Here is a 57,671-nt window from a genome sequence, read left to right as displayed (position 1 = left end):
ATGGCTTCGTCCGTAGGTTTGAAATCTTTTACGTAGGCAATTTCGATAAGCAGCTTTGTAAACCTTTCGTTCGATAGAATGTCTTTGGCCGAGTCGCCAGCACTTTTTAGACTGGCCTCTTTTGCCTGAATTTTTTCCTTTTCAGCGCTATTGGTGTCGTCGTCTTTGGTACAGCTTAGGAAAAGGCCGGTGAACAAGACCAATAAAAATAAGTGCGATTTTTTCATCATTGAATTTTAGGGACAGTCGTACAAGAACAAAAATGGCAAAAAATGATCTTATTTCAACCATAACTTGGCCAAATAGTCGTAATGATCGCCCTTTCTTACGAATTGGCAATTGAATCCATTGGCTTCCGAGGCCGTTTCCAAGGTTTTGTAATCGAGATAGAGCCAGAAAAATGGTTCGCTTTCCTGATTCTTGTATTTCATACTGAACTCGACTTCGCCATAGTACGAACCGGTATCGGGTACCCAGCGGCCCCCATCTTCGTCTTCGTCGAACATGTATATGATATCGCTGGAGTCAAGTAAAATTTGCCCGCCCGGATTCAACAAGGTTTTTAAATGGTCTAAAAAGCGGGACATATTGTTCAGCCTTCCAACAATGCCAATACCGTTCATCAATAGGAGCAAGGTGTCAAATCTAGGACCTTTAAAGTCGTATATGTCGCTATGTGCCACCTTGTTGATGCCCCTTAGGGTACAGGTTTCTATGGCGCCTTTGGAGTGGTCGAGCGCGGTTACGTCGAGGTTTTTTTTCTGAAGGTAGAGACTGTGGCTTCCGGCCCCGCATCCTATGTCGAGTACGCTGCCCTTGCAAAGGTCAAGGGCTTTTTGTTCCAGCTCTGGCATCTCCTTGTAATCCCTAAAGAGATAGGGCAGGGGTATTTTATCCTCTTCGTCCAAAGAAGAGAAGGTGATTATGTCTTCGGTATAATTTCCTTTTTGATAGTCTAATACTGCATTTCCGAAAATGTCGATCATATCACAATAGCTTTGTATGGCAAAAATGGACTTTTTAAGTATTTCTTGCTTAGTTTTGGGCAGATTTTTAAGAGGATGGACCAAATTTTACGTGAACTTCCAAAGAAGGCCAAAGATAAGCAGAACGAAAACAAGAAGTTTTTTACGAAACTTAAAAAGCGCCCGCCCAAGAATCTTGATTACATTATGCAAGAACTGCATGAAGAGGAATTTGAGCGAACCGATTGTCTTGATTGTGCCAACTGTTGTAAAACTACGGGGCCTTTGTTCACTAGGGCCGATATCGAAAGAATTGCCAAATTCCTTCGGCAGAAACCCCAAGCCTTTATTGAAGCGTATCTGCGAATCGATGAAGATAACGATTACGTGCTTCAGCAGGTGCCCTGTGCCTTTTTGGGTGCCGATAATTACTGCTCTATCTATGATGTTCGCCCTAAGGCCTGCCGTGAGTTTCCGCATACCGACCGGAAGAAATTCCAGCAAATATCGAACCTTACACTAAAGAATGTGGCTATTTGCCCTGCGGCTTTCAATATTGTCGAGAAAATGAAAAAAAGCATCGGGAACGGCTAGATAACCCTAAATAGAAACCCCATATGTACCTTAGAACAGAAGTCCTACCGAAGAAAACACTAGTGGGCCGCCGCTTGAACATGAGCTTGGCACATAACCGAACCTTTGAACTTTGGAGCGGTTTTATGCCCTTGAGGAAAACCATAGCCGACCCCGTGGGTAGTGATCTGTATTCCGTTCAGGTGTTTTCGGAAATGCCCGAAGGCACTAGTTTTGGGCCGGATACCAGCTTTGAAAAATGGGCTGCGGTAGAGGTGAAGGGGGAGGCGTCGTATGGTGATGGCTTGGAAACCCTATGTTTGATCGGGGGACTTTATGCCGTATTCTTACATAAGGGCCTGTCTTCGGAATTTAATCGGACAATGGATTTTATTTTTAAGGAATGGCTTCCCGTATCCGATTATCGCCTAGACCATAGGCCCCATTTTGAACTACTCGGAAGCAAATACAAAAACGACCGTCCCGAATCGGAAGAAGAGGTGTGGATCCCCATCCGGCCGAAGTGAAGCGGGCATCGTTCTTAAAAGGTTTTTGTTATCTTTAAGACATGGAGCCCATTATCGATTACTTTGAAAATATCCCCTCGTTGCACCGTTCGCTTATTTTGGTCGGGGGAATCACCTTTTTTTGGCTTCTTGAGGGCATCGTGCCCCTTTTTGGTTTTAGGTACAAGAAATGGCAACACGCACTTCCGAACCTATTTTTTACGATGACGACGGTTGTCGTAAACTTCGCCCTCGCTTTTTTGCTGCTCAAGACCGCCGATTTTACGGTAATACATGATTTTGGGATTATCAATTGGCTTCCCGATATGCCCTTATGGCTCTATGTTATCGTAGGACTGTTGTTGCTGGATCTTGTCGGGGCCTACCTGGCCCATTTTGTCGAGCACAAGGTGAAAATTTTATGGATGGTACATCTGGTGCACCATACCGACCATAATGTAGACACGACTACGGCCAATCGGCATCATCCTTTGGAAAGTATGATTCGTTTTGTGTTTACCCTTTTAGGGGTTTTTCTGGTCGGTACGCCTATCGGTATTGTAATGTTGTATCAGTCCTTATCACTTGTGGCGACCTAATTCAACCATGCCAACATAAAAATGCCCAAAGGCTTAGACGACCTCTTAAGTCTGTTGATCGTTTCGCCCGATATGCACAAGGTGCATCACCATTATCGATTACCGTATACCGATAGTAATTACGGTAACATATTTTCGCTGTGGGATCGCTTGTTCGGTACCTATATGAAGTTGGACAGGGAAGAGATTGTATACGGGGTAGATACCTTTCCCGATGAGGTCGAGAACTCCAGTATCAAAGGGCTGTTACGGCAGCCTTTCCATAAATACAGAAAGCCTACCACCTTGCCTGAAGCCGAATCGGTAAAAGGGCAGCCCCTGTAATTAGAGGTACATCAGGTATTTTTTTCTGATTTTCTTGAATTTGTCAATGTCGCTTTGCCAAGTAGCCTTGATTTCTTCTTCGTTTATCCCTTGTTCAATTTGTTTTTGAAGCGTTTCGGTTCCTGCATGGGCGGTGAAGCCTTTGGTATTGAAGAACTTGCTCTTGTCTAGGGTGTTGGTATAGGCGTCTATGAGCCATTGCAGGGAAACTTCGTTCATTTTAGGGAATCCGGATAAATCTTTTCCGAAGCATGTCTTTCCGTTTTCCTTTGGGGATTTTGAACCGAAATTAGGCATGGGGGTATATTTGAAACTATACTGGGTGCTATCGAGAAAAGAGGCCCCGTAACACTGAAATTGCAATTCGGTTCCACGTCCGGCATTGATGTTCGTTCCTTCAAAAAGACCCAGGCTCGGATAAAGGTTGATCGCCGTATCGTTGGGCAGGTTCGGTGAAGGCCTGACCGGTATGCTGTAGGGGGTGTCATAAGTCCAATTTTCCAATGGAATAACCGTAAGGTCGGCCTTAACGCCGCTCCCAAGCCATTTCTCTTCATTGATCATTCGGGCGTATTCGCCGATGGTCATGCCATAGACCAAGGGGATTTCGGTCATGCCCAAAAAGCCGGAGTGCTCTTTTTTCATGGTCGGGCCATCTATGTAAGCGCCGTTAGGGTTAGGGCGGTCAAGTACTATAATGGGAACATTCTGTTCCGCACAGGCTTCCATGACCAATTGTAAGGTGGCTATATAGGTGTAGAAGCGGACCCCCACATCTTGAATGTCGAAAAGAACGATATCGATATCCTCTAATTGCTCGGCGGAAGGTTTCCGGTTTTTTCCGTAGAGGGAAATCAAGGGAAGTCCCGTCTTATTGTCGACCCCGTCCTTAACTTTTTCACCGGCATCGGCCCTACCTCGAAAACCGTGCTCGGGAGCGAACACTTTTTTGATATCGACATGGTGTGCCAACAACGAATCTACGAGATGGACGTATGGAAGGGGGGCATCTTTTACCTCGTCCTTAAAAATAATGGTCGTCTGGTTTCCTACAATGCCGACTTTTTTTCCCTTAAGTAAAGGAAGGTAGGCTTCGGTTCTATTGGCCGCCACTACAACGGGCTTTACTTTGACCGAATCGTTCATTGCCACCGCAGGTTTTGATTGGGTTTTCTCGGCTTTCGTCTGGTTTCCGCAGGCGATAAGAAGCAAAAACCAAATGAAAAATGTACTTTTGAGAGAGTTTAAAAACGCCATAGATTGAATTTTGAATATTTTTTGGCCAAGCGGCTCATCAAAGGTGAGGCGCATAAAATTAGTATTTCCGCACCAATAATAAAAATAGCTATTGCAGCTATTGCATTGGGGGTGGTAATGATGCTCATTGCGATAGCTACCGGAATAGGCCTGAAGTACAAGATACGGGAAAAAGTAGCTGCCTTCAACGGGCACATCCAAATTTCCAGTTACGACAATAATGCATCCGATGTATCGGTCATTCCGGTTTCATTGGATCAAGAGTTTTATCCCGAGTTCAAGACTATTGACGGTATCCGTCACGTACAGGCCGTTGCTAGCAAGGCGGGCATTATTAGAACCGAGACCACCTTTGAAGGTATTATTGCCAAGGGGGTAGGGGCGGATTATGACTGGACGGCATTTGAGGAATATTTGGTAGAGGGTCAGTTGCCGAACTACTCCGGCGATTTGAATGAAGAGGTATTGATGTCAGACCTCATGGCCAACCGACTACACCTAAAAACTGGCGATACCTTTTACGCGTTTTTTCTCAAGGATGGCGATGTGTCGAAATTGCCCAACCAAAGAAAATTTAAAATTACCGGCCTCTACGATAGCGGATTTGAGGAGTTTGACGGACTTTATCTTTTTACCGATATACGGCACATACAACGTATGAACAAGTGGGAAGATGACCAAGTAGGTAATTTCGAGGTGTTCTTGAACAGTTTTGACGATATCGACGCCAAAAGCAATGAGATTTACGGGAATACCGTCTCTACACTAGATACACAGACCATCGTAAACAAATATTACAAGATCTTTGAATGGATCAGTCTTTTCGACTTTAATATCATTCTGATCATCGGTATCGTGATCATCGTAAGTGGGTTCAATATGATTACGGCACTGTTGGTGCTGATTTTAGAACGCACCCAAATGATCGGCATCCTCAAGGCTTTGGGGTCGGCCAATTGGAGCATACGTAAGGTGTTTTTGTACAACGCTACATACCTTATCGGTATCGGTCTGTTTTGGGGGAACCTTATTGGCTTGGGCATTATTGTACTGCAAGACCGGTTCAAGATATTGAAGTTTCCGAACCCGAAAGAGTATTACATAGAATACGTGCCCGTACATATCGACGTATTTACGGTCTTGGCCCTCAATGCGGGCGTGTTGATCTTATGTGTGCTGATGCTGTTGATTCCATCGTATATTATCACCAAAATTTCTCCGGTCAAGGCCATCAAATTCGAATAGAAAATGCCTTGGGGTATTTCTCTGTGGTAAGGTCTTTCTATTTTTTTTGCTAGATTACATGATAATTTATAGCTCATGAGATACGCAGAAAATATTCTTGGAACCATAGGGAATACGCCTTTGGTAAAGCTAAATAAGTTGACCTCCGACCTTCCTTGCCTGGTATTGGCCAAGTACGAAACCTTTAACCCGGGCAACTCGGTAAAAGACCGTATGGCCCTACAAATGATAGAAGATGCCGAAGCGGCTGGGCTTTTAAAGCCGGGCGGTACCATTGTAGAGGCCACCTCGGGCAATACCGGAATGGGTTTGGCATTGGCCGCTACGATAAAAGGCTACAGGCTCATTTGTGTGATAAGTGATAAGCAATCCGTAGAAAAGATAGATATACTAAAGGCCATGGGCAGTGAAGTGCACGTATGTCCTACGAACGTTGAACCGAGTGACCCAAGAAGTTATTATGCCACGGCCAAAAGGCTGGCCAAGGAAACTCCGAACGCTTGGTACGTGAACCAATACGATAACCCTAGTAATACAAAGGCCCATTACCTTAGTACCGGGCCGGAAATTTGGGAACAGACCGACGGTAAGATTACCCATTTTGTCGTTGGTGTGGGAACCGGAGGTACGATTTCGGGCGTGGGTAAATTTTTGAAGGAGAAAAATCCCGATATAAAAGTTTGGGGCGTCGATACCTATGGTTCGGTCTTTAAAAAATACCACGAGACCGGAGTGTTCGACGAGAATGAGATCTACCCCTATATTACCGAAGGTATCGGGGAGGATATTCTCCCGGAAAATGTAGATTTTGACATTATTGACGGCTTCGTAAAAGTTACCGATAAAGATGCCGCCATCTATACCCGACGTTTGGCCAGGGAAGAGGCCATGTTTTTGGGGAATTCGGCAGGTGCGGCCATAAAAGGGCTATTGCAGCTCAAGGAACATTTTACGAAAGACGATGTGGTGGTCGTGTTGTTCCATGATCACGGAAGTCGCTATGTCGGAAAAATGTTCAATGACGATTGGATGCGTGAAAAGGGGTTTTTAGATTAGTTTTGTAAGCGTGTTCAAGAAAAGCGACTTCTATTCTAGTGGAAGGCTATAAAAAAGTGAGAGATGACAGAGTTAAGTTTTAAAGATCAAAATGTAAAAATAGATGCCGGTGAATTGGTAGGTTATACCGTAAACGGGCACGAGTATATTCATCAAAAAGGCAGTCCGGGATGGCGCAGTTCCGATACCGAAATGTTTCCGATCATCGGCCCCACCGCCGATGCCAAATTTATGGTACAGACCCCAAGGGACATTGCGGTTCAAGATCAGCACGGATTGCTACGGGAGATGGAGTACGAGTTGATGTCGGAAACGGAGACGGAGGCGGTTTTTCAAAAGGCGTATAAGGCCAATTCGCGGGTGAAGAATTCGAAATATCCGGACAAGTCGAACAAGGAATGGTTGTTTTGGACCTATGATTTCAAATTTAAAAAGACCTTTCGATTGGGGGAAGACGGGCTGGAAGTAAGCTTTACGGTTTCCGGGGAACGCGATATGCCCTTTATGCTGGGGTACCACCCTGCTTTTAAGCTGCACACCGAAAGTCCCGTAGTAATCGCCGGCGATAAAGAAATAAGCCTTGATGAGATCATGGCGGTAGGAAGCCGGGCGCTAGAAGTGGCCGACTGCGAGGAAATTGTATTGAAGGACCAAAAAGAGCTTCGTGTCCGTACCGAAGGCTTTGGCAATTTTATGTTGTGGACGGAAGTGCCCAATATGCTGTGTATAGAACCAATTACGTTTTATCCGTATGCCGTACCGCAGGTGAAGCTGTTTGAAGGTTTTAGTTATTTGAAGGACGAAGATGCCCAATTGAGGGTCTTTATAAGTGCGGTCAATTAAATAGGAAATATGGAAGAAGGTCTTTTGCAGAATTATGGCTATCTCTTTGAAGATGCACTCTTGGCTGAGATGCAAGAGGTAGGCTTGGTAAAAAAGTATGGTCAGGGTACGGTAATCATGGATATCGGTGAGACCATTTCACATATGCCCTTATTGTTGAACGGAGCGATCAAGATTTTGCGCGAAGATGAAAACGGAGACGAACTGTTACTTTATTTTTTAGAGCGGGGCGATACCTGTGCCATGACCTTTTCATGTTGTGTAGGAACCCATAAAAGTGAGATACGGGCCGTTGCCGAAAGTGATACGGAGCTTATCATGATTCCCGTAGATAAGATGGAAGCATGGATGTCAAAATATGCCACATGGCGTCAGTTTATCTTGGACAGTTACCATACGCGAATGACCGAATTGCTCGAAACCGTCGATACCATTGCCTTCCTTCGAATGGACGAACGGCTGCTCAAGCACCTTCAAGACAAGGCCATGGTCAACCACGACGAATACGTCCAGACAACACATCAAGATATTGCCTATGACCTGAATACTTCAAGAGTGGTCATCTCAAGGCTGCTTAAAAAGCTTGAGAAGGAAGGAAAGATAGAAATGCAGCGTAACCGGATCAAGGTCATCGACTTATAAAGGGGGCGTTGGCGTAGGAAACCATTTTTCCAAAAAAAAATATAAAATAGATAAGCGTTTTGGAATGTTTGTTCCAAAACGCTACTTTTGCCCTGTGAATAAGAAAGAAAGCATCTTACGGTCGGCTCTAGCGCTTTTGGTTGAAAAGGGAGTACATAACACCCCCATGTCGGCCATTGCCAAAAATGCGGGTACCGGTATGGGAACCATATATAACTATTTTCCCAATAAGGAAGTTCTGATCAACGAGATTTACGCCGGAATAAAGGAAAAGGAAAATACCATTTTCCCGGAGTTTGATACCACCCGCCCCATAAAGACCCAATTCGAGCGGTACTATACGGCCATTGTTGAATTTTTTATCGAGAATGCCGAGTACTTCAAGTTTATGGAACAAATTCAAGCTTCGCCCATCATCACCGAGGAGACCAGAAAAAAGGGGTTGGAAACGGTGGCACCGGTTTATGATTTGCTTAAAAGGGGAAAGGAAGAACGCATTGTTAAAAATTTGGAAACCGAAGAATTGATCCAGTTCATCGGAGGTTCGGTATTTTCGTATTTAAGGTGGTACCATAGCCAAGGGAAAGTAGAGACGTCCTCTGTTCAAAACCAGGTGCGAATGGTTTGGGACGGGATAAAAGAGTAAAAAAATTTACACGAACAATGGAGTGAACGTTCATTCCAATATAAATAAGGTGAACTATTTAATATTTTAAAAATGAAAAGAGTTGTTTTGGTTACGGGTACGTCATCGGGAGTAGGTTTTGAAAGTTCCCTGCTTTTTGCGGAGAAGGGGTATAAGGTTTATGCTTCCATGAGGAATTTAAAAAAGGCCGACCGCCTAAAGGAAAAAATAGAAGAAGGCAATTTAGACATTGACATATTGGAACTCGATGTGACCAAGGTCGACAGTATCAAGGGCGCAGTGGATACCATTATCGGGAAAGAGGGTAGAATTGATGTCTTGATCAATAATGCCGGGGCAGGTTTTGCAAAAGCCGTGGAACAGGCGAGCGAAGAGGAAATAAGGTGGGTCACCGAAGTCAATTATCTAGGCACGGTGTTTTGCACCCAAGCCGTCTTGCCACATATGCGTAAACAAAGATCGGGGCAAATTATAAATCTAAGTTCGGTGGGTGGATTGGTAGGCCAGCCCTTTAATGAGCTCTATTGCGCCGCGAAATTTGCGGTAGAAGGCTTTGCTGAGGGTTTGGCGGCCTATGTTACCGACGCTTTCAATATCAAGATCAGTAATGTAGAACCAGGGGGGATCTCTACCGAATTTATGAATTCGGCCGTTGAAAAGACCGCGGTTGACGGTAAGTTGGCCTCGGGTGAATACCTTCCTATTTTTGAGCGTTACCTCGCGGGCAACCAGCAGAGGGCGGCCGAATCTGTAGAGCAAGTCTATCAAACGGGCCGAGAGGTTGCCGAAGTCGTACTCGATGTGGCCGAAAACGAAAATCCGCCGATGCGTATCCGTACTTCGGAATGGGCCCAAAATCTATGTGAACTTAAAACCAAGGCCGATCCCGATGGAACCAAATTGGTAGATCAGATCAAACGTAGTTTTTTATAGGATTTGGAAAGGGGCCGAAAAAATATTCGGACAAATTTGTCCTCTTTCTGTGTAATTTCTATTGAATTACTTATTTTTACCTTTCTACTTGTGCAATTAAGATATGGCTAGAATGGTGAAAATAGGGGTGCGTTTAATAGTAGTCTTGTTATTGGTGAGCTGTAGGGATACCAATGGGAAGCCCAAAAAAACGTCAAAATCGAACCGGGTCGTAACAACTTATATTGCATTGCCCAAAAAGGTGAAATCACCTAAGGACAACCCGGCTTCCCCAGAAAAGGAGGCCTTGGGGAAATTACTTTTTTACGACCCCGTTCTTTCCGGAAATAAGGATGTGGCCTGTGCCACCTGCCATCACCCCCAAAACGGTTATGCAGAGTTTTTGGATATCAGTATTGGTCCCAATGCTACTGGCCTGGGTGCCCGTAGGAAATTCAATGCGCCCAACGATATTCCCTTTGTAAAAAGAAATGCCCCAACCATTATCAATTCGGCCTACAATGGAATAGACCCCTTCGGCAACTATGATCCGGAACAAGCCACTATGTTTTGGGACGATCGTGTTAAGAGTCTTGAAAAACAGGCCTTGGAGCCGATAAAGGCCTTTGAGGAAATGCGTGGGCACGGTATAGGTGTCGATAGCATATTGCAGGTCGTGGTGGATCGCGTAAAGCAAATTCCCGAATATCAACAAATGTTCGCCGATGCCTTTGGTGTGCCGAATGCGGTAACGGTAGAAAATTTAGGAAAGGCCATCGCCGCCTTTGAGCGTTCGTTGGTAACGAACAATTCGCGCTTCGATCAATTTATGAGGGGAGATGAGGATGCAATTCTAATTTCGGAAAAAGAAGGTTTTGAACTGTTTAAGTCGGTAGGTTGCGTCAATTGCCACAATGGTCCCATGTTTTCTGATTATAAGATGCACGTATTGGGTACCCCTGAAAACGATAAGCTGGGCGAACCCGATAGAGGAGTGAAGGATACCTTTGCCTTTCGTACGCCTACTTTACGGAATCTACGCTTTACCGCCCCTTATATGCATAATGGGAGTTTGCCTACCCTCAAAAAGGTGCTGGAATTTTATGAGGATATCGCCAATGGTAAGGAGCGTAACCCACATGTACCGGTACAAAATTACGATCCTTTTGTGCGCGATCTCAACTTGTCGGTCAAGGAGATGTCCCAAATCATTTCATTTTTAAACACGCTTAACGACGATGGTTTTGACAAGACCGTACCCGAGCGCGTACCCAGTGGCTTGCCGGTAGGGGGCAATATTCAATAATTTTTTTGGTTTTAGGTCTGGTTTCTTGATGTTCATGTAACACAGGTAACATAGCTGTTTTAGATTAAATGGTACCTTTGTCCCATGCGAAGATTTCTCCCTTTTTTGGAGTGGATTCCAGACTATAACAAGAACTGGTTTTCCAAAGACTTGGTGGCAGGCCTGACGGTAGGGATCATATTGATTCCACAGGGCATGGCCTACGCCATGATTGCAGGCCTTCCTCCGGTATACGGTCTCTACGCTTCTTTATTGCCCATGATTGCCTACGCCGTTTTCGGTACGTCTAGGCAATTGGCCGTGGGGCCAGTTGCCATGGACTCGCTTTTGGTGGCTGCAGGTTTGGCTACCTTGGCTATTACTTCGGTAGACGATTATATTGGTATGGCCCTGCTTTTGGCTTTTACCGTTGGGGCTATACAATTGACATTAGGACTTTTACGAATGGGTTTTTTGGTGAATTTTCTATCGAAACCGGTCATAAGTGGCTTTACCTCGGCCGCGGCATTGATAATTATGTTCAGCCAGTTGAAGCACCTTTTGGGGGTAGATATCACCCGTAGCAACCGCTTTGACGTATTATTGGTGAACGCATTTGAAAAGATGCCCGACACTAATTTATACGATTTTGCCATTGGTTTGGTGGGCATTGTGATTATTGTGGCCTTAAAAAAAATCGATAAACGTATACCCGGTATACTCTTCGTGGTCATTTTGGGTATTTTGGTGGTTTACTTATTGCAGTTGCCCGCTTTTGGGGTGCACATCGTAGGGGAGATTCCTACCGGCTTGCCCTCGTTCCGGCTTCACAGTTTCAATGTCGATGCCTTGCTGGAATTGGCGCCTATTGCGGTGACACTTGCACTTATTGGGTATTTGGAGGCAATTTCCATAGGGAAATCGTTGGAGGAACAAACCGGGGAAGAAACCATAGATGCCAATAAGGAACTTATTGCCCTAGGCAGCTCGAATATGTTGGGGTCCTTTTTTCAGTCGTATGTGGTAACGGGTAGTTTTTCGCGTTCGGCCATTAACGCACAAGCCGGGGCAAAAACCCCTATGGCCTTGTTCTTTAGCGCCATTGTCGTAGCCATCACCCTTTTGTTTCTTACGCCGCTTTTCTATTATTTGCCCAATGCCGTCTTGGCGAGCATTATTATGGTTTCGGTATTCGGACTTATCGATATCGCCTACCCGAAAAGCCTTTGGGAGTATCGTAAAGACGAACTCTTTGTGCTGGTTATCACGTTTTTGATTACGCTTTTTGCCGGTATATCGGAAGGAATATTGATCGGTGTGTTATTGTCGCTGTTGTTGATGGTATACAAAAGCTCAAAGCCCCACTTTGCTGTTTTGGGGAGAATAGAAGGGTCCGATTATTATAAAAATATCGATAGGTTCAGCCAGAATGTTTTGGTACGTGACGATTTGCTTATTGTACGTTTTGATTCACAGCTGTATTTTGGGAATAAAAACTATTTCAAAAAAGAACTTTTAAAAAATGTAGCTAAAAAAGGCAGCAAGCTCAAAGGCATCATACTTAATGCCGAGGCCATTAGTTATATCGATTCCAGTGCGGCACAAATGCTTAAACGGGTGATTGAAGAGTTTCACGATAAAGGACTTCAGTTTTATATTTCGGGGGCAACAGGGCCGACAAGGGACACGATTTTCAGCAGTGGTATTATCGATGCCCTGAACAAGAAGTGCCTCTTCGTTCAGACAAAGGAAGCGGTCGATTATTTTGATAACATGACCCCCTTGTCCATTTTAAGCGAGAAAGTGGCCTGCCAAAACCATCGGAACAGTAACTAATGTTACGCCCATATTCAACGATTAGAGGTATTTTTGTAAGGAATGATGAAGATAGACTTCCTTTTTCGGGAATGTATAAGGAAGGTATAATTTTCCTATCGGGAAATAAAAAAAACAATTATGAAGATAGAACAGATATATACAGGATGCCTGGCACAGGGCGCATATTACATTGAAAGCAAAGGTGAAGTGGCGATTATTGATCCACTTCGTGAAGTAGAACCCTATATCGAAAGGGCCGAAAAAGACGGGGCAAAGATCAAATATATTTTTGAGACCCATTTTCACGCCGATTTTGTCAGTGGCCACGTTACCCTTTCCAAGGAAACCGGTGCACCCATCGTATACGGACCCAATGCCAACCCTTCCTTTGACGCTATAATAGCAAGTGACGGACAGGTATTTAAGCTTGGGGATATTAGTATACAAGTATTACATACCCCTGGGCACACTATGGAAAGTACCACCTATTTGTTGAAGGACGAAACAGGAAAAGACCATGCCATTTTCTCAGGTGATACCTTGTTCCTAGGAGATGTAGGTAGACCCGACCTGGCCCAAAAGGCGGCCGATATGACCCAAGACGATCTAGCGGGCCTATTGTTCGATAGCTTACGGAACAAGATCATGCCCCTGTCCGATGATATTACCGTTTATCCGGCACATGGTGCAGGTTCGGCCTGTGGTAAGAATATGATGAAGGAAACAGTGGATACCTTGGGCAATCAAAAAAGGGTAAACTACGCATTGCGGGCCGATATGACCAAGGAGGAGTTCATCAAAGAAGTGACCGACGGTTTGCTTCCTCCTCCAAAATATTTTCCGCTGAACGTTAAAATGAACAAAGAAGGCTATGAAGATATAGCCGATGTTTTGAATCGGGGCACCACCGCTTTGGATCCAGATGCCTTTGAGGCCATGGCCAATGAAACCGGTGCCGTGGTGTTGGATGTAAGGCATCAAGACGATTTTGTAAAAGGCCATATCCCTAGGTCGATTTTTATCGGACTTAACGGCGATTTTGCTCCGTGGGTAGGAGCCCTTATTGCAGATACCGAGCAACCGCTCTTATTGGTGACGCCGGAAGGTATGGAAGAAGAGGCGGTAACCCGTTTGTCCCGTGTTGGTTTTGATGCTACTATCGGAATTCTTGAAGGGGGATTCGAAGCATGGAAGAAAGCCGGGAAAGATTACGATACCATTAACTCCGTTTCTGCGGAAGAGGCAAAACCACAGATCGAAAATAAGGAAATGCCCGTTTTCGACGTGAGAAAAGAGAGTGAGTATCTTTCGGAACACGCGGTCAATGCGGAAAACACACCATTGGATTTTATAAACGACTACATGGGGGAATTCCCTAAGGAAAAAACATTTTTTGTTCACTGTGCCGGAGGCTATCGTTCGGTCATAGCGGAATCGATATTAAAAAGTAGGGGAATACATAATTTTGTGGATATAGGCGGCGGTTTCGGAGCCATGAAGAATGCAGGTATTCCGTCAACGGACTATGTTTGCCCTACGACCTTATAAGAAGGTGCGAAATTATAAAAAACCCATAGGAAAAAGACTATGGGGTTTTTCTTTTTAAAACTGTTTGGGATTGTGGCTAGCTAATTGCTGGCGTCTTTCATTCGGTTTTCTATTTCTATCCAATGGTCTTTTCGCATGGAGAATAGGAAGTAATCGTAAAATCGAATCTTCCATCTGAACCAGCGCTTGTTTCTTTTTAGATAGTGCTTTGTGCATTCTTCGTTCAACCAGGTCTCATCGAAACCTCTCCATTCACCTAAGGTATTTATTAAATTGGCCTTTAGTACGGGAAAAACCTCGTACCGGTCAATGGCTTTTAGTTCGTTTAGCGATAGACCTGAGTCAAGAAAAGTACGGGTGATGGAATGGTAATCGTGAGGTTGTAGTTCCGTATCTAGATATAGTTCTGAAATGGATTGCCATATCGGAAGTCTTTGCTCCAATACTACGTTCTGGGATTTGTCTCCCGCCCATGAACCATCAGGCAATTTGCCTAGGGATGCTTTAGGTTTCTTTTTATCAGCTTTCATATAGAAAAGGTTGTTTCAACTGCATTTTCAATTTTTATCGGTTGAATTTTTCATGACATATCGCGTATACTATATGTATTCGTTTGGTGAGGTGTTTTCGGCATACTTGCTAAGAAATCTCAAATGTAAGTGCAGCCCCCATGTTCTTTAGGGGGTTAATAGGCTTGCTATGATCAAATCTTCTAATAGGGCTGTAATTTAACCATATTTCTACTTTATTTGGCCTTTCGGGCAATAGGCTTTAAATGCCTGTTTTTACGTTTAGGCCCACGATTTTTTACCCCCGATCACTCCCCACTTCTTGGCGATTCGGCTTTCATGTAAAAGACTACGGATGTCATGCGTTTGGGGCTGGACCCAAGTATTTCAGCCGATTATATGGGACGTTCTTTTGATAATAACTATAAAAAATCCCGAGCCTTGACAAAGCTTTGAATTTGTCGTGGGCCCGGGAAAAATTATCATAAATTTTAGATGAGGCTATGTTATAGTTGCCTCCAAAATCAGTTTTTCTGAAACCAGGTTTGTTCACCTGATCCAGTGCGCAATAGGTAGTTGCCTTTGATAAGACCGGAAACGTTTAATCGTTCTTTACGGCCTAGTATGCCTTCTTTTTTAAGGACTGGATTGCCCGTCGAGTCAAAAACACGTAAACCATTTTCGCCCTCCACTCCCTCAATAGTCAAGGTTTCCGATGCGGGGCTGGGATACACTCTTATTCCATCTACGGTCTTTGTCTCCAACTGGGCGGAAAGCGCCGTACTGGCGGTAGGTGATGTCTCCTTTTTCCAAGCAAAAGTTTCCCAACCATTATCTACGGGCCCTTTCGGTCGGATTATCGCGTTGTTTTCGGTCCATGGAGCCTGTAGCCATTTGCCCGTAAGCACGCTTTTCAAGGCTACAAGTCCGTTTCCTTTGGATTTCCATTCGAATTGTTCCCAATCGCCCTGAAAATCGCCCGCGGCCCTTACCGGTTTGTTGATGTCGCTTCCTTGAACTTGTACATATTTACCATTGGAATTGGCCTTAAGGGTAATCCCGCCTTTAGGGTGTTTTTCTACTTTGAATTTTTCCCAGCTTTGAACGGTCGAGCCTCTTGCAACCAATTGGCTGCCATCTTTTTCACCGGTTACAAATTTACCGTCGCCTTGCGTTTTTTTGAGGGAAATGTAACTGCCGATCGGAGCATCGGAACTGTCTTCCGCGGCGGTGCCGTCAACCAATTTATACACCCGTACCCAATCTACTTTCATGGTGTTTTTAGAATTGTCACGGAGGTTTTCCGGCTTAGGAAGTCCGATATTGGCAACACCTGCCGTGGCAAAAGGGAATACTTCTGTGTCAAAAATCATTCTTAATTCCTCGTCTAAAGGCACTCTTGGAACGATACGCATAACCTGCTTGCCATTGAAGTAAAAAAGAAGTTCATTAGGACTCTTCCACCAGAATCCATAGGTGTAAAAATTATCCCTTCCCCTGCCGGGCATTTTATATTCGGTTCCAAGTGGTTGCAATCCGGCATGTTTTCCGTAATAATGTGTATTAACATGATATTGATAAGGAAGATCGTCCTGTCGGTTTTCTTTGGATGGATTTCCAATATGCTCGATAACATCGATTTCAGAAAATTGGCCAACGCGGAACCAAAACGAAGAAGTCATAGACAAAGAGGAGGCCTTAAAGCGAGCCTCGTAATAATATCCGGGTTGGGCCTTGGTCTTGGAAACCGCCGCGGCAGCATCTACCCAAATATCCTTAAAAGGATCTTGAACGCTACTTGGTTCTTTTCTTAATGTAGAACGAAGGTTTAGGAAACCGTCACTTACGAAAGCATTCCCTTTTTTAAAATTGCTGGGGGCTCGGCCCTCCCAAAAAGGGTGGTAATCATACCACTTATTGGTGTCAATGGAGTTGCCGTTAAATTCATCGGATAATTGTTCAACCTTTTCCCATTTCTTCCCGTTTGTAGGAGATGGTAATTGCGCAGAAAGATTTGCGCTTACTAAAAAAATTAAAAATAGTAATACTTTTTTCATGTTGTAAGATCTAGAGTTACGTAGGTGTTTACGTACAAAATTGATTATTGGATTTTGGGAATGACTAAAAGGCGTATTTCCTAAAGAAATATATGTTTTGTTTCGTGTACCGGAGGCTATCGCTCAGTCATAGCGGAAGCGATTTTAAAGAGTAGGGGAACATGATTTTCTTGATATGGGCGGCGGTTTACGAGCCATAAGGAATGCAGATATTCCGTTAACGGACTATGTTTGCCCTACAATCTTATAAGTAGGACGAAGGTTTGAAAATCCCTTAAACAAAAGACGGTGGAGTTTTCTTCTTAATGCGGTTTGGGATCGATGCTTGCTAGTTGCTAACGTCTTTCATTCGGTTTTCTATTTCGGTCGATTGGTCTTTTTACATGGGAATAAGAAATAATCGTAAAAATGGATCTACCATTTGAACCAGCGCTTGTTTTCTTATTAATGCGTATTCATGAAACGGTTGTTTTGTCCTCACGGCCATAGGGTTTCAAAATACTCACAAACAACGAGCATGTCTTCCGTGGCTTGCTTTTCGCTTTCTTTCATTGTACTTGCAAAGAAATCCCAATGCGCCTTCTTCCATTTTTGTAGGGCTTCATTGGTCGTTCCCATATCTAGGGCGGCGTAAGCTTCAGAGATTTGGTTAAAGGGAATGGTATCTACCTTTTTGGTTTCAATGATTGCCCTTGCGGTTCCGTCAAAATCGGTAATGATGTGTTTTGTGCCTACGGATGGCAAATTTGCCTTGGCTTCTTTGTACCAAGAATAGAGTCCTGAACCCGCTTGCTTTTTCCCTTGTACGACCAATTCGGCCAAACGATTGGCATCTTCTTCATTATCGTGAAAAAACCAAGACTCAGGTTGTTCCTCTTCCTTAAACTCCGGATAGGATGTGGTAAAACGCTCCCACATCTCTTGAACGGAAGGATCTATGGCAAGCTCTTGCTCCGCTTTTGTTTCGCCTTTACAGCTGCTTAATACGAGAAAGGTAATTAGGATGAGGTGTTTCATTGTATTCTGGATTTTGTTGGATTTTGCGGCTGTCTTGTTGGTTAAACGAAAAGTAATGTAAATATCTGTAACCTTCAAAGGGGTTATAGGGATTAGAAAGAACGGAGCCCCTGATTATTATCATATTTTTTGAGGGGGTTTCATTTTAACTTTAAGTAGTAATTTAAAAATCAAAGTTATGATTTCTCAAATTTTCTCCTCGTTAGATTTCGACCTTAGAAGCGTAATAATTTTAGTACTTGGTTTCGTATTCATCGGTTTTGTGATAAGCTCGGTGCTTTTTGGGCAACATGACCATAAATGCTAGACGAAGCGGCATTTTATTATTTAGTCGAGGGTGTCTTTGGGTGTGATGCTCCCAATTGAATAGGTATGGGCCTTTTGGGGGTAAGGCCGTCAAATGGATTTTAAGTCCATATTCAGCTTTTGCTATATCAAGATCAACTTTTTTCAGTTGGTTTCGTGTAGGTGGCATCTTCAGGGCAAATTACTGGAAACACCTATAGTGTGTTCGCTTTGTTTTATATAAAATATTGTAATACTGATAATTATCATATTTTAAATTAGGACTTCATATTAAATTTGAAGGAAATAAATAATCGACCTATGATCTCACAAAATTTACCTCTCGTCAATTACGGCAATGGCATTATCATGATTGCCGTTTTCGCCATAGTGTGCTTGGCCCTGGTAGTCACCGTTGTACTTTTTATGAATAGCGGCAAGAAAAAATAGTTGTATATCCTTGATTATCTGTATTTAAGTTATTTTTTATTGCGAATAAGTCACGGTTTGGACGTTTTTCTTAACATTTTTACAAATGTTAAAGCAATCTTAATTCATAAGGGTTGTTTTTATTGATTTTTGGTTATCTTTAATAAGAATCGGATTACAAACTAGCGAAGTGTATCTTTTGCCGGTATTGTAGTGCTTTTATGGCCACCAATCTTTGTACCACCTGAAACCAAACTTATGGACGCTATATGGATATATACCACTGTTGTAATCGTAATATTTAGTGTGTGGTTGTTGTTTGTAATTCTTATGTACAAAAAGTTGAACAAATAAGCCCGACCGTTAATCGTTGTGATGTTCGCTGTTTAAAATCACGATTTTATCGGGGTTCTTACTAAGATATGATTTGATAATACTCTCCGTTTCCAAGGTGTTGTTCTGCTGAACGAGAAAAGTTTCCAGTTCGTGTTCGGCACTTATGTGTTCTTGTCGGTCGACGAAGCCATACCCCATATACGTACTGTTTTTTACATATACAAAAGCCTGCTCGTTTGCGTTTCTTCCTTTTTCCCTTATGACAAAATCTTCTTTTTGCGCCCGAATGTGATGTAGGGCCCGATGTACTTTTTCGTTGTAATGGTCGGTGGCTTCTTCTTCACGGCAGATGCCGTCGCAAGATTCGATGCGGTAATGTGAGCAGCTCTTTACGTTTTCCTGGAGATGGCAATACTTGGGGCAGAGCCTAAAGCGCTTACAGATTTCTTCGATGAACAATCGGCAATCGGTAGGTCCGTAGAGGGTCAATACCGAGTTTGGGGCCATTTTCAGTTTGTTGAAGGCCAGGTGCATAATGCCGTTGCGGTCTTCATAACTGAATATGCCGTAGGGTTGAATCTTTCTTTTTTGGGCGCGGTTGAATTCGGGGTAGTGGTGCTTGATGGCATTCGATTCCATCAACAGGGCCACGAGCTCGCTTCCCGAGAGTTCAAAATCGATATCGGCCGTGGCCTGGCAGAGCTGTATTTCCTTGGTAGACTTGTCGTAAAAATGGCTTAACACCCTCTTCTTGATGTTAATGGCCTTTCCTACATAGATGATTTTCCCCTTCCCGTCCTTGAAATAATAAATGCCGGGCGCTGCAGGCAGTTTTTCAAAGGCTTCCCTAGGCAAGGAAGAGGGTAGGGTGGTTTCCTGTGAGCGGGCGTTGAGGTGGCTCTTGAACACTTCTTCGGCCCCATCTGCGCGCAATAATTTTTTAAAAAGTAGGGTTGTGGCATGGGCATCGCCGCGGGCACGATGCCTGTCGGTCAAGGGAATGCCCAATGAAGAACATAGCTTTCCTAGACTGTACGAATGGTATCCAGGCAAGAGCTTACGCGATAAACGGACGGTACAGAGCTTTTTCCTAATAAAGTCCCTTCCCAAGAGTTTTAATTCGTTCTTGATTACATTGTAGTCGAAGTTTACGCTATGGGCTACAAAAATGGTGTTTTCCGTAATTTTCAGAATGTCATCCACAATTTCGTCCAGTGTAGGTGCATCACGGACCATATCGCCATCGATTCCCGTCAGTCGCGTGATGAAATAGGGTATTTCACATTGCGGGTTTACCAAGGAGGTAAACTCCTCGACGATTTCGTAACCGTCAAATTTAAAAATGGATATTTCGGTAATCTTATTACCCTTTATGCCATTGCCGGTGGTTTCTATGTCTACGATGCTGTACAAATGCGAATGAGGTGGAATTATACCCTAAAATTAAGCAAACTAAGGTCGACATAACAAAGTTTAACGTTATGTCGACAAGTGGGATAAGGTCCTAAAACCGTGGATGCCTCGATGACCGGGCTTTTGAGTCGATCAAACATTGTATAAAGAGCAGGCCAGAACGGGCCTAGGCCTATTTTTACGAAAAACGATACACATGCCGATCATAGGACATCTTATTAAGGGATTTATTGAAGTAAGGGATAAGCTTTCGGGATCGAAAGACCCTATAGCGGAACAAAAAGTCGTGCTTGACGAACTTTTAAAAAAGGCGGAAAACACCTCTTTCGGGAAGCATTATAACTTTAAGGCGATTCTAGAATCGGAATCCCCTGTCGAAGCATTTGCCAAGTCCGTTCCCTATTTCGATTACAACCGGATCGATAAGGAATGGTGGCAAAAACTACATGATGGGGAAGCGGATGTGACCTGGCCGGGCAGGCCCGATTATTTTGCCTTGAGTTCGGGCACTACGGGAAAGACGAGCAAAAAAATTCCCGTAACCGATGCTATGATAGACGCCATCCGAAAAACCGGGTTGGAACAGGTCTTTGCCTTGAGCAATTTCGACTTGCCCCCCGATTTCTTTGAACTTGGTATCTTGATGCTGGGCAGTTCAACGGATCTGAATAAGGTGGAAGGTCATCAAGAAGGGGAGATAAGCGGCATCAGTGCCAGTAATATTCCCACTTGGTTTCGCGGGTATTATAAGCCGGGCGAGGAAATAGCTGAAATCGATGATTGGGACGAACGCGTGCAAAAAATAGCCGAGGAAGCACCCAATTGGGATATTGGGGCATTGAGCGGAATTCCGTCGTGGATCGAGCTGATGTTGCAAAAGGTCATAGATTACCATAATCTGAACCACATTCACGAGATTTGGCCCAACCTTCAGGTATATACTTCGGGAGGAGTGGCTTTTGGCCCGTATAAAAAGAGTTTTAACGCACTCTTGGGGAAACCCATTACCGTAATAGATACCTATTTGGCTTCGGAGGGATTTATGGCATTTCAGGCCAGGCCTGAAACCGATGCAATGCAGCTCTCTACCGACTCAGGTATCTATTTTGAGTTTGTACCCTTTGAACCCGAATATATAAAACCGGACGGGTCGTTAAGGGATGATGCACCCGCCCTACAGCTTTCGGAAGTGGAAGAGGGACAAGATTATGTGCTTCTTATCAGTACGGTTTCCGGGGCATGGCGTTACCTGATAGGGGATACCATAGCGTTCACCGATGTGGAAAGGGCGGAAATAAAGATCACAGGGCGGACCAAGTTCTTTTTGAACACCGTAGGTTCGCAACTTTCCGTGAATAAGTTGGATGATGGCGTACAAGGTTTGGAGGAAAAATTCGGGATCCGTATTCCCGAATATACCCTCTGTGCCAAACGGATAGAAGGGGAATTTTACCATTGTTGGTATTTGGGCACGGAAGATAAAACCGATGATCAAGAGTTGGCCCGTGCCTTGGATGCATCCCTTAAAAACGCCAATAAGAATTATAAAGTGGCCCGCTCAAAAGCGCTGAAGGGCGTGAAGGTCGTTTCGGTTCCGCCATCCGTATTCCATGACTGGAACGGCAAGAATAAAAAGAAGGGCGGACAAGTAAAGATGGAACGCGTTATGGGCGAAGAGAAGTTTGAAGAATGGGAAGCTTTTGTAAAATCGTAAGGCCCTGATCCGATTCGATATTAGGACCTTGGCCCGGAAGCTTCACGTTTTTTTACGATGGCCATTATTTCTTCGGGGGAAAGGTAGTAGCGGCGTATACGGGCTTTGTACTTTTCATCTATATCGGCATTTTCAAGAATGAACGCCTTGGTCTTTAGAATGTATTCGTGCATGCCATGGGCTACGGCAAAAGTGTCTGCAGCGCGTTCGGCTTCCTTGATATAGGCTCCTGAAAAATAATATTTGAGTCCGAACCAGATGAGGTTTAAGGTACTTCGTTCCCGATAATCCATCACGTGGCCCAGCTCATGGCCCAACCAGCCGATCATAATATCTTTTGGTACATCTTGGGTTAAAAACACTTGGTTTGAAATCTTTATGTGTTCACTGATCAGAATAACATAGGCCCGTTTTTTCCTTCCTTTGATGAGGCTGTTGAATTTCGGTTGGGCCCGCATGGTAGACTGTTTGATTTTCTTTACGATTTTAAAGGTAATAGGGGTGTCGGCCAGCTCGGGGTAATGGGAAAGGGCGATACCCGCCTCTTCCTTAATTGCGTCGGGAGCAAGGTGCTGTGCATGGAGTTGAACAAAGGCCATAAGGAATATACAGAGTTGAAAAGGATGCAAAATTGAAATACTATCGGTTTTAAATGACGGGTTGGCCTCAAGATATAAAACCCTTGAATATTTTGACCCCGTTTTTCTTAACCGGTCAATTATAATTCTAAAAACACACGCATTTTTGGCGGTAAAGGGGGATTTTTAGGTTTTAGGAGGGTACGTTGGTACCATTCGTTAAAACCATATACAGGCATGCATCTACAACGGACAAAAAGAAATATTTTTAGGGGGCTTCTCATGCTGCTGGCCTTTTTGGTGCTTGTGATTATCGGTGCCCAATGGATGGCCAAAGATGCCATAGCGGGTTTTTTGAAGAACGAATTGCCGTCCCGTATTCAACTGGATTATGAAGATATCGAGGTAAATGTGTTGACGGGTAGCGCCAAATTAAAAATGATAGCGTTAAAAGTGGGAACCCAAGATTCCCTACGGGACGGTACCGCCAAAATAAATGCCTTAGAGGTTGTCGGGCTGGGGTATTGGCAGTTTCTTGTCCATCAGAAAATCACCTTAAGGACTTTATACATTGAAAGGCCAATCCTGACCTATGGTTTGAAGGACAAGGAGAGTGATACGACCCGTAGGGGGAAGAATCCCTTAGGCAACGTACAAGCGCTGGAGGTTGGTAGTATCAAGGTAGTGGACGGTGATGTTACACTCTATAAAGACCAAAGCGACAGTGTTGCCTTAAAGCTCGATTCGGTAAATATTGAAATCAGTGATGTGGCTACCGATGCGTCCCGTATCGTTACCAAGCTTCCGGTTACTTATTCCTCCCTTGGGTTTAGTGGGGCTTCCTTAATGGCCGACCTGGGCCCGTATGAAACTTTAGGGGTAAGTAAGGTCGAAATAAAGCATGGGGCGTTGGTCATCTCTGATTTGGCGCTAAAGTCGAAATATTCCAAAAAAGAATTGTCTTGGCATCTGCATAAGGAACATGACTTTATTGATTTAAAAATTCCCGAGCTCAGTTTTGAAAACATGGAATTGGGGTATAGTGAAAATAAATATAGGTTGCGTACTGGGATAGCGGTCATGAAGGGGCCTGACCTCGAACTGTATCGGGATAAGCTCTTGCCCGGTGATACCGAACGGAAAAAATTATATAGCGAGGCGCTTCGTGAGCTCCCCATACAATTGGATATACCCAAGATAGAGATAAGCGGGGGGCATATTGCCTATAGTGAACGGGTCAATACGGAAACCGCTCCGGGGAAAATTAATTTCGCCGAAGTGAGTGCCCAAATCCTCCATGTGCAGAACATTCCGGGCAAGAAGGTGAAAACAAGTGTGGAGGCCAAGGCCTTATTAATGAACGAAGCGCCTATTACCCTCAACTGGTCTTTTGATACCCAGAAGAAATCGGATGCCTTTTTGGCTTCCGGAACGGTAAAGGGGTTTAACCCGAAGAACCTGAATCCTTTTTTGGAATCCAATCTACGGGTGAGGGCCCGGGGCGACATTCAAGAACTGTATTTTACGGTGAGTGGGGACGCCGTATCTTCCTTAGGGGATATGAAGATGAAATATGAGGATTTTGAGTTTTCCGTTTTAAAAAAGGACCGCTTGCGCATCAATAAATTATTGACGGCCATAGGAAAGGTTTTTGTAAACGATGGGTCGAACACCGATGAAAACGGATATCGTTACGGTGGCATAGAGGCCCAAAGAGATCCTACCAAGTCCTTTTTTAATTACCTATGGTTAAATGTGAGCGATGGGCTGACTTCCACCATTATCGGCAACGGAAAGAACGAAAGGAGAAAAAAATAATTTTTTTGGGCTAAGGAGGCACACGGTAAAGTCCTAGTTTAAGGGTATCATAAACTAAAACACGGAAAAATGGGAGTTATATCAAAAGACAAAAAGAAAATCACCTTATATTATAATTCGGAGAATTCAATAGGTAAGCAGACCTATGCATACGTTGAATCCGCGGATGAAGATATATTGGCGATAGACATATCAAAGACAAAGGTGACCGGTACCCAATGGGCGGAGATTGCCCATAGTATGAACCGGCCCGTAGGAAGTCTTGTAAACCAAGACCACCCTGATTTTATGGAAAAATACGGTGACCAAAAGGTAGACCTCAACGAACATGATTGGTTGCGGGTATTGGAAAAATCGCCATCTACCTTGGCATATCCCGTCGTTATAAAGGGCGACCGCTTTATTCCGATAAAAAACCCATCGGATTTTGTGAAGTTCTTAGACGATGATAGTGCAGGAATAGATAAACCCTACTCATAACCGTTTAGGTCAAAAACAGAATTTTTTGCGCCAAACTATGAAGGGGAACCTGCTTAACTTTAGGTATAGTTTAAAAGAAGTAGAATCTTAAAAATAAAGAAAATGAACCAAGAACAATTAGAAGGTAAGTGGAAGCAAGTAAAAGGAAAAATCAAACAGAAATATGGAAATTTGACCGATGACGATGTCACCTATTCAGAAGGTAAATTCGACGAAATGTTGGGTAGGGTACAAGAAAAGATCGGAAAGGGCAAAGAAGAATTGAAAGAGGAAATTGCCAGTTGGTAACACAAGTCAATACCAATCGAAATAAGAAGGCCTGGGCATTTAAGTCCGGGCCTTTTTTTTATTCCCTATGGTAGTTTTTATCGGGTATGGCCGTGAAAAATGCGCCCGTTTCGGTATCTGCCGACGGTCCATAGGCCATAAGGAAGGTGCCTTTAATAGCATCGTTCGTTTCAATAATGTAGAGAATGGAGAGGTCTTCGGGGTCGCTCATGCCCTCATATCTGATTTCCTTGACGATGGTTATCTCTTGAGGGGTATAACCCTTGTGTGTTTCAAGATCGACCAAGGTACCGGCTTCATAGCGGAATCGGCGGGTGTATCCTTTTTTTTCATAAGCGTTCATGGCGTCCATTTCATGCTTGGCGTATTCACTGTCCATAATGTTAGGTATTAAGGTGAAACAAAAAGAGGATGGCCGCATAACCATCCTCTACAAGTAAAAGTTTATATCGTGATCGGTTCTATATCTTCTTGCGGCCCATAATCAAACTGATTATGAAAAGTACTATAAAGATAAAGAATAAAATCTTGGCAATACTAGCAGCTCCGGCGGCAATTCCCCCAAATCCGAAAATTCCTGCGATTATGGCTAATATGATAAATATAACGGTCCAACGTAACATAGTTTTTGGTTTTTAGATTACTGTTCATTTGTCATCGGCAAGGGTTGTCTTGCTCCATGTTTTACAAATGTCCCAAAAGGTGTGTATACCGCTTAGCTGAATTAGATATAAAAATAACCGTATGCCTTAATTAACAGGGAGTATAGGAAGGGGTTACTACCTATTCTAGAAATAATTCCAGAGGGCCACGGCTCCATTATACGAGATGATGATGGAGAAGAACAGTGCCGCTGTGAGTCCAATATTAAGCAATAAGGTCGCCTTGTGTTCCTTCATGAGTTTTTTGTTGTTGCACAACAGTATGATGCCAAGGATCACGAGGGGAAGCACAAATACGTTGAAGACCTGTGAAACAATCTGCATCTGGATCGGGTTGGCCCCGAATACGGGTACGATCAAGGCGAATAAACAGGCAATGGCGGTAATGATCTTAAATTGTTTTGAGGTCGTGTCCAATTCTCCCGATTGGTAATCGGCAAGTAGAATAGGGGCAATGAGCAAACAGGGGAAAATAGAAGATAGCCCCGCACTTAATGTACCAAAAAAGAAAAGGGTCAATGCAAATTTGCCCGCCACCGGCTCAAGGGTGTTTACCATGTCGAGCACCTTGGTCACGGGTTGTCCTTGATGAAAAAGGGCTCCACAGGCAACGGCCATGACCGAAGCACTGATGATAAAGACCAAAGAGGCCGCTATAATGGAATCTCTCTTTTGTTGTTTTAGGTTCTTGATGGTCCATCCCTTTCCTTTAACGAACAAGGGGCGAGATAAAAACGTTGCCGCGGCCATGGTGGTTCCAACAAAGGCAGCGACCATCATTCCTCCTCCCTCGACCTTTGGAACGGTCGGTATAAGTCCTTTGGCCACTTCTATGGGAAGGGGGTATACCATGAATAGGGACACTAAAAATGAGAGTCCCATTATAGTAACGAAAATCACCAGTATCTTTTCGAAAAAGGTATACTTACCGATAAGCAGAAAATAGTACATGACAATAATGACCACAACGGCAATGGTGAGGACCAGTTCATATTGATAAGCCGCCAGGGCCGGAAAATAGATGAGGAATATCTCAAAGATGATATTGGCCGAGATACCAAGAATGCCCATAAGCGAGTTCCATTGGCCGAAAGAAACCCCCAAAATAATCAGTATGGCAATGGGTTTGCCCCATTTTAGGTGTTTTTTAAACGCATAGAGGGCGGTTTCGCCTGTTACCAAAGCATAATTGCCATAGGCGAACATGAGCATGCCCGAAAAAACGCAGCTTAGGACCAAGACCCATAATAGCTGCATACCATAGGTGCTTCCCGCAACGATCATAGAGGTGACGCTTCCCGTGCCAATAGTGTATCCGATGGCAAAGATACCAGGGCCAAAGGCCAGTACCATAGCAAGAATCTTTTTTAGCAAGCCCGGTTTCTCTTCAAGCATTGTTTCAAATATTTTAAAAGTTTGTTTATGGCTATTGCCCAATAGCGGCCACCGGTTTACACTTCTCCGGATAGAATTTTGTTGAAATCGTACGATTCGGGGTCGGGAAGATAGGCCTTGGCCGCTTCGTAGTCGCTCTCTTCGATATAGTGCATGTTCTGAAAGAAGAGCCTCGCAAATTCAGAGTCTACCTCCACTAGCCGGGGGGCTATTTTGCCGTCTTCACCTTGTAGGTCTTCCAAAAACAGGGGGGTGACCTCGCCACGGGAGTTTGCCGTAACGATACAGCCGCTAAGGCCTTGGTCGAATAGCTTTTTCACGCCAATTCCCAAGAGCGTACAGAGCGTAAGGTCAAAACCTATGGGTCTGCAACAGCGGAGTTCATAGCCAAGCTCTACGGGCCTACTTTTTATATGGATGCCCAGTTCCTTCAATTTTACCTGAACGAGCATATTAAAGATGTGTGACTTGCTCACGTTGCCCAATTCAGGATGGCCGTGGTCGTCATAGGTGAAGTTGATACCACAATGATCGAGCTCACTGTCGGGCATGATGTGGAAGACCCCTTCACTTACCAGGGCAACACCGTAGTTGATGTTTTTTATCTTTCGTTTTACAATAGACGATATGATCAAGCGTACCACCTTGTCAAAAGTAATGGGGGTCTGGTTGAACATTTCGGGGATGACCATCATCGGGAAATGGCAACTGGCAGCGATACCGAAGGCCAAATGGCCCGCCGAGCGCCCCATGGTAGACATTACGAACCAGTTTTGGCTCGTACGTGCATCTTCGTATGTGGTATTACCGATACGTACTCCTTCGTCTTTGGCCGAATGAAATCCAAAAGTTGGGTTTCGGTCGGGCAAGGGCAAATCGTTATCTATGGTTTTGGGCACATGTATGTTCGAGATCGATATGTTCTCTTTTGATAGGTACCCTGTAATTCTGTTGGCCGTAGAGGCGGTGTCGTCACCGCCAATACTGACCAACAGTTTTACATTGTTATCGGAAAAAAGTTTCGTATTTATCTTTTCGTCGCTCGGTTTGAACCTACTCATGATCAAAGTAGATCCGCCACGACTAAAAATACGATCGGCATGTGCAAAATCGAATTCCTTGATTTGCGGTTCTTCGGAAAAAATACCTTTAAAACCTTCGTGAAGGCCAAGTACACGGTAGCCATCTTTGAGAAAAATTTTAGCTACGGTGCTTATAACGGCATTGATGCCCGGTGCGGGACCTCCGCCACAAATGATCAGTATCGACTTTTTAGAAGCCATCTTTTTTATTTTAAAAAATTACCGCGCTACCCTTCCGGAAGCGTCGCCACCCATTAATTTCTCTACTTCGCTTACCGTAACCAAATTGGCATCACCTTTAATGGTGTGCTTTAAACAAGATGCGGCCACGGCAAAATCGAGGGCATTTTGGTCGTCTTCGGGGTATTGCAAAAGGCCGTATATCAATCCACCCATAAAAGAATCGCCACCACCTACGCGGTCTACGATATCGGTAATCTGATACTGTCGGGTCTCGTACATTTTTTTACCATCGTAAAGTACACCGGCCCATGTGTTGTGCGATGCGGATATGGAGCCCCTTAAAGTGGTTATCACTTTTTTGGCTTTCGGGAACTTTTTCATCATTTGTTTACAGACCGATAGAAAAGCCTCGGCCTTTACCTCACTGCCTTGTTTGTGCACGTCAAGTCCTTCAGGATGGATCCCGAAATGTTTTTCGGCATCTTCCTCGTTGCCCAAGATAATGTCGCAGTAGGAGGTAAGCTCGGTCATTATGGCCTCGCGGTCACCACCATAGTTCCAGAGCTTGGCCCTGTAGTTCAGGTCGGTGGAAATGGTAATGCCCATATCGCTGGCCACTTTTACGGCCTCCAAACAAACATCGGCGGCACTCTGTGAAATGGCAGGGGTAATGCCCGTCCAATGGAACCATCCGGCTCCTTCAAAGACTTTTTTCCAGTCGATCATTCCTGGTTCAATTTCGGAAATGGCCGAATGGGCACGGTCGTAGACTACCTTGCTTCCTCGGCTTACGGCACCGGTTTCCAAAAAATAGATTCCGAGACGGTCGCCACCAAAAATAATGTTTTGGGTGTTGACGCCCCTTTTTCGCATTTCCATCAAGGCGCATTCACCGATGTCGTTTTTGGGCAAACGGGTAACAAAATCTACCGGAACCCCGTAATTGGCGAGTGATACCGCGACATTGGATTCGCCACCACCGTAAACAACGTCAAAGCTGTTGGCCTGTGAGAAGCGTAAGAATCCTGGAGGTGCTAAACGGAGCATGATCTCTCCGAAGGTTACTACTTTTTTCATTTTAAATCGTGTTACTATATTACTGTTTTTAAGTGCTATTTTAGATATAAGCGGTTAGATTCCTAAAGCTTGCCCACCCCCAATTTGTATGGTTTCGGCGGTAATGAATTTTGCATCGCTGCTTGCTAGGAAAGATACCACACCGGCTACATCTTCGGGTTGACCTAATCTGCCCAGCATAATGCTGTTGGCCCATGAAGCAAAAACTTCGGGCTTGGTAGCTTTGATCTGTGCGTGAAATGGGGTGTCTATGGTACCTGGGGATACTGCATTTACCCGAATCCCATATTCGGCCAAATCTTTAGCCAATGCTTTGGTAATAGTGTTAACACCCGCTTTCGAGGTTCCGTAGATTCCCGCTCCAGGTCCACCAGCGGTCCAAGCTGCATTTGAAGTATAATTTATGATAGAAGCGCCTTCTCCTTTTTTTAGATAAGGAATAGCCGCCCGTGAGGCAAAAAAGGTAGAATCTAGATTCAGTGCCATTACCGATCGGTAAAACTCCGTAGTCATTTCCTCAAATCTTGATCGACCTCCTAGACCTCCGGCATTGTTTACAAGGGTATCTATTTTCCCGTATTTCTCGCCAATTGCCTTAATATTCTTGGTGACGGCTTCTTCATTGGTAACATCAAAACTATAATATTCAGCTTCAATACCTTCTGAAGTAAGTTCCTTTACCCTTTCTGCGCCGGCTTCATCGTCTATACCATTTAAAATAACGGTATACCCATCTTGCCCTAATCTTTTTGCTACGGCAAAACCTATTCCACCTGTTGCTCCTGTTATTACTGCTACTTTTCTTTTCATTTGTATGTTAGTTACTGTTAATGATTTTTTTTTTTTGATTAAACTGACTCAAGTTCTACGGGGCGTATCCGCTTTATCAATCCATAGATCGATAGTACCGCTAGGGGAGCCAGTACGGCAATTACAATAAATGCGGGAGTATATGATACTGATGCTATCATTGGAATCAAAGAGTTCATAATGATGACCGAGACAGCTGCCACGGTACCGGCCAAACCGGCCAAGGTGCCCACGGAGGGTCCGCGGAACAGGTCGCTTGAAATGGTCTGGATATTACCAATGGCAAACTGAAATCCGAAGAGTACGACAGCCACGATATAGATAAAGGTCATCGGATTCTTTTCGGTTACCAGGAATATGATGCCCAACAAGCCTAAGAAAATCAATGCGCCCCCAATGGTTATGGTAATCTTTCTCGCGGCATCCACCGTTTTGGTTTCCATTAATTTACCGCTGTACCAGCCGCCGACAATACTTCCTGCCATACCGCCCAAATACGAGATCCAAATAGTAGATCCTATTTCTTCGATACTGAAACCGAACTTCGAGTTGAGGTAGAGTGGCATCCATCCTACAAAGAGCCACCATATCGGTTCGATGAAAAAACGGGACATGAGTACGCCCCAAGATTCCTTATAACTCAATATTTTAAGTACCGAAAGTCCTTTTTCCTTCTTCTCTGGCGAACTAAAGGCAATTTGATCGGCAAGGATGATCTTTTGTTCTTCTTCGGTGATCCAAGGGTGGTTTTCAGGCTTGGCCTTGTTGATAACCAACCAAGGAATGACCCAAAGCAAGCCGATGGCACCGATGATGATAAAGGTGGTGCGCCAGCCGAAATGCCCGTATAGATAGGCGATAAGTACCGGGGCGATAACACTTCCTAGTGAAGCTCCCGCGTTAAAAATACCTTGTGCAATGGCCCGCTGTTTAACGGGGAACCATTCACCGTTGCTCTTTACCGCTCCTGGCCAGTTTCCGGCTTCTCCCAAGCCCAACATGGCCCTGAAGAGCGTTAATGAAACCAAACCTCTGGCGAAAGCATGGAAAATTGATGCTACGGACCACACAACTATGGAGACCACAAAACCCATACGGGTGCCGATGATATCATAGAGCTTGCCCGATAAAAACTTACCGGCGGCATAGGTGATCATAAAAACATTGAGCATTATGGCGTAGTCGGACTCGTCCATACCCAAATCTTTACCCATTTCAGGCCACATAACACCAAAAGCGGTACGGTCTATATAGTTAATGACCGTTGCCAAACAAATTAGGGTGATAACCCACCATCTTAAACCTTTGACTTTCATCTTCGTTCTTTTAAATTATTCATTGTATTTAGGCAGACGAATAGCAGGCCTAGTCCTTTGGGGATAGGCAATAAGCAATTCAGGATACCTGTATTTAAGGGACTTAAATACGTATTATGTAAATAGGATATGGCATGGGCGGCTTAGCCGTCTACCTTCATAGGATAAGTTGTTTTTTAGTATTATTAGTCTTCCCTTCAGTATTTGAGATCAGGATAAATCGTGCACTTTTATCCTTTTCCAATTTTAATTTTACGGTCTTTGCCATAGATGTAATCGTACAATTTGCTAAAGTGCAATTTCATCTTTTCCTTGGCGAGTTGTGGGTTTTGGTCCTTAATGGCCATATAGATGTCTTCATGCTTTTTTACCTCTGCCAAGGCTACATCGCCATCACAAACGCGATCTTGGTCATAGGCCACGATAATCTCGGGGGTAATCAATAGCATGAGGGTGTTCATGGTGCTGTTCTTGCTTGCCGAAGCGATCGCCAAATGAAAGAGTAAATCTTCTTCAAGGCAATCATCACCGGCTATCATTTTTGTTTTGTAGGCATTAAAGGCCTGTTTAAGGCGTTCTAAGTCTTCCTCGGTTCTTCTGAGGGCCGCTAATTTTACGGTTTTGAGTTCAAGTAAAATACGGGTTTCGACCAGTGATTTAAAATCTTGCTCTTCCAAGCTAAGAATATCGTCGATCATACCGTTCATGGCAATTTGGCCAATATTGGCGATGAAAGTCCCGCTTTGGGGTTTAGAATTCAATATGCCGTAGAATTCCAATTTTTGAATGGCTTCGCGAACGTTACTTCTGCTAACACCGAACTTTTCTGAGAGTACCCGCTCGGCAGGTAGTTTATCCCCAGGTTCAAGGTTTTTGTAATTGATAAGATCACGAATCTTGGCGATGATCCCATTTTGGATATCCCTATTTTCGTGTTTGGTCAATATTTCTAGTTTCATAGCGTAAGCGGTTCAAAATTGGTTAACCAGATTGGTTTGTTAAAATTATAAAAAAATAACCTACTAAAAAAGTATTTTTTGTTTTATAAAAATCAGCTTTCATGGGGCATTGAAGCGATTTTTAGAATTCTACCGACCCGTGGTGAGCGGGTCGGCAAAATTACTGCCAATCTAACTCAAAACAACATAATTTTAATTCTTATTTTATATAGTAGGTACTTCGTTTTTATAGAAAAACCAACTAGTGTATAACTTCTAAATCGTAAAATTTCACCTTGGCGTAACTCCCTTCATCCTTACTTTGAAAGTAGTTTCCTGCCTTGAAGTAATTTTCGAAGATTCCCCACCTTTTGATATTGACATCATCATAGACCGCATATTCCGTATTGTTCATAATGACTACCAATTTCCCTTTGGAAACCTTGACCTCAAGTTTGAACTTTTTAAATCCGACATAGTCGGGGAAGGTATATCCCTCATCATCGCCCCAAGCTTCTTCGTGTAAAATTTCTTGATCCGAAGCGCTTTTGTTCTTCAGTACCTTAGTCTTTACCCGTACATAGCCTTTGTCCCAATATATTTTTAATATGGGCGGGGCATTGTTGTCTTTTGCCCCAATGAGCTCTTTTTGCTCGTTGGTCAATCGGCCATGGATTTGCATGATTATGGTTCGATGGTACTTGCCATCGGAATCTTTGGTGATTTCGTCTACCGCCAAAGTTCCCTTCATCCTTCCTCCTTGTTCAAATGTCCAATTCACATTGTTGTCACCGGGTACCATTTGCTCGCGTAGCTCGCTTCTTGAATACTTGGTGTTGGCCGTAGTTGAATTCGGAAAAGCATAAAATACCAATGAACCATCGGTGGAATCATTATAGAAATAGGGACGTACGACTTCATTCGTAGCGTATTCCAAAATTTCGGGAGGCTCAACTTCTGTTGGTTTTCCAACAGGAAGGGTAAGCTTCCAATGACTCAGGTCTATTTTGGGTAACTTATATTTCTTGATGTCGACACTCTCGGTTTCCGGAGTGTCTGAATTCGCATAGGGCCCATCTTGATGATTTGCCGCAACTGCCAAGTCATTACTGTCTTGGCAGTTTCCGGCAGAAACCAAAACTAAACTCAAATAACAAGCTCTAAAAAAGTTGCTTAAAAACTGCATTTTTTTATTTAAGGTTGTTCTTCTACTGGAGCAATGGCAACATTATCCAAGTAGGAATCTTTTGCGTTACCGTCGTGGTCGAACAATATGCTTATTTCACCATTGGCACCTGTTTCGAAGGCTACCGTAAGCGTGTTAAAGTTGCCTTTGCCTTCATTTACGGTTCCTGATTCTTGTGCCAATAAGGTAGCATCGGCAAACTCGCTGAAATTACTCAGTTGTCCATCGATAACACTTGCCCGTACACTGTCTCCGTCAGCTTGCAATGCATATCTGGCGGTCAAGACATATTTGGTGTTCGGGGAAACTTTAACGGCTTGATAGGTGACACGGTTATTATCGCTTCCGGAGGGGTATTTGGCTCCTCTTGTATCGGCTTCCCCGTCACTGGTAGTTTGGTGAATGGTCGCCCCTTCAATTCTCCAACAATCCCTACTGTCAAGACAACTGTCATCGACACCGTCATCAAAAGCGGCCCCGCCAATTACCGGTGTTATCGCTAGTGGAATTTCAGGTTCAACTACTTCAACGGTTTGTGATACCGTACTTGATACGCCTAATTTATCGGTAGCGGTCAAGGTAACCGTGTAGGTTCCTTCATCTGGGTAGGTATTGCTGCCATCTACATCTGTAGACGTATTACCGTCGCCAAAATCCCATTCATAATCAGTAGCACTACTGGAGTTGTTACCAAAGGTAAACGTCAGGAAGTCATCGGTCGGCGATATTGAAAAGCTTGCCGATGGAGGGGTCAGGTCAGCCTTTGAATTTGCTTCGGGCAGTTCGTACTCGAAGGTGTCTTCACAAGCAATACCGGATAGGATTACGACAAGCGATAGAAATCCGTAGTACTTGTTTTTCAATATTTCGATATTTAAAATATGTTTCATTTTTTACAGTTTTTATGGTAAACCAAGTGATTAGTATCCCGGATTTTGACTCATTGATCCGTTGCTCAGGTTAATCTCGTTTTGCGGAATAGGCAGTAACAAGTCGGTTGAAGAATACCCAAGGTTATTCGCTGAGGAGAAGGCGGAAAAAACGGATTCCGCTTGACCAAATCGAACCAAATCGAAGAAACGATGATTCTCGAAGGCCAATTCGACCCTTCTTTCCAACAACAAATCTTCTTTTGTAACTTCGGTAACCGGGTCGGTAAGCCCCGCCCTGTCGCGTACAGCCTGAAACGAGGTCAAAGCTTTTGAAGCGGTAGTGCTGGCGCTACCGGCCATAATAGCTTCTACATGGAGAAGAAGTACATCGGCGTATCGGATTACGATCCAATCGTTGCCAGCAAGTGTTGGGTCGCTATCAAAGCTTTTCCCATTCGATCCGCCATCTTCGCCGTTCGGAAGGTATTTGGTTACCTGATACTGACCTACCTGCGAAGGGTCAGGCCTATATGAGACCGCGGTCCTATCACCCCCAAATTCATCTAATACGGCAACGGCTTCACTGGTTACATAGTTCACCCCAGAAGTTCTACCTACACCGTTCAACCATTCGGCTGAAAAGTTTTGACTGTCTGAACTTAGGTTTGGAAGGTAGCCTATCGAGAAGATAACTTCATTGTTTTCTTCGTTGTAAAATACGTCTTCAAAGTCGGGTTCTAAGGAATAGCCTGAAGCCATTACACTTTCCAATAGGGTTTGGGCTTCTGAATAGTTTTCTCCCAAGGTCAAATATACTTTTGCCAAAAGGGTCTGTGCAGCAGCTTTGGAGGCTCTTGTGCGGTAGGTGTTGTCTAGCCCATCAACTGCAGTGGACAAGTCACTCTTTATAAAGTCATATATAGAAGATGCCGCAACCCGGGCAAATTGAATATCGGTTTCCAAAGGTCCGACTACCCTATCTATCAAAGGAACATCACCATAGAGGCGCACCAAATTGAAATAGGCATAGGCTCTAACGAATTTAGCTTCGGCTTCATATGATGCTTTAGTCGCTGCATTTTCTATTACATCAAGATTGTCCAATACTACATTGGCCCTATAGATAATGTTGTAATAGCTCTCGTAATAATTGGCAATAATACCGTTGTTCGGTGTTATGTTATAACTTTCGAATTGTGCTGCTTCACCCTCGCTACTTTTGGTACGGGTATTATCGCTCCGCATTTCGGTGATGTAGAATTCGTATTGAATACCATGTCTGTCATCGGGATCCGTCGAATTTACTCCTTGAATACCGTCATACATATTGATCAAAGCGGTTTCTAGTTCTTCTTCTGTAGAGAAGTAGGTTTCCGAAGATACCCCTGATGTTGGTGCGGGAGACAAGAAGTCCTTTTCGCAGGCCGTAAAGGATACGACTACCGCCAGAAGCATCGTTATTAGTTTGAATTGTTTCATAATATATCGTGAATTTTGTTTATACTGTTCTGATTAAAAATCAAGGTTAAGTCCTATAGAAATCGTTCTATATATAGGGGAACCTGCTCTTTGGTAACCGTAAGCTGTAGGACTTGTTCTGTCTACGGATTCAGGATTGAAACCTGTATAGTCATCTGCCGTCTTGTACATAAGGTTTTGGCCACTAGCATATATTCTTAAACCAGACACACCATAATCACTCAAAACGTCTTTTGGGAAATTGTATCCAATATTTACGTTTCTCAGTGCTACGTACGAAGCGTCTTGAATAATATCATCAGTAAAGATTTTTTCTTTGATAAATTCTTGGTTAGGCGTTGTTTCAGGATTGAAATCTTGAGAAGAATTGAAATGGTTGAACAGGTATTGGTCTCCCATGTTCCTGATTTCGGCCCCATGTGAACCTTGGAACATAAAACTAAAATCGAACTTGCCAAGATTAAACTCGTTGGTGAAACTCCAGACTAATTCTGGATATGGGTCTCCTAAAGCAGCTTTGTCTTCATCATCAATAATACCATCGCCGTTTAAATCCTTTACGTAAACATCTTGGGCTTCGCCACCAACAGGGTGGAAAGCATCGTTCAAGTATTCAAGCGGAATGTCTTTGTCGACGACCCAACCGTAGAATGTGGAAATCGGTTGTCCTTCAAGGTTGATCCACTCTGCTGCCCTTTTAGAGTCTACATTTGTAATTTGACCGTTGGAGTCGGCGAAGTCTACTAAAGTATTCTTGTTCGTTGAAGCTATGATGGTAGAGGCCCACCTGAAGTTTTCTGTAACAATGTTCTTTGTTCTCAGTTCAATTTCATAACCTTCGTTTTTGACTTCACCTAAATTAACAAGGGCACTGTTGAAACCTGTAGTCACTGAAATCGGATTGTTCAATAATAGTTGGTCACTGGTTCGTTGGTAATAATCAACGGACCCCGATACTCTATTGTTAAAAAAGCCGAAATCCAAACCAGGGTTGAATTCTCTCAAACGCTCCCATTGCAGTCCCGCGTTGGCTATGTTCAGAGGGTTGAAGCCCGCTTGTAATGAACCGTCTACGGAATAGGTCGTTGAGCCTAAAAGGGCCAAGTATGGGTAGTTGTCTACCAAGATATTACCTGTGCTCAAAGAACTCGTACTACTACTGGTATCGGGATCAACACTACCTACGTTGAGCAAATCGTTTCCTGTTAGACCGTAACTGGCCCTTAATTTAAAAGTGCTTACGATATCACTATCCTGTAAGAAGTTTTCTTTGGCAAGGTTCCAACCAACAGAGGCGGCAGTAAAATTACCGTATTTGAAGTCTTGACCGAAGATAGAGCTACCGTCCCTTCTAAAGCTAAATGAAGCTAGGTATTTATCGTCATAAGCATAGTTCAGTCTGGAAACGTATGATAGGCCGTTCTTTTCCCATTCAAAGGCATCTGCGTTTGAAATGGTCGTGGCGTTGGTGATTTGCTTAACGGCATCGGAAGTATAACCAGTTCCGCTAATTTGTGAATAAAACGATTTTTTCGTTTCAGCGGTTACACCTAAAATTACACTTAGATCATGTTTACCGAAACTCTTGTTAAAGGATAGAAAGTTGTCGGTAATAAGGTAGATTTCCTTTTGTGAATATTCGTCCATTGAGGCGCCTGCGGCACCGTTTCTACTGGATAGGGTACCTTGCCATCTTGTTCTTTTGGTGTCTTGATACGAACCGGAAAGGGTAGATCGGAAACTTAAACCGTCAATAATGTTGTAATTACCGTAAACGCTACCGAACATTTTGAATTTTTTGTCGTAACGTTCGCGCTCCAATACTTTGGCCGCTGGGTTGGCATTCGAGGTGTTACTGATACTTACCCCACCAGAATCTGCAGGGGCACCGGCGTCGAGGTCGTAACCGTCAAAATGATATTGTTGTGCGTAATCACCGACTTGCACATCGGCCCACGCCCCATTATCTTGAACCCTATTTACAAATTGAATAGTGTTTTCATCATGGTAAAGTGGTAGCCAATTGGTCTGTCTTAATATATCGTGGGTACTTCCATCAAACCTTCTTCTGTTTGTGTAAGAAGGGGTGAAGTTCACACCAAAGGAAAACTTATCGTTTATTTTGGTATCTACTTTAAGTCTTAATCCGTATTTTTTGAAATCATCGGTAATTAAGACACCTTCGTCATGTGAGTAGTTAAGGGCGGTGCTATACTTGGTTTTTTCACTTCCACCGCGAGCCGATAGGGAATGACTGGTAATGGTACCACCGTCAAAAATGACATCTTGCCAAGAACGGTCAACACCTATGAGTTGTTTGTATTTTGTCCTGTCGGATAATGACCCGGTGGCGGCCAATTGGGCTTGTGCAGTTTCTTCTATTGAAAAGGTATACGCTTCACTATGTCTGGCTTCTTTAAAACCAGTATAGGTACTATAGTTGATACGGGTCTTACCTTCAACACCACCTTTTGTGGTTATCATGATAATACCGTTGGCACCTTTTGAACCGTAAATGGCAGATGATGCTGCATCCTTTAAAATCTCGAAAGACTCTACATCGTTCATGTTCAATGAACCTAGGAAGTCTGAACTTACAATTACACCATCGACAACGACCAATGGGGTAGAGTCACCGGCCATAGAGCCTACACCCCTGATATTTATGGTAGGAGCGGCTCCTGCTTCTCCGTCGGTGGCTTGTATGTTTACCCCCGATACCTGCCCGACCAAGGCATCATCGACACGAGCTACTGCTATTTGATCGAGGTTTTCGTTGACTACTTTTGAGATCGAACCGGTCAAATGTGATTTCTTTTGGGTTCCCCCGTAACCTATAACCACCACCTCGTCTAATTGTTTGGCGTCTTCGGCCATGGTTATATTTAACTCGGTCTGGCCCGTTATGGGTATGGTTTGTGTAACATAGCCGATGTATGAAAATTGAAGAATATCGCCTTCTGAAACGTTTATTTGAAATAATCCGTCAAAATCTGTTGAGGTGCCTTTGGTTGTATTGGCGATTATGACGTTAACTCCCGGTATTGGAACATTGTCCGCATCGGAAACCGTGCCTGACAGTGTGTAACCGTCTTGGGCAAATAGCGATATATTGAGACACAATAATGCTATTAGTGTGAGTTGAGTTTTTAAATTCATTTGTAATAATGTTAAGTTAGTAATGTTCATCGGTTAAGGTCCGATACCTAAATGAGATTGTATAGAATCGCATTTGTTCTTCAACTTACTAGTGCACGTTACTCATTAATGTCCCTGAATTTTGTACTTTTGTAATGAGCGTGTATAGTAAAGTGTACATGTTCTTAGTATTACTTCCCTTCAGAATGAAGTAAATTTTTTTAAAAGGATGGGCGTGCACCCATCCTTTTTTTATTGAAAATATCCTATGGTATCATTAGTATTTTTCTTTTATTAGTATTAGCTTTTTCTACAAGTTTTAATTGGTTTTCCATATTGGTTAACCAATTTGGTTTACCAAATATAACTTAATAGTTTGTTAAAAAAAAATTAATGTCAAATTTTATGATGTTAATTTTAGGTATCTAATACTTAAAGGAGCACTAAGTTGCCATATTGGTAATTTGAGGCCGTTCTAGCTTATGAAAAGGCGAGTCCGCCATTGATGTCGATATTGGCCCCGGTAATAAAAGTAGTTTCGTCGGAAGCAAGACAAGCTACGGTATTGGCTATCTCTTCAGCCGTACCTTCCCTGCGCAATGGGGTGGCTCCCGCTACCTTTTTACGTACATCGCCCGTAGTGAAAGTGTCGTGAAAGGTCGTGGCGATCATTCCTGGGCAAAGGGCGTTGACGCGAATATTCTTGGGGCCTACTTCTTTGGCCAGACCTCGTGTAAAGGTCATAACGGCGCCTTTTGAAGTGGCATAGGCCAAAGAACCGCCGCCACCGCCATCACGGCCTGCTTGCGATGCAATGTTTATGATCGAGGCACCAGACTTCATATGGGGCAATATGGCTTGTGAGACCAGAAAGGTGGAGTTGAGGTTCAAGGCAATGACCTTATTAAAGAAAGCCTCGTCCATTTCGGCAATACTTTTACGGGCTACCAATCCACCGGCATTGTTTACCAAGATGTCAATGGTACCTCCAAATGCCTTTATCGCTTCCGATACCAAATGGTCAACATCGGCCTTTTGGGTCATGTCTCCTTTAACGATTATGGCTTCGCCCGAAATTGCCCTTATCTCATCAAGGGTTTTCTTTGCGTTGGCCTCGTTGTTGTAATAGTTGACTACTACTTTGGCTCCTTCTTTTGCCAATTTAAGTGAAATGGCCTTGCCAATATCCCTTGTTCCGCCTGTGACAACGGCAATTTTTCCTTTTAAATCCATAGTTATTATTTAGTCATAAAATCTTCCCTGATCGGGCTGAAAACATCTATTAATACACCTGCTTCTTGACAAACGGTTCCGTGCATTACGTGGGGAGGAATGTAAAACGAATCGCCTCCTTTTAGTATTTTGGTCTCTTCACCTATTGTCATCTTGAATTTTCCGCTAACGACGTAAGTTACTTGTGAGTGGTAGTGCTCGTGCATGGGGCCTATACCGCCTTTTTCAAATTTTACGTTTACGAGCATGATCTTATCGTCGTAGCCCATAATCTGACGTTGTACGCCTTCGCCAACGGTTTCCCAGGGGATTTCGTCCCCGATTAAAAACTCTTTACTTGATCCAAAACTTTCCATAGTTTAATTTTAATTGATTTTAATAAATTGATAGGGCCCCGTCCAACGGTATTCCTTGCCCTTGATTTCTATAATATGCTCTTTATTGACATTTTTGTTTTCATTGGCCAGTATCAATAGTGTTTGTTCGGTATTGGACTTGGCATCGATCAATACTGCCGTGTACTCTTTCGTATCTAACATAAGCTCGATTTTAGAGATTGAACTGTTCGCATTTACCGAAAACTCTGAAACAGGACTATAATGGCCGTGTGATTCTAGTATCGATACAAAGGTGGTGTTCTTTGTGTTCTTTCTTCTGATGATCAAACCGGCGTCCCTTCTTAGGTTGAACTCTGGGTCATTGGCCCCGATGCGTACGAAATGTAGCTCGTCGTCGTTGTTCGTTGCCGTGGTCAGGGTATAGAAGCGTCCGTTTTCCAACCAGCTGAGCTGGGAGTTGTCGCCTTTGGGCTGTCCTAGGCCTTCTGACCAAAGGTGCTGATAGCCGTTATCGGAACCTAGGGGTTCCAAGCTTTTTGGGGTGGTGAAATCAAAATTGGTTTGCATCACCTGTCCTTTGAAGTAGAAGGGAAGGTCGTATTGGTTCGCGGCATTCGAACCGACCCTTAGGATATCGAGTACAAAGGGCTTTTCAAAACCATCGGTTTTTATCAGGGCCATGGTCCGATGCATTTCCGTACCGGGATAGGCGTTTTGTTCTTTGGCGCTCACCACCTGTACTTCTGGGTTGGAAGCGTCAAAAAAGTAGAGCTCAGAATGGTGTTGGCTCCCCACTTCGTACTTTCCTTCAAAATGTGAGGTTTCGTTTTGTATAAGGGTATTGTGGGCTATGGTCTGTTTGGCCCAGGTCGTGTTCTCCTTGAGGTAATTGCCCCCGCCTTTTTGCTCGATGTTGACAAAACGGGCGAGACCGTAATCTTGTAATATTTCGGTTCCCTTTTCGTAAAGTGAGAACGATAGTTTGTCGTAGTGCCCATGGCTTAGCCCTTGCGCCGCATATTTGTAGACCAAGGTCATAGCTTCGTTGCCGTACCTGAGTATGGCCACGCCCCCTTGGTCGCCGTTGGCCCCATCGCTAAGCTTGATCGATTTTTTCTGGAAGTCCTCGCTTTTTCCTTCCCTAATGCCCAAGGCTACGGCCAGCCCCGAATCGTCCAATAAAACTTGGCCCTGTTCTTCGGCTATGCTGAGCAATTGCGGATTGTGGTTTCCGTAATGATAGGCGATATCAACGGCGGTAACCAGCTCTCGGGAGTGATATGACATACCTTTTTGGGCGTCGTTCAAGGGAAAGAATTCGCCATCGGCATCGGAGAGGCTCAAAAGCGTGTTTACCGATTTTAGCAATACGCCATCCTTGTGTTCGAATATTTTCTGTTGGGGCCTTACATTGTGCAGGGCCTCGGCAAAGATCAAAAAGGGGTACATGGCATACCTTTGGTAGTAAGGGCCTTCGGTATAATATCCGTCAGGGGAAAAAGGCTCGTCTATATTGGCCAGAAAACCGGCTTTTTGGCCTTCCACCTTTATGAATCCTCCGTCATTGTCCTTGGCCCCGATCGGCAAGCCGTCGTCTTCAATACCGTAGAGCGCCCTTTGGATCAACTCCTCATCGCCCATTACCAAACCGATCATCCCTACGGCGGCATTGCCCCAAGTACTGTGGTTGTGTACGCGGTTGTAGAATTGCGGATTTTCTATGGATATGTAATCGGCGAATGGCCTGAAAAGGTTTTTTTCAAGTTGCTTGCGTTCTTTTTTCGAAAGGTAGTCATATACGCAGTCATAGGCCTGACTCACGTAAACCAGCCAATTGGAATCGTTTAGGCACTGCCAGAACAACTTTCCCCGGGCGTAAGAACGCGTTTGTGGGTGTACCGGTAGGTCTTTGTACATTCCTTCGTATTGAAACAGCATGTCCTTTATGTATAGGGCATATTTCTCATCGTTTAGAATTTGGTACAATACCCCTGCTTTTTGAAGGATCAAAAAATTGCGCTTATGGCGCTCATGGGTATAGCCTCCGGAATAATCTTTAGGGAGGGGCGTATCTATGCCCAATGCTATTTCGGCATCCACTTCGGCCTTTACCTTTTCCAAGGTGGCGTCAAAAATGGGGATGTTGCCCAATTCGGCCCTTATTTTTTCTACTCCCGCCTTGGTCATTATCAGACTCGGGTGTTCTTGTGCATGTCCGCTGAAGGAAAGCAACAGAACGAAGAGGAGGGATTGTAGTACGGGTATGTATTTGGTCATGTTCATATCTAATTAGGTGTTGGGCCTAAATGGAACCCATTAGTGAAAAAAATTGGTCATCGGTTGCTTTTGATGTTTTAAAAGTGCCTAGGTATTGTTGCTATGGGCGTGCCGACGACCAAGTGCATGCTAATGGTCCTACTATCATTATATGTTTTCTTTTTACTCGATAATCGAGATTAAATGCTCCGAGGCTTTGCTCGAAATCAAGGTGTATTCCTTTTAATGCCTCGTGGGCTTGCCCCGAGGTAGTTTACGATCTTTTTCCTGAACATTGCCTTATGACATAGAGGCAGTGGCATTTTTAAGGAACAAACCCATTCGCCGAACCTGTATAGTCGGTTTGTGTTCCATCGGTATTACCAAGGGAAGTCACAAAAGAAATACTAGGGACGAAAGGCGATTTCATATTGACCATAAAATTGGTTAACCAATTTGGTTGACCAAAAATAAGTATATTTGTGGAACTAGCAAATTTTTAACAGTTAGTGGGGTTAATTAATTATTTAAGCAGGTGTTATGGGGAAAGGACATGATTATATCTCAAGAAGGCATTTTTCAAAACGGACGGCCGCCGCATTGTGCAGTGTGCCCTTTATGCCATTACATAGATGGAACGCTTTATCTTCCAATACATCGGAAGAGGATATCAAGGTACATCTTTTTTCTAAGCACTTACAGTTTTTGGGCTACGAAGAAATGTCGGAGGTTGCCGCGGATATCGGTTTTGACGGATTGGATTTGACCGTAAGGCCGAAAGGCCATGTATTGCCGGAAAATGTGCAAGATGACCTGCCCAAGGCCGTTGAGGCCATGCGTAAATACGGACTGCAACCTAAAATGATGACCACTAACGTGCTCGATGCCCATGCGGAAATAGACCAACAGGTGTTGAAAACGGCCAGTAAATTAGGGTTGACCCATTATAGGACCGGATGGCTCAGTTATCCTGAAGACCGAAGTATTCAAGAAAGCCAAGAAATGTATAAGTCCCTTTTCAAATCCTTGGAAGCGGCGAACGAAAAATGGGGCTTGATAGGCTGTTATCAAAACCATGCGGGCAACCACGTTGGGGCGCCTATTTGGGATTTGCCTCCTATGCTGCCCGGCCCGCAAAGCAAATATTTGGGCAGTCAGTACGATATACGGCATGCGGTGGTCGAAGGTGGTATGAGCTGGGAACTCGACCTTCGGCTTATAGCGCCATATATAAGGTCGATCGTGATAAAGGATTTTAAATGGGGAATGCAAGAAGGCCAATGGAAACCGGTGAATACGCCGCTTGGTGAGGGTATGGTAGACTTTGGCCGCTATTTTTCTTTGCTAAAAAAATACGGGATAAACGTACCGATATCGCTGCACTTGGAATACGATCTAGGGGGAGCCGAACATGGTGCCCAACAAATAAGCATCGACAAAAAAGTGGTCTATGCCATGATGAAAAAAGATTTGACCTTTTTAAGGAAGGCATGGAAAGCAGCGGAATAATATAAATTTAACCAACCAGGGTATGAGTAAAAAAGAAGAGAGTACCATAGAGAAATTGAGAAAGGTCAGTACGGCTACCATTGCCACCTGTTTGTTTAAAAAGGGGCTGAAAAACCAATTTATACAGAAGGTTAGGCCGCTCAAGCCCGGTCGGCCCACAATGGTCGGGAGGGCCTATACGCTGCGTTACATTCCGGCACGCGAAGATCTCAACCCTATAGAGGTTTTTCAAGACCGGAGACACCTGCAGCGGGTTGCGGTAGAGGAATGTCCCGAAGGATATGTTCTGGTCATAGATAGTCGAAAAGATGCCCGTGCGGCTTCGGCGGGTTCCATCTTGGCAACGCGTTTAATGGTGCGTGGGGTAGAGGGTATGGTGACCGATGGCGGCTTTCGGGATTCCGCCGAGATTGCCGATCTTGATTTTGCGGCTTATCACCAAGGGCCATCGGCGCCTACGAATTTGACCTTGCACCACGCCATTGGCGTTAATGAGCCTATCGCATGTGGCGATGTGGCGGTATTTCCCGAGGATTTTATTGTAGGTGACGATGATGGGGTCATGGTAATACCGGCCCACCTGGCCGAAGGGGTGGCGGAAGAGTGTACAAAAATGACCCTTTTTGAAGACTATGTGATGAAGGAAGTCCAAAAAGGGAAGTCGATTATGGGGCTCTATCCGCTTACCGATAAAGAGTACAAGGCCCGTTTTGATGCATGGATGTTTTTAAAAGACAAGGAAAAGTCATAGTCCGGAGTTACTGCGAATGGCTTCCCTGCGCCGACTTGCGATTGAAGGGGTTTTTGATCGCTACATCAAAGGCGAGATAATGGGCGTCTTTAGAAAAATCCCTTCCCAAGAGGTTGTTCATGTAGCCCATATTAAGGGTGATATCTTGTTGGGGCAGGGTCAGGGAGTAGTAGAGGGAAAAACGACTTTCCTTATAGGCGAATTTACTCCAGTTTTCCGTTTTGCCCGTGGCGAATAGCGATTCTGCAGCGGTGCTGATCTGCTGCGTTTTTGAGCGGTTGAGATAAAAGGAAAGTTTGGCCTTGAAACGGGAGCGGAATTGTAAAGATTCGGTCGCTAAAGTGAAGTCGGGATCGTAAAAGCGTCGGATCTCTGGGCGGTAACTGAACGCATAGTTGATTTTTTTTAAGGAATTGAGATAGGAGATACTGCCGTAAGCCCGTAGTTCTTGACGTGCTTTTGGGGTGTCGTAGTCGTAAGGAGGGGTCGATGTATACTTGTTTTGCCATCGGTAACTCAATGCCAAGGCGTACTTCCAGTGGGGTTTGAAGCGGTGTGTGACTTCTTGGTTTATCACGTAAATCGATGGTTTTTCTATCGGATTATAGTTGTTCGGGTCACTAACACTACCGAATCCTAAATAGGTGGAAGACACTGTAGTCCCTTTTTGGCCAAGGTCCTGTTTTGCTCCTAGGGCCAACCATGCGGCGGTATGGACCTCACCCAATCCCGGAGGGGAAAATTGGGCAAGGCCTTTTATTTGGGTTAGAAGTCCGAAAAGAAGAAGGGGAATAACTTTACGAATACTTCCTTCCATCTTAGTCCTCAATTTGGCTCAATATATTTCCATTGGCATCGAAAACCACTTCCCAGTCTTGCTTGAGCAAGGAGTTCAATTCCATCTTATAGAAGATTTTTCCCTCGTCGGTTATGCGTTCCACATCGTCGGTGGAGTAGCCCTGAAAATTGGTTTCGATAGTTTTATGTACCGCTTGGGGCAATTCCTTTGAAGCTATTTCTTCCTTTTGTTTTACCATCTTTCCTTCGGCATTGTACCATACGTCGTGCTCCGTGTTCCATCCGGTTTCAAATTCCACGTTGTATAGCTTGCCGTCCATTTCCCACTCTACATCCGTGGCTTTTGGATATTGGCTGTTGAACTGATTTAAGATTACGGAAGGAACCTGGCTTTTAGGAAGATCTTGGGCCTGTGAAAAACTGAGGGTTCCCAATGCCGCTAAGAATAAAATTTGCTTTTTCATGTGTATACTGTTTTAATTTATACCGTAAAGAAAGCATGTGAATTTGGAAACAATTGGGAATGCCCGAAGTGAGGGCTTATATTGTGGAGAAGCGTATACTGAAGGAGTGCACGCCTTTTTCGAAGCTGTAAGTTAGGGGGAAGCCGTATAGGTCGGCAATGGCTTTTACAATGGCCAGACCCAGGCCGCTTCCGCTCGTTTTTGAGTCGGTTTTGTGAAATCGGCTGAATACCTTGCCCTTGTCCAAGGTTTTGTCTTTTCCCGTGTTGCGGACGGTAAGCGTATCCTTCGAAATATGTACTTCAACCGTGCCGTTCCCGTGATTGTGGAGTATGGCATTTGTAAGTAGGTTCGAAACAATGATCTGGGCAAGGGTAGGGTCTAGGTGTACCCGTAGTTCATCGGTTTCGGAAACTTCTGTTTTTAGTTTTTTATAACTACTGATTTCCTCAAGGTCACCCAAGGTTTGGTTGACGATGGGATTTAAATGGATTTGCTGATTGTCAAAAAACTGTTTGTTGTCTATTTTAGAGAGTAGGAGCAGGGATTTGTTCAGTCGGACCGAGCGCTCGACAATCTGAAAGATTTCGGCGATCTTTAGCGCATGCGCTTCTTTCAGGTCTTCCTTTTCCAAGAGCAGCTCGAGTTTGTTGATGACCATGGCCAAGGGGGTTTGCAGCTCGTGGGAGGCATTTCCGATAAATTCCTTTTGCTGTTCGAATGCCGATATGCTATGTTGCAACAAGGTGTTTACGGCATATTCCAAATCTTTGAACTCCTTGGTTTTTGTGGAAGTTGCCGGAAGTTTTTCGGTGCTTCCGAGCCGGTAACTTTTTAGTTGGTGCAAGAAGTCGTAAAAGGGTTTCCAGAGCTTTTTCAATACCACATTGTTAATGAGTATGATGCTGGCGATTAGAATGATATAGAGCCAGACCACATCCCAGAACAGTTCGTCGATAAGGTCGTCTTCCTCCACCATGGAGTTGGCGACCTTTAGCTCGTAATACTGTCCCTTTACTTCAAAAGAGGTGGTGAGCATGCGTACCGGTTCGGGTTCGGGTTCTTTGTCGTCGGCATCTTGCATGTAGATGATGGTATCGACGTATTGGTCCTTTGCCGAAAGCGCCCTTTTCTTGTCGATTTTTTGCAGGGTAAAGAAACTCTCGTCAAAACCGCTTTTGGTCAAAATGGTAGAATCGGTCTGTGCTTTTTCAATGATGATGCGCTTGTAGTTTTCCAGACCTTCATCGATGCTGCTTTTGATCTCATTGAGCATGCTCATATAAAAGACCACGCTCCATACCGTAACGATGGCCAAAATGGAAATGGACAAATATTTCAGCGATTGGTTGAGGAGCTTCATTTTTCAACAAGTTTATAGCCCACCCCGTAAACGGAGGCTATTTCTATATCGGCTCCGGAGCGCTGCAGTTTTTTTCGCAAGTTTTTGATTTGTGAGTATACAAAGTCCAAACTGTCGACCTGGTCGGTGTTGTCTCCCCAAACATGTTCTGCCAGTGCGGTTTTGGTGACCAATCGTTTTTTGTTGAGAAGGAAGTAATTAAGGATGTCGAACTCTTTGCGGTTGAGGGGCGTACTATTGCCGTTTACGGAAAACTTACGATCGCTCAGGTCCAAAACCGTATTGGCGAATTCAATGCTGTTTTTTCCATTGAGATTTTTCCTGCGGAGGACGGCCTTGACACGCGCGTTGAGTTCGGCAAGGTGAAAGGGCTTGGTAAGGTAGTCGTCGGCCCCTAGTTCCAAACCCTTGAGTTTGTCATCGAGGGAATCTTTGGCCGAAATGATAATGATGTTCCCGCTCTTGCCCTCTTTTTTCAGTTCTTTTAGAATGTCCAATCCACTGCCGTTGGGCAGCATAATATCGAGTAAGATGCAGTCGTAGTCGTAGACGAAGGCCTTTTCCATGGCGGTATGGTAGTCCGCTGCGGTCTCCACTAAAAAATTTTCTTTTTCCAGTGATTCCGTTATGCTGTTCTGCAGCTGGGCTTCGTCCTCTATTACTAAAATCTTCACCTTGCAAAATTGCTACAAGATTTTGGAAAGAATTGGGAATTTTCGATTTTTTTTGGACTTCCTTTCCAGGTCGTAGTGTTTTGCGGATCGAGGGCCGTGCCTAATTTTCCTTTTGGTCGTTTTCGTACACTAATTTTCCTCCAAGATAGGTGGCCATAACTTTGACTTCCCTGATTTTCTTTGGGTCTATTTTTTGTATGTCCTCGCTTAAGATGACGAAATCCGCTAGTTTTCCGGGTTCAAGAGTGCCCTTTACCGTTTCGTCAAAAGAGGCGTAGGCCCCATTTTTGGTATAGGCCCGCAAGGCCTCTTCCGTACTTATTTTTTGTTCCGGCACCCAGCCATTCGGGTTTTTGCCATCTAAGGTATTTCGGGTAACGGCGGCATATATGCCGGTTAGAGGATTGCCGGGGGCCACTGGCCAATCACTGACAAAGGCCAATATAGTTTTAGCATCCAAGAGCGATTGAAAGGCGTAGGTGGTCTTGACCCGTTCGGGCCCGATCAAGGTTTCGGCCCATCTTCCATCATCAATGGTGTGATAGGGTTGCACGCTGGCAATGATGTCTAGTTCGCCAAATCGGTGTAGGTCTTGTTTTGAGATGTGCTGGGCATGTTCAATGCGCGGTCGGCGTTCCTTTTTTCCGTTTTCCTTGACGATGCGTTCATAGATTTCCAATAAGGTGTGAATGGCATTATCGCCTATGGCGTGGACCTGAATGTGAAGGCCGGCCTTGTCGGCCTCCGAAATCCATTGGTATAGATTCGCTTCACTGTTAATAAATAATCCATTGTCGGCGGGTTTGTCGGTATAGGGTTCCATAAAGGAAGCGGTATGTGATCCCAGGGACCCATCGATAAAGCCCTTGACTATTCCTGTTTTTAACCAAAGTTCGTCTGAGCTTATTTTTCTTTGGGCTTCTTTCCATCGGTTCAGTGGTTTTGCTGAATAAATACGTAGGGAGAGTTCCCCTGAATCCAGCAATTCTTGGGCTACTTCGGCGGTGCCCAAACTATCCACATCGTGTACGGAGGTCACACCGTGCGACAAAAAGTAATGCGAAGCTTCTTTAAGGGCCTTTTTCTTTTGTGTTTTGGTCAGTGGAGGAATCTTGTCGAGTAAAAGTCCCATAGCATTACTCTTTAAAATTCCCGTCGGTATGCCCTTATCATCCCTTACGATCTCGCCATTAGGGACGTCAGGGGTGTCTTTGTCTATACCTGCAAAATCGAGGGCGGCGGAATTGGCAAAGACCATATGTCCGTCAAGACGGTAGACAGCTACGGGATTGTTCTGTGTATAGGGGTCTATCCATTCTTTTTTTGGCAGTTCACCACCCCAAAGGGTATGGTCCCAATTGCCTTCCATGATCCAGGTTCCCGGGTCTATGGTTTCGGCAAAATCGGCGATGCGCCGGGTAAACTCTTCCGGTGTTTGCGCATCGCGGAGTTCTACGTTCGGCAAGCTGTTACCGCCCATAAGCAAATGCACGTGCGAATCGATAAAACCAGGCGTGATAAAACGGTTGCCTACATTAATTATTTCCGTGGTATGGCCCTTGTATTTCTCCAGTTCGCTATTTGAGCCGATGGCCAAAATGGTATCGGCCAATACGGCAATGGCCTGCGCACTGGGTTGGGACTCGCTGCCTGTCCAAATGTTGGCATTGGTGAGTATCAGGTCTGCTTTTGGGCCGGCTTCCTGACAAGAGATCAAGGAAAGCAGGGCCAAGAAAAAAAGGTAAGGAGGCAGTACTTTTAAGGGCAGGCCGTTCTTCATACAATTCTTTTTTTACTTTACATCCTATTCCCGGGCCGCCTTAAATTCGCTTCCCTCGTACCATTTCGGAAAATAGGTCTCGTTGGCCAATTTTCTTCCTACCTCAAAAAACAACTGTAGGTCGAAGCTTACCCCGCTCAATTCGGTGGTTTCGGGATCGTATTCATCCGAAGGTTGATGGTACTTATGGGTGTTGTAGTCGTCTAGGGTGGCTTTTATCGATTCCATACTTTGGTCGAAACCTTCGTAACTGCCACTGGCGTAGAGGGCGGGGATACCGATTTTCGCAAAGTTAAAATGGTCCGATCTAAAAAAGTAGCCCTTTTCGGCATGGGGATCGGGAATAATATAGCGCCCTTGTTCCAGTGCGGCTTCCTCGGCATATTTGTCCATTTCCGACTGACCGTAACCCGTTATGGTCAGGTCTTTCATTTTTCCGGGACTGCCCAAGGCATCCATATTGATATTGGCTACGGTTTTTTTAGGATCGAAAACCGGATTCTCGGCATAGTAGGCGGAGCCCAGCAGGCCTTGCTCTTCCGCGGTAACGGCTATAAAGGCGACGGAACGTTTTGTGGGACCGTTTTTCTTGAAGGCCTCGGCAATGGCAAGAAGGCCCGCGGTGCCCGATGCATTGTCTATGGCACCGTTGTAAATGGAATCGCCATCAATGGGCTTACCTACGCCAAGGTGGTCCCAGTGGGCCGAGTAGATAATGACCTCGTCCTTTTTTTCCGTACCCGGAATAAGGGCGATTACGTTTTTTGAAACGTCTTTTTTGATTTTGTTTTGAATGGAAACGGAAACGTCTAGGCCCAAGGGGATGGGTTCAAAGCCCTTGCTTCGGGCCAATACCTTATGGTCTTCCCCTTTCATGATGGAGGCATCGAAGATCTTTTGGGCGCTTTCTTGGTTTACCCAAGACTCGACCTTTAAGAGGGGCAGGTCGCTTTCAATGATCAATTTGGCCCCGCTCCAACCCGATTCGACCACGTTCCATCCATAGGAAGCCGGTTCGGTATCGTGAACGATAATAACCCCGTCGGCCCCTTGTCTTGCGGCCTCCTCATATTTGTAGGTCCAACGCCCGTAATAGGTCATTGCGTTTCCCTTGAACAAGGTAGAGTCGCCCGATTGAAATCCCGGGTCGTTGACCAAGACCACGGCGGTCTTTCCTTTCCAGTCGATACCTTCGTAATCGTTCCACCCGTATTCGGGGGCCACGATGCCGTAGCCGGCAAAGACCAGCTCGGAGCGGTCAAGGCCGATTTCGGTCTTCACCTGGCTGGTGGTGGCCACAAAATCGCTCAGGACCTTGAGGTCAAAGCTTCCGTCTTTTCCCGATATCACCATTTTTTCCGAAGGGCTTCCATCGATTTCTACCATGGGCACCTCTTGAAAGTAGCTATCGCCGTTACCCGGTGAAAGTCCGAGTTTTTCAAATTCATCCTTTAAATAATTTACGGTCTTTACCTCGCCTTCGGTAAAGGGCTTTCTCCCTAAAAAGGCATCCGAAGCCAGACGTTCTATATGTTTGGCCAAGGTGGCTTGGTCTATCTCCACCGGTTTTTCGGCGTTTTTATTTTCCGTATTACAGCTTATACATAAGGCGAGTACTAAAAATTTCAAGAGATTCTTGGTCATAGGGATGATGTTTTGTTGAACAGATGGTCTATAGGGTCATAGGTTGCGCTAAGATCTACTAAAGCACCTATAGAACTAAGGTCGAAAATCTAAAGGGATTTTCCAACTTTAAGGGGGCAAACCGAAATTAAGGTAGGGCCTTGTGTCTCTATCGCTTAGGCGTTATAAAATAGGGGGAGAGGGAGGGGATAAAGGCAGCCCTTCTTTTTAGGAGGGCTGCGCTGTATTCTTATCCGATATGTCGCCCATCCCCGTCCCATACCCAAAAAAGCATTGAAAATTCAAAATCGGTATGGGGTAAAATGCGTCATTGACACGTGTATCGCTACCGCCCATACATTTTAAAGGAATATGTAACTCTCTGGTTGCTAGCTTTATTATAGTCGTATCGCCATAAGGTAAGAGCTTGTGGCGACGCTAAAAAAAATGCTTTATACACCTTAAAACAGAAAAAGATGATACGAGTTACAGCCGATTTATTTTCAGGTCGCCCCAATCCGAGTTGGATCATGGCCGATGCCAATGGGGAAGAAATCCTTAAGCAGATAGCAAAAGAAAAACAGATCATTTCCAAACCCAATACCGGTTACGACGGTTTGGGATTCAGGGGCATAGAGATCGAGGTCATCAGTGATGAAAAAATACGGGGCATACCCAATTCCTTTAAAATTGCCGACGGTACGGCCGAAGACCAAAAGACGAGTATTGGAATCGCCAGTAGGATCGTGGAGCAAATGACCCGCTACAGCAAGTTGAGCCTCGATTCACACAGGCTGACGCCCATAGACAAGCATATTCAGAAGATTATCTTGGCGAGTATAGAACAGTATCAACTAGATCTTGAACGAATTCGAAAGGTGATAAAAAAGCGCTATCCCAAACTTCCTAAAAACTCCAAAAGGGTTACCGTAGACGATGCTTCTTGCTGTGATTGCAAATACGAGGAAAGCAAGTTCAACCCGAATTTTTGGAATGCCGATAGCCATGTGCGACACAATAACAATTGCTACAACTACGGAAGGAACTGGAAGACCAACACCTTTGCCCAGCCGGGTAAGTTCTCGGGGCAAATGGCTTCATCAATGAGCTGTAGCGAGGTCAAGGCGGCTTCCCTTCGCGATGGCTTGAAGTTGCGATGTGACTGCCTTCCACAAAGTGAATATCCGAGAAGGTTGATGGCATTGGTCATTGCCCCGGGCGTCGATTACCACTGGTACAGAAAACAAGACGGTGGGTTTTGGGGGCATAAGCCTGGCGGAACCCCTGCCAAAAACACCGATAATAGCGGTAATCTCATTACCGATCCCGAGACCTGTGACCGAGGTTCGGGCTCCACTTTGAACTATACCGATTTTTGTGATTATTTTTATGCGGGCAAAAGCGTGTCCATTATCTAAATAAGAAGGCCATGGAGGTATACAAACTGGAACTGGATATACTTTCAGGCGGACAGAATCCACAATTTGAGATAGGGCCCTATGAATTCATGGGGCTTTTTCATACCATTGAAGCCTTGGACGAAAGTGCCACGGATGGTTTTTTTGACGGCCTCGGTTTTCGGGGCTTTGTCTTGTCGAAGGGAGAACGATTGCGGTGTACGGTGCAGAAGACCATCATAAAAATAGAGGAGGGTCCTGAAACTAGATATAAACGGGGCGATGACGGCTTGATACGGGAGTTGTTCGAACTGGTCCGTAAATACGACCCCGATAGGCGGTATGGGCACCTGATCGCCATGGCTGCGAAAGAGTATAGGTCCTAGCCTTGGTATATAGAGATACACCGAAGGCAAAGAGCTTTCTTTTGAAGTGGCCCCGTTTCGGGTTCTAGGGGGCATAAAGGAGAAGGTTTCGGGGGAACCGAGCTCTATCCACTTTCCATAACTTAGGCCTTCCGTATAAAAAATACAGTCTGGTCTTCCTGTTAAAAACAGCAGGTAAAACTAGGATATCATCCGTATTTACGGGCCAGGTATTTTAAGATGGTATCGATATTTTCCGGTTCGGGGGAAGCGATATCGATGGTCAGGGCGCGTTTGGGTATTTCAAGGGCCTCAAAATCCGATTTGATCATGGCAGCCGGGCGGTCGTGGTTTTCCGTTTGTTCCGCACGCTGTACCACGTGTTCGTACGAACCGTTCATAAAGACCCAATCCAATTCATGCTCTACCTGGTCCGCGATTAATAAACGGTGTTCTTTCTTCAATACCGAACATGAGATCACACAGCCTTTTTTTGCCGATTCCGCAAGAATGATTTCTTTAATGGACATCAACCATTTTTCAAGGTCTACGTCTTGGGGCAATTGGCCCTCGGGCAAGGCTTTGGACAGGGGCAGCTTTTCCGCGTCAAAGAACGGAATTTCCAATCGCTGGGCGACCTTTTCGCCTACGGAACGTTTTCCCGAACCGCAAACCCCTACTAAAATGACGATGTAATTGTGCTTTTTCATATACTTCTCTAATTGGTTAACCAATTTGGTTAACCAAATATATGTATATTTGTTCAACTATCAAATTTTGTGGCCTAAAAGGCAAGTAAAATCGCAAGGGCTTGTGAACGGGGCGGGTATCGCTACTTGGGTTTCGGGGCTTTTCTTTGCTTTGGCCTGCCACGGCGATAGTCGGTATACGGATGCAATGGAGGCGCCATTCCATACAAGCGTATGCCAAGAAACTACTAAGGATATGACATAAAATCTATGCTATGGCTAAAAAAGTGATCACATTCGGAGAAGTAATGATGCGTTTATCGCCTCCGGGATATTCAAAATTTGCCCAAGCCACCTCTTTTGAGCTGGCCTATGGGGGAGGAGAGGCCAATGTAGCGATCTCACTGGCCTATTTGGGCATGAAAGCGGCCCATGTAACGCGCTTTCCCGATAATGCCTTGGGCAAGGCCGCTACCCAATTCCTACGCAAGCATTGGCTGAGTACCGAACACGTTTTTTACGGCGGTGATATGCTGGGCAAGTATTTTTTGGAAAAGGGAGCAGTGCACCGCTCTAGTGAGGTGATCTATGAAAGGGAGGGCTCTTCCTTCTCCTTGATCGCACCGGGCATGGTCGATTGGGAAGCGGTGCTCAAGGATGCGGATTGGTTTCATTGGACCGGCATTACCCCCGCTATTTCCGAAGGGGCCGCCATGTGTTGCCTAGAGGGAATAAAAACCGCCAACCGAATGGGGATCAAGGTATCGGGCGATATCAACTCGCGAAAGAACATGTGGAAGTTTGGCAAGAGCATGCAGGAAGTCATGCCCGAACTCGTTCAAAATTGCGATGTGGTCATTAGCAGTAGCCGCGGGATACGCGAAATATTCGGACTGGGGAAGGCCGGTGATAAATTCCGGACTTTGGCCGAGCAGCTCATGTACACCTTTCCCCGGATCGAAAAGGTCGTAGGGAAGACCCGCAAATCCATTAGTGCCTCGCACCAGCAGATCCATGGGAAGATGTGGGACGGCGAAAAGTATGTAAAGACCAAGAAGTTGAACATTACCCACGTAATCGATCGCGTCGGTACGGGCGATGCCTTTGCGGCGGGACTCATCTATGGCCTATTGCACTATGGGGATGTAGAGGCCTTGAAGTTTGCCTCGGCCGCCTGTGCGCTCAAACATACCGTTCCTGGGGATGCCAATATGGTGTCTTTGGAAAACGTCTTAAGCTTGATGCAGGGCGATACCTCGGGCGCCATTAGAAGATAGGAAAAGGAAGCCTTTTAAAGCGACTTGCACGCGATGTGGAACGGTTTTTTTTAGAGTTTGGCTTCCCTAGGGCCGTGATTTCCCCGTTTTTATAGGCCAGTCGGTAGGCCTTGCCCTTTTCGACCAATTCGATCTCAAAGGCAGAGGAAAAGGCTTTGTCGTTCGTAGGATACCAATCTTTTAGGGCCTTGTCGATACATATAAAAAGTCCGTGTTCATCGCCAATGGCACAGAACCTCTCGAATCCGCCATCGAAGATTTCAATACCGGTTAAACGGGCCAGTCGGTCATACTTCTTTTGAATATCGGTAGTGGGCATGCCTATCTCTGAAATCTCAAGAAACTGGTCGAGGCCAAATTTTTGGTCCGATGGATTGTTCAGGTTTTTGCGGGCTATGAGCTCTACTATATTTTGGTCGCTGTCGTAAAAGTAAATGGCCTTGGCGTTCCAGAAATCAAAATCCTGTATTTCACGATCCCCATCCTTTAGAATTTTTACTTTCGATTTGAGCCAATTCAAGGCCTCGAGCTCTTTGTTGGCTGGAATATTGATGGCAAAATGGTAAGGGCTTGTATCGGCATTGAACTCGATATGGAGTATCGATTTGCCACATTGAAAGGAAAGCTTGTTCGCACTTTCCCCGATTTGGGGCAATCCCAAGACCTGGGCGTAAAATTCGCTTTGTTCCTCGATCTTCGAGCTGTATATTGTTAATTCCTTAATCTGCATTTTTTATTCCATCGGATCGTACTGGCCATGGTACAAGTTATGAAAAAAAGCAAATGGGGGAACGGTAGGGAAGTTTTTAAAAGCGATGTGCTATTCTTTTTTAGTGAACGGGTCTTTGTGTTTTAGGTAAGTGTTCCGGGGATGCAGCTCAATGTTGATATGGTGTAAAAGCTTTGATTTTGCCGTGTCCCCACGCTTGACCCGCAAGAGGCTCAAAAGGCCCATTACGGTATATCCGAATTTTGGGCTATGGGTTTTCATGTTTTTTATCCGTTAGGCTGCTGTAGTGGCAACTTCTATTTCCTTTTTTTTCAGAACAAATTTACCGCCTGCCTAAAAATGTCTTGCTTTCGAACAAGGATTATCTCCTCAAGTATGGCTAGACCTTCTATCTTTCCAACTAGTAAGGAATCGGTCTTCTCTAAGCAATCTCTATTTTTGCTTCTTTGCCCATTCCGAATATTCGTTTTTTTCAATTCGTATGGGGCAATGTACTATTCTAAGTTTTTATCGATGTGGTTTTAAACTTAGTTGCTTGAGGTGTGATTTGAAATTATCCGGTGTTCTTAGTTTCGGTATACTAAATAATCGGGAATATATAATGAGGCAATGGCTAAAAAAGTAGAAATTAAAAGTAGGCTTATAATAATTTTAGCTTCTCTCACTTCAAGCTTCTTTTTGATTTTTATTCCTTGTTTTATTATGGTGTATATAAACACTATGATTCCACTCACCAAAAAGAGGGTATACTTGGTAAAGTCGTGAAATCCTCTAAATCCAGTACTAAGTTCCGATTTTAAAATTAAAAAAAGTAGCACCCCGATGGGGATATAAGCTAGTAAGATTGTTCTGTAGCTTGTTTTTTTCATAATTATACGAAATGGTCTCGATTAGGGGTAGTGGCAAGGTTTTCAGAAGGATGCGGGTCATTTGCTATTTTTTTCCGAAAAGTAACGCTAATAGGCCCATGTATGCTTATTGCAGGTCTAAGGTATAAAAAGTAGCTAATAGTTCGAGGGGTACTCCGTCATTTGATGGCGGAGCCATCCATTCGATTGGCTGTAGTGTTTTTTCAATCCCATATGTTTGGTCTATCAATTTTCATTGCTCTTAAATACGACAAAAAATGTCCTGCGTGAACTG

General features: G+C 44.4%; 53 protein-coding genes and 1 pseudogene (1 of these 54 running past the window's edge). 22 read left to right on the top strand and 32 right to left on the bottom strand.

Annotated elements, in window-relative coordinates:
• Positions 1 to 230, bottom strand: partial view of a hypothetical protein gene (locus B4Q04_RS17600; protein WP_013993929.1) — the start only. Its footprint begins 700 nt before the window's first position; 230 of the gene's 930 nt are visible here — the first part of the coding sequence; it begins with the start codon at positions 228 to 230; the stop codon falls past the left edge of the window.
• A 48-nt stretch (positions 231 to 278) separates the two neighbouring features.
• Entirely contained in the window at positions 279 to 986 is a 708-nt protein-coding gene (locus tag B4Q04_RS17595) for a class I SAM-dependent methyltransferase (RefSeq protein ID WP_088697597.1), read from the bottom strand.
• A 75-nt stretch (positions 987 to 1,061) separates the two neighbouring features.
• Between B4Q04_RS17595 and B4Q04_RS17590 the strand changes: the two genes are divergently transcribed.
• From B4Q04_RS17590 to B4Q04_RS17580, 3 genes and pseudogenes are all read left to right on the top strand, one after another.
• Positions 1,062 to 1,559, top strand: coding sequence for a YkgJ family cysteine cluster protein (locus tag B4Q04_RS17590; RefSeq protein WP_088697596.1), 498 nt, complete (start codon positions 1,062 to 1,064; stop codon positions 1,557 to 1,559).
• Positions 1,560 to 1,582: 23 nt separating this feature from the next.
• Entirely contained in the window at positions 1,583 to 2,065 is a 483-nt protein-coding gene (locus B4Q04_RS17585; RefSeq protein ID WP_013993932.1) for a GyrI-like domain-containing protein, read from the top strand.
• A gap of 41 nt (positions 2,066 to 2,106) precedes the next feature.
• Positions 2,107 to 2,967: pseudogene (locus B4Q04_RS17580) on the top strand (sterol desaturase family protein).
• On the opposite strand, the gene B4Q04_RS17575 reads toward B4Q04_RS17580, so the two are convergent.
• On the bottom strand, positions 2,968 to 4,224 hold the full coding sequence (locus B4Q04_RS17575) for an exo-beta-N-acetylmuramidase NamZ domain-containing protein (RefSeq protein WP_046287904.1): 1,257 nt from the start codon (positions 4,222 to 4,224) through the stop codon (positions 2,968 to 2,970). It lies immediately after the preceding pseudogene.
• A gap of 3 nt (positions 4,225 to 4,227) precedes the next feature.
• Between B4Q04_RS17575 and B4Q04_RS17570 the strand changes: the two genes are divergently transcribed.
• The 9 genes from B4Q04_RS17570 (at position 4,228) to B4Q04_RS17530 (ending at position 14,219) form a co-directional block, all read left to right on the top strand.
• Positions 4,228 to 5,469 carry an ABC transporter permease gene (locus tag B4Q04_RS17570; RefSeq protein ID WP_088697595.1) on the top strand — a complete coding sequence of 414 codons (1,242 nt, stop codon included), beginning with the start codon at positions 4,228 to 4,230 and terminating at the stop codon, positions 5,467 to 5,469.
• Between the two features lie 75 nt (positions 5,470 to 5,544).
• A complete protein-coding gene (locus B4Q04_RS17565) occupies positions 5,545 to 6,525 on the top strand; it encodes a PLP-dependent cysteine synthase family protein (protein ID WP_013993936.1) in 981 nt (326 codons plus the stop codon).
• Positions 6,526 to 6,588: 63 nt separating this feature from the next.
• A complete protein-coding gene (locus tag B4Q04_RS17560; RefSeq protein ID WP_088697594.1) occupies positions 6,589 to 7,368 on the top strand; it encodes an aldose epimerase in 780 nt (259 codons plus the stop codon).
• A 9-nt stretch (positions 7,369 to 7,377) separates the two neighbouring features.
• Positions 7,378 to 8,010: a Crp/Fnr family transcriptional regulator gene (locus B4Q04_RS17555; RefSeq protein ID WP_013993938.1), complete on the top strand. Its 633-nt coding sequence runs from the start codon at positions 7,378 to 7,380 to the stop codon at positions 8,008 to 8,010.
• Between the two features lie 94 nt (positions 8,011 to 8,104).
• Positions 8,105 to 8,656: a TetR/AcrR family transcriptional regulator gene (locus tag B4Q04_RS17550; protein ID WP_046287905.1), complete on the top strand. Its 552-nt coding sequence runs from the start codon at positions 8,105 to 8,107 to the stop codon at positions 8,654 to 8,656.
• Positions 8,657 to 8,728: 72 nt separating this feature from the next.
• Positions 8,729 to 9,589 (top strand): SDR family oxidoreductase, encoded by an 861-nt coding sequence (locus B4Q04_RS17545; protein WP_013993940.1) that lies wholly within the window; start codon positions 8,729 to 8,731, stop codon positions 9,587 to 9,589.
• A gap of 103 nt (positions 9,590 to 9,692) precedes the next feature.
• Entirely contained in the window at positions 9,693 to 10,874 is a 1,182-nt protein-coding gene (locus B4Q04_RS17540) for a cytochrome c peroxidase (RefSeq protein WP_088697593.1), read from the top strand.
• An 84-nt stretch (positions 10,875 to 10,958) separates the two neighbouring features.
• On the top strand, positions 10,959 to 12,689 hold the full coding sequence (locus tag B4Q04_RS17535) for a SulP family inorganic anion transporter (protein WP_013993942.1): 1,731 nt from the start codon (positions 10,959 to 10,961) through the stop codon (positions 12,687 to 12,689).
• A gap of 120 nt (positions 12,690 to 12,809) precedes the next feature.
• Positions 12,810 to 14,219 (top strand): MBL fold metallo-hydrolase, encoded by a 1,410-nt coding sequence (locus tag B4Q04_RS17530; RefSeq protein ID WP_013993943.1) that lies wholly within the window; start codon positions 12,810 to 12,812, stop codon positions 14,217 to 14,219.
• An 80-nt stretch (positions 14,220 to 14,299) separates the two neighbouring features.
• On the opposite strand, the gene B4Q04_RS17525 is transcribed toward B4Q04_RS17530, so the two are convergent.
• The 3 genes from B4Q04_RS17525 to B4Q04_RS17515 form a co-directional block, all read right to left on the bottom strand.
• Positions 14,300 to 14,749 carry a hypothetical protein gene (locus B4Q04_RS17525; protein WP_013993944.1) on the bottom strand — a complete coding sequence of 150 codons (450 nt, stop codon included), beginning with the start codon at positions 14,747 to 14,749 and terminating at the stop codon, positions 14,300 to 14,302.
• 503 nt (positions 14,750 to 15,252) lie between these two features.
• Positions 15,253 to 16,785 (bottom strand): beta-porphyranase PorA, encoded by a 1,533-nt coding sequence (gene porA / locus B4Q04_RS17520; RefSeq protein WP_088697592.1) that lies wholly within the window; start codon positions 16,783 to 16,785, stop codon positions 15,253 to 15,255.
• A 477-nt stretch (positions 16,786 to 17,262) separates the two neighbouring features.
• Complete coding sequence (locus tag B4Q04_RS17515) at positions 17,263 to 17,802, bottom strand: ASCH domain-containing protein (RefSeq protein WP_088697667.1); 540 nt, start codon at positions 17,800 to 17,802, stop codon at positions 17,263 to 17,265.
• A gap of 606 nt (positions 17,803 to 18,408) precedes the next feature.
• Between B4Q04_RS17515 and B4Q04_RS23095 the strand changes: the two genes are divergently transcribed.
• A complete protein-coding gene (locus tag B4Q04_RS23095) occupies positions 18,409 to 18,537 on the top strand; it encodes a hypothetical protein (protein ID WP_013993949.1) in 129 nt (42 codons plus the stop codon).
• Between the two features lie 342 nt (positions 18,538 to 18,879).
• Here B4Q04_RS23095 and B4Q04_RS17505 read toward each other — a convergent pair whose 3' ends face one another.
• Positions 18,880 to 20,265, bottom strand: a complete 1,386-nt coding sequence (locus B4Q04_RS17505) for an exonuclease domain-containing protein (RefSeq protein ID WP_013993950.1) — start codon at positions 20,263 to 20,265, stop codon at positions 18,880 to 18,882.
• 196 nt (positions 20,266 to 20,461) lie between these two features.
• Between B4Q04_RS17505 and B4Q04_RS17500 the strand changes: the two genes are divergently transcribed.
• A complete protein-coding gene (locus B4Q04_RS17500) occupies positions 20,462 to 21,979 on the top strand; it encodes a GH3 auxin-responsive promoter family protein (protein WP_088697590.1) in 1,518 nt (505 codons plus the stop codon).
• A gap of 20 nt (positions 21,980 to 21,999) precedes the next feature.
• Here B4Q04_RS17500 and B4Q04_RS17495 read toward each other — a convergent pair whose 3' ends face one another.
• Positions 22,000 to 22,578 (bottom strand): hypothetical protein, encoded by a 579-nt coding sequence (locus B4Q04_RS17495; protein WP_088697589.1) that lies wholly within the window; start codon positions 22,576 to 22,578, stop codon positions 22,000 to 22,002.
• A gap of 216 nt (positions 22,579 to 22,794) precedes the next feature.
• On the opposite strand from B4Q04_RS17495, the gene B4Q04_RS17490 reads away from it, so the two are divergent.
• From B4Q04_RS17490 to B4Q04_RS17480, 3 genes are all read left to right on the top strand, one after another.
• Positions 22,795 to 24,375, top strand: coding sequence for a hypothetical protein (locus B4Q04_RS17490; RefSeq protein WP_123772395.1), 1,581 nt, complete (start codon positions 22,795 to 22,797; stop codon positions 24,373 to 24,375).
• A gap of 69 nt (positions 24,376 to 24,444) precedes the next feature.
• Positions 24,445 to 24,855 (top strand): arsenate reductase family protein, encoded by a 411-nt coding sequence (locus tag B4Q04_RS17485; protein WP_088697587.1) that lies wholly within the window; start codon positions 24,445 to 24,447, stop codon positions 24,853 to 24,855.
• A gap of 102 nt (positions 24,856 to 24,957) precedes the next feature.
• Positions 24,958 to 25,143, top strand: coding sequence for a CsbD family protein (locus B4Q04_RS17480; RefSeq protein WP_013993955.1), 186 nt, complete (start codon positions 24,958 to 24,960; stop codon positions 25,141 to 25,143).
• Positions 25,144 to 25,201: 58 nt separating this feature from the next.
• Here B4Q04_RS17480 and B4Q04_RS17475 read toward each other — a convergent pair whose 3' ends face one another.
• The 15 genes from B4Q04_RS17475 to B4Q04_RS17405 form a co-directional block, all read right to left on the bottom strand.
• Positions 25,202 to 25,522 (bottom strand): hypothetical protein, encoded by a 321-nt coding sequence (locus B4Q04_RS17475; RefSeq protein ID WP_013993956.1) that lies wholly within the window; start codon positions 25,520 to 25,522, stop codon positions 25,202 to 25,204.
• Between the two features lie 82 nt (positions 25,523 to 25,604).
• Entirely contained in the window at positions 25,605 to 25,766 is a 162-nt protein-coding gene (locus B4Q04_RS17470) for a DUF1328 family protein (protein ID WP_013993957.1), read from the bottom strand.
• A gap of 165 nt (positions 25,767 to 25,931) precedes the next feature.
• The gene (locus B4Q04_RS17465; protein ID WP_201723413.1) at positions 25,932 to 27,200 is read right to left on the bottom strand and encodes an NRAMP family divalent metal transporter; all 1,269 of its coding nucleotides are present in this window, start codon (positions 27,198 to 27,200) and stop codon (positions 25,932 to 25,934) included.
• Between the two features lie 56 nt (positions 27,201 to 27,256).
• Positions 27,257 to 28,483, bottom strand: coding sequence for a 6-phosphofructokinase (locus B4Q04_RS17460; RefSeq protein ID WP_088697586.1), 1,227 nt, complete (start codon positions 28,481 to 28,483; stop codon positions 27,257 to 27,259).
• Positions 28,484 to 28,501: 18 nt separating this feature from the next.
• Entirely contained in the window at positions 28,502 to 29,542 is a 1,041-nt protein-coding gene (locus B4Q04_RS17455; protein ID WP_013993960.1) for a sugar kinase, read from the bottom strand.
• 54 nt (positions 29,543 to 29,596) lie between these two features.
• The gene (locus B4Q04_RS17450) at positions 29,597 to 30,352 is read right to left on the bottom strand and encodes an SDR family NAD(P)-dependent oxidoreductase (protein WP_013993961.1); all 756 of its coding nucleotides are present in this window, start codon (positions 30,350 to 30,352) and stop codon (positions 29,597 to 29,599) included.
• A gap of 38 nt (positions 30,353 to 30,390) precedes the next feature.
• Complete coding sequence (locus B4Q04_RS17445) at positions 30,391 to 31,668, bottom strand: MFS transporter (RefSeq protein ID WP_088697585.1); 1,278 nt, start codon at positions 31,666 to 31,668, stop codon at positions 30,391 to 30,393.
• Between the two features lie 230 nt (positions 31,669 to 31,898).
• Positions 31,899 to 32,627, bottom strand: coding sequence for a FadR/GntR family transcriptional regulator (locus tag B4Q04_RS17440; protein WP_013993963.1), 729 nt, complete (start codon positions 32,625 to 32,627; stop codon positions 31,899 to 31,901).
• A 241-nt stretch (positions 32,628 to 32,868) separates the two neighbouring features.
• Positions 32,869 to 33,756: a polysaccharide lyase family 7 protein gene (locus B4Q04_RS17435; protein WP_231854760.1), complete on the bottom strand. Its 888-nt coding sequence runs from the start codon at positions 33,754 to 33,756 to the stop codon at positions 32,869 to 32,871.
• A gap of 44 nt (positions 33,757 to 33,800) precedes the next feature.
• Entirely contained in the window at positions 33,801 to 34,682 is an 882-nt protein-coding gene (locus B4Q04_RS17430) for a PKD domain-containing protein (protein ID WP_013993965.1), read from the bottom strand.
• Positions 34,683 to 34,712: 30 nt separating this feature from the next.
• Positions 34,713 to 36,143: a RagB/SusD family nutrient uptake outer membrane protein gene (locus tag B4Q04_RS17425; protein ID WP_013993966.1), complete on the bottom strand. Its 1,431-nt coding sequence runs from the start codon at positions 36,141 to 36,143 to the stop codon at positions 34,713 to 34,715.
• A gap of 33 nt (positions 36,144 to 36,176) precedes the next feature.
• Complete coding sequence (locus B4Q04_RS17420) at positions 36,177 to 39,302, bottom strand: SusC/RagA family TonB-linked outer membrane protein (protein ID WP_088697584.1); 3,126 nt, start codon at positions 39,300 to 39,302, stop codon at positions 36,177 to 36,179.
• A gap of 459 nt (positions 39,303 to 39,761) precedes the next feature.
• Positions 39,762 to 40,514: an SDR family NAD(P)-dependent oxidoreductase gene (locus B4Q04_RS17415; RefSeq protein WP_013993968.1), complete on the bottom strand. Its 753-nt coding sequence runs from the start codon at positions 40,512 to 40,514 to the stop codon at positions 39,762 to 39,764.
• A 5-nt stretch (positions 40,515 to 40,519) separates the two neighbouring features.
• A complete protein-coding gene (locus tag B4Q04_RS17410) occupies positions 40,520 to 40,870 on the bottom strand; it encodes a cupin domain-containing protein (RefSeq protein ID WP_013993969.1) in 351 nt (116 codons plus the stop codon).
• A 9-nt stretch (positions 40,871 to 40,879) separates the two neighbouring features.
• On the bottom strand, positions 40,880 to 43,129 hold the full coding sequence (locus tag B4Q04_RS17405) for an alginate lyase family protein (protein WP_088697583.1): 2,250 nt from the start codon (positions 43,127 to 43,129) through the stop codon (positions 40,880 to 40,882).
• A gap of 519 nt (positions 43,130 to 43,648) precedes the next feature.
• On the opposite strand from B4Q04_RS17405, the gene B4Q04_RS17400 reads away from it, so the two are divergent.
• The gene (locus B4Q04_RS17400) at positions 43,649 to 44,617 is read left to right on the top strand and encodes a sugar phosphate isomerase/epimerase family protein (RefSeq protein ID WP_088697582.1); all 969 of its coding nucleotides are present in this window, start codon (positions 43,649 to 43,651) and stop codon (positions 44,615 to 44,617) included.
• Between the two features lie 22 nt (positions 44,618 to 44,639).
• Positions 44,640 to 45,368 (top strand): ribonuclease activity regulator RraA, encoded by a 729-nt coding sequence (locus tag B4Q04_RS17395; protein WP_013993973.1) that lies wholly within the window; start codon positions 44,640 to 44,642, stop codon positions 45,366 to 45,368.
• Positions 45,369 to 45,375: 7 nt separating this feature from the next.
• On the opposite strand, the gene B4Q04_RS17390 is transcribed toward B4Q04_RS17395, so the two are convergent.
• The 6 genes from B4Q04_RS17390 to B4Q04_RS17365 form a co-directional block, all read right to left on the bottom strand.
• Positions 45,376 to 46,185: a DUF2490 domain-containing protein gene (locus B4Q04_RS17390; protein ID WP_088697581.1), complete on the bottom strand. Its 810-nt coding sequence runs from the start codon at positions 46,183 to 46,185 to the stop codon at positions 45,376 to 45,378.
• Position 46,186: 1 nt separating this feature from the next.
• Positions 46,187 to 46,630: a PepSY-like domain-containing protein gene (locus tag B4Q04_RS17385; protein WP_013993975.1), complete on the bottom strand. Its 444-nt coding sequence runs from the start codon at positions 46,628 to 46,630 to the stop codon at positions 46,187 to 46,189.
• Between the two features lie 76 nt (positions 46,631 to 46,706).
• Complete coding sequence (locus B4Q04_RS17380; protein WP_088697580.1) at positions 46,707 to 47,993, bottom strand: sensor histidine kinase; 1,287 nt, start codon at positions 47,991 to 47,993, stop codon at positions 46,707 to 46,709.
• Positions 47,990 to 48,667 carry a response regulator transcription factor gene (locus B4Q04_RS17375; protein ID WP_013993977.1) on the bottom strand — a complete coding sequence of 226 codons (678 nt, stop codon included), beginning with the start codon at positions 48,665 to 48,667 and terminating at the stop codon, positions 47,990 to 47,992. Before B4Q04_RS17375 ends, B4Q04_RS17380 begins: the two co-directional genes overlap by 4 nt.
• A gap of 100 nt (positions 48,668 to 48,767) precedes the next feature.
• The gene (locus B4Q04_RS17370) at positions 48,768 to 50,447 is read right to left on the bottom strand and encodes an amidohydrolase (RefSeq protein WP_088697579.1); all 1,680 of its coding nucleotides are present in this window, start codon (positions 50,445 to 50,447) and stop codon (positions 48,768 to 48,770) included.
• Between the two features lie 24 nt (positions 50,448 to 50,471).
• Positions 50,472 to 52,091, bottom strand: a complete 1,620-nt coding sequence (locus tag B4Q04_RS17365; protein WP_088697578.1) for a M28 family metallopeptidase — start codon at positions 52,089 to 52,091, stop codon at positions 50,472 to 50,474.
• A gap of 455 nt (positions 52,092 to 52,546) precedes the next feature.
• Here B4Q04_RS17365 and B4Q04_RS17360 point away from each other — a divergent pair, with 455 nt between their 5' ends.
• Together B4Q04_RS17360 and B4Q04_RS17355 are read left to right on the top strand one after the other, a co-directional pair.
• Complete coding sequence (locus B4Q04_RS17360; RefSeq protein ID WP_123772394.1) at positions 52,547 to 53,488, top strand: hypothetical protein; 942 nt, start codon at positions 52,547 to 52,549, stop codon at positions 53,486 to 53,488.
• An 11-nt stretch (positions 53,489 to 53,499) separates the two neighbouring features.
• A complete protein-coding gene (locus B4Q04_RS17355; protein WP_088697576.1) occupies positions 53,500 to 53,853 on the top strand; it encodes a hypothetical protein in 354 nt (117 codons plus the stop codon).
• Between the two features lie 188 nt (positions 53,854 to 54,041).
• Here the strand turns inward: B4Q04_RS17355 and B4Q04_RS17350 are convergent, their stop codons facing one another.
• Complete coding sequence (locus B4Q04_RS17350; RefSeq protein ID WP_013993982.1) at positions 54,042 to 54,542, bottom strand: shikimate kinase; 501 nt, start codon at positions 54,540 to 54,542, stop codon at positions 54,042 to 54,044.
• Positions 54,543 to 54,796: 254 nt separating this feature from the next.
• Between B4Q04_RS17350 and B4Q04_RS17345 the strand changes: the two genes are divergently transcribed.
• A complete protein-coding gene (locus tag B4Q04_RS17345; RefSeq protein WP_013993984.1) occupies positions 54,797 to 55,798 on the top strand; it encodes a sugar kinase in 1,002 nt (333 codons plus the stop codon).
• Here B4Q04_RS17345 and B4Q04_RS17340 read toward each other — a convergent pair.
• On the bottom strand, positions 55,788 to 56,528 hold the full coding sequence (locus tag B4Q04_RS17340) for a VOC family protein (RefSeq protein WP_088697575.1): 741 nt from the start codon (positions 56,526 to 56,528) through the stop codon (positions 55,788 to 55,790). The genes B4Q04_RS17345 and B4Q04_RS17340 overlap by 11 nt on opposite strands.
• 90 nt (positions 56,529 to 56,618) lie before the next feature.
• On the bottom strand, positions 56,619 to 56,789 hold the full coding sequence (locus B4Q04_RS22745; RefSeq protein WP_161496086.1) for a hypothetical protein: 171 nt from the start codon (positions 56,787 to 56,789) through the stop codon (positions 56,619 to 56,621).
• Between the last annotated feature and the right edge of the window lie 882 nt (positions 56,790 to 57,671).

It is taken from the genome of Zobellia sp. OII3, from assembly GCF_002211465.1.
GTDB classification, from domain to species: domain Bacteria; phylum Bacteroidota; class Bacteroidia; order Flavobacteriales; family Flavobacteriaceae; genus Zobellia; species Zobellia galactanivorans.
Note: the sequence above shows the minus strand (reverse complement) of the source record. Positions and strands in the feature narration are given on the sequence as shown.

What these genes read in the sequence shown, in the direction of transcription:
- B4Q04_RS17540 (WP_088697593.1), top strand. Translation starts at nt 9,693, where the DNA reads ATGGCTAGAATGGTGAAAATAGGGGTGCGTTTAATAGTAGTCTTGTTA.
- B4Q04_RS17460 (WP_088697586.1), bottom strand. Translation starts at nt 28,483, where the DNA reads ATGGCTTCTAAAAAGTCGATACTGATCATTTGTGGCGGAGGTCCCGCA.
- B4Q04_RS17515 (WP_088697667.1), bottom strand. Translation starts at nt 17,802, where the DNA reads ATGAAACACCTCATCCTAATTACCTTTCTCGTATTAAGCAGCTGTAAA.
- B4Q04_RS17495 (WP_088697589.1), bottom strand. Translation starts at nt 22,578, where the DNA reads ATGGCCTTTGTTCAACTCCATGCACAGCACCTTGCTCCCGACGCAATT.
- B4Q04_RS17560 (WP_088697594.1), top strand. Translation starts at nt 6,589, where the DNA reads ATGACAGAGTTAAGTTTTAAAGATCAAAATGTAAAAATAGATGCCGGT.
- B4Q04_RS23095 (WP_013993949.1), top strand. Translation starts at nt 18,409, where the DNA reads ATGATCTCACAAAATTTACCTCTCGTCAATTACGGCAATGGCATTATC.
- B4Q04_RS17525 (WP_013993944.1), bottom strand. Translation starts at nt 14,749, where the DNA reads ATGAAAGCTGATAAAAAGAAACCTAAAGCATCCCTAGGCAAATTGCCT.
- B4Q04_RS17445 (WP_088697585.1), bottom strand. Translation starts at nt 31,668, where the DNA reads ATGAAAGTCAAAGGTTTAAGATGGTGGGTTATCACCCTAATTTGTTTG.
- B4Q04_RS17465 (WP_201723413.1), bottom strand. Translation starts at nt 27,200, where the DNA reads ATGCTTGAAGAGAAACCGGGCTTGCTAAAAAAGATTCTTGCTATGGTA.
- B4Q04_RS17420 (WP_088697584.1), bottom strand. Translation starts at nt 39,302, where the DNA reads ATGAATTTAAAAACTCAACTCACACTAATAGCATTATTGTGTCTCAAT.
- B4Q04_RS17360 (WP_123772394.1), top strand. Translation starts at nt 52,547, where the DNA reads ATGATACGAGTTACAGCCGATTTATTTTCAGGTCGCCCCAATCCGAGT.
- B4Q04_RS17530 (WP_013993943.1), top strand. Translation starts at nt 12,810, where the DNA reads ATGAAGATAGAACAGATATATACAGGATGCCTGGCACAGGGCGCATAT.
- B4Q04_RS17405 (WP_088697583.1), bottom strand. Translation starts at nt 43,129, where the DNA reads ATGACCAAATACATACCCGTACTACAATCCCTCCTCTTCGTTCTGTTG.
- B4Q04_RS17425 (WP_013993966.1), bottom strand. Translation starts at nt 36,143, where the DNA reads ATGAAACAATTCAAACTAATAACGATGCTTCTGGCGGTAGTCGTATCC.
- B4Q04_RS17485 (WP_088697587.1), top strand. Translation starts at nt 24,445, where the DNA reads ATGGGAGTTATATCAAAAGACAAAAAGAAAATCACCTTATATTATAAT.
- B4Q04_RS17470 (WP_013993957.1), bottom strand. Translation starts at nt 25,766, where the DNA reads ATGTTACGTTGGACCGTTATATTTATCATATTAGCCATAATCGCAGGA.
- B4Q04_RS17585 (WP_013993932.1), top strand. Translation starts at nt 1,583, where the DNA reads ATGTACCTTAGAACAGAAGTCCTACCGAAGAAAACACTAGTGGGCCGC.
- B4Q04_RS17380 (WP_088697580.1), bottom strand. Translation starts at nt 47,993, where the DNA reads ATGAAGCTCCTCAACCAATCGCTGAAATATTTGTCCATTTCCATTTTG.
- B4Q04_RS17400 (WP_088697582.1), top strand. Translation starts at nt 43,649, where the DNA reads ATGGGGAAAGGACATGATTATATCTCAAGAAGGCATTTTTCAAAACGG.
- B4Q04_RS17355 (WP_088697576.1), top strand. Translation starts at nt 53,500, where the DNA reads ATGGAGGTATACAAACTGGAACTGGATATACTTTCAGGCGGACAGAAT.
- B4Q04_RS17385 (WP_013993975.1), bottom strand. Translation starts at nt 46,630, where the DNA reads ATGAAAAAGCAAATTTTATTCTTAGCGGCATTGGGAACCCTCAGTTTT.
- B4Q04_RS17555 (WP_013993938.1), top strand. Translation starts at nt 7,378, where the DNA reads ATGGAAGAAGGTCTTTTGCAGAATTATGGCTATCTCTTTGAAGATGCA.
- B4Q04_RS17595 (WP_088697597.1), bottom strand. Translation starts at nt 986, where the DNA reads ATGATCGACATTTTCGGAAATGCAGTATTAGACTATCAAAAAGGAAAT.
- B4Q04_RS17365 (WP_088697578.1), bottom strand. Translation starts at nt 52,091, where the DNA reads ATGACCAAGAATCTCTTGAAATTTTTAGTACTCGCCTTATGTATAAGC.
- B4Q04_RS17545 (WP_013993940.1), top strand. Translation starts at nt 8,729, where the DNA reads ATGAAAAGAGTTGTTTTGGTTACGGGTACGTCATCGGGAGTAGGTTTT.
- B4Q04_RS17410 (WP_013993969.1), bottom strand. Translation starts at nt 40,870, where the DNA reads ATGGAAAGTTTTGGATCAAGTAAAGAGTTTTTAATCGGGGACGAAATC.
- B4Q04_RS17350 (WP_013993982.1), bottom strand. Translation starts at nt 54,542, where the DNA reads ATGAAAAAGCACAATTACATCGTCATTTTAGTAGGGGTTTGCGGTTCG.
- B4Q04_RS17390 (WP_088697581.1), bottom strand. Translation starts at nt 46,185, where the DNA reads ATGGAAGGAAGTATTCGTAAAGTTATTCCCCTTCTTCTTTTCGGACTT.
- B4Q04_RS17500 (WP_088697590.1), top strand. Translation starts at nt 20,462, where the DNA reads ATGCCGATCATAGGACATCTTATTAAGGGATTTATTGAAGTAAGGGAT.
- B4Q04_RS22745 (WP_161496086.1), bottom strand. Translation starts at nt 56,789, where the DNA reads ATGAAAACCCATAGCCCAAAATTCGGATATACCGTAATGGGCCTTTTG.
- B4Q04_RS17565 (WP_013993936.1), top strand. Translation starts at nt 5,545, where the DNA reads ATGAGATACGCAGAAAATATTCTTGGAACCATAGGGAATACGCCTTTG.
- B4Q04_RS17345 (WP_013993984.1), top strand. Translation starts at nt 54,797, where the DNA reads ATGGCTAAAAAAGTGATCACATTCGGAGAAGTAATGATGCGTTTATCG.
- B4Q04_RS17440 (WP_013993963.1), bottom strand. Translation starts at nt 32,627, where the DNA reads ATGAAACTAGAAATATTGACCAAACACGAAAATAGGGATATCCAAAAT.
- B4Q04_RS17450 (WP_013993961.1), bottom strand. Translation starts at nt 30,352, where the DNA reads ATGAAAAGAAAAGTAGCAGTAATAACAGGAGCAACAGGTGGAATAGGT.
- B4Q04_RS17475 (WP_013993956.1), bottom strand. Translation starts at nt 25,522, where the DNA reads ATGGACAGTGAATACGCCAAGCATGAAATGGACGCCATGAACGCTTAT.
- B4Q04_RS17490 (WP_123772395.1), top strand. Translation starts at nt 22,795, where the DNA reads ATGCATCTACAACGGACAAAAAGAAATATTTTTAGGGGGCTTCTCATG.
- B4Q04_RS17415 (WP_013993968.1), bottom strand. Translation starts at nt 40,514, where the DNA reads ATGGATTTAAAAGGAAAAATTGCCGTTGTCACAGGCGGAACAAGGGAT.
- B4Q04_RS17590 (WP_088697596.1), top strand. Translation starts at nt 1,062, where the DNA reads ATGGACCAAATTTTACGTGAACTTCCAAAGAAGGCCAAAGATAAGCAG.
- B4Q04_RS17340 (WP_088697575.1), bottom strand. Translation starts at nt 56,528, where the DNA reads ATGCAGATTAAGGAATTAACAATATACAGCTCGAAGATCGAGGAACAA.
- B4Q04_RS17575 (WP_046287904.1), bottom strand. Translation starts at nt 4,224, where the DNA reads ATGGCGTTTTTAAACTCTCTCAAAAGTACATTTTTCATTTGGTTTTTG.
- B4Q04_RS17395 (WP_013993973.1), top strand. Translation starts at nt 44,640, where the DNA reads ATGAGTAAAAAAGAAGAGAGTACCATAGAGAAATTGAGAAAGGTCAGT.
- porA (WP_088697592.1), bottom strand. Translation starts at nt 16,785, where the DNA reads ATGAAAAAAGTATTACTATTTTTAATTTTTTTAGTAAGCGCAAATCTT.
- B4Q04_RS17480 (WP_013993955.1), top strand. Translation starts at nt 24,958, where the DNA reads ATGAACCAAGAACAATTAGAAGGTAAGTGGAAGCAAGTAAAAGGAAAA.
- B4Q04_RS17455 (WP_013993960.1), bottom strand. Translation starts at nt 29,542, where the DNA reads ATGAAAAAAGTAGTAACCTTCGGAGAGATCATGCTCCGTTTAGCACCT.
- B4Q04_RS17430 (WP_013993965.1), bottom strand. Translation starts at nt 34,682, where the DNA reads ATGAAACATATTTTAAATATCGAAATATTGAAAAACAAGTACTACGGA.
- B4Q04_RS17370 (WP_088697579.1), bottom strand. Translation starts at nt 50,447, where the DNA reads ATGAAGAACGGCCTGCCCTTAAAAGTACTGCCTCCTTACCTTTTTTTC.
- B4Q04_RS17535 (WP_013993942.1), top strand. Translation starts at nt 10,959, where the DNA reads ATGCGAAGATTTCTCCCTTTTTTGGAGTGGATTCCAGACTATAACAAG.